This window comes from Pseudomonas sp. KBN10P06128 (genome assembly GCF_037574945.1).
GTDB lineage: Bacteria > Pseudomonadota > Gammaproteobacteria > Pseudomonadales > Pseudomonadaceae > Pseudomonas > Pseudomonas aeruginosa.
Genome location: NZ_JBBELR010000001.1, coordinates 5,059,686 through 5,116,226, shown reverse-complemented (window position 1 = coordinate 5,116,226; position 56,541 = coordinate 5,059,686). Strand labels below are relative to the sequence as shown.

The 56,541-nt window shown below is 67.6% G+C and carries 45 protein-coding genes (2 of these 45 running past the window's edge); 14 read left to right on the top strand and 31 right to left on the bottom strand.

Features of this window, described 5'->3' with window-relative positions; translation table 11 throughout:
• Together VQ065_RS23900 and VQ065_RS23895 are read left to right on the top strand one after the other, a co-directional pair.
• A protein-coding gene (locus VQ065_RS23900) for a LysR family transcriptional regulator (protein ID WP_003092132.1) crosses the window boundary here: on the top strand, nucleotides 1–85 show its final stretch. Its footprint begins 836 nt before the window's first position; only the last 85 of its 921 coding nucleotides appear in the window; the start codon falls outside the window, past its left edge; it ends in the stop codon at nucleotides 83–85.
• A complete protein-coding gene (locus tag VQ065_RS23895) occupies nucleotides 70–372 on the top strand; it encodes a barstar family protein (RefSeq protein ID WP_003092131.1) in 303 nt (100 codons plus the stop codon). The genes VQ065_RS23900 and VQ065_RS23895 overlap by 16 nt, the downstream gene beginning before the upstream one ends.
• On the opposite strand, the gene VQ065_RS23890 is transcribed toward VQ065_RS23895, so the two are convergent.
• Nucleotides 373–1,152, bottom strand: a complete 780-nt coding sequence (locus VQ065_RS23890) for a TatD family hydrolase (protein WP_003092129.1) — start codon at nucleotides 1,150–1,152, stop codon at nucleotides 373–375.
• A gap of 10 nt (nucleotides 1,153–1,162) precedes the next feature.
• Nucleotides 1,163–2,152: a catabolite repressor/activator gene (gene cra / locus VQ065_RS23885; protein WP_003104372.1), complete on the bottom strand. Its 990-nt coding sequence runs from the start codon at nucleotides 2,150–2,152 to the stop codon at nucleotides 1,163–1,165.
• Between the two features lie 327 nt (nucleotides 2,153–2,479).
• On the opposite strand from cra, the gene ptsP reads away from it, so the two are divergent.
• Genes ptsP through VQ065_RS23870 form a run of 3 tightly spaced genes read left to right on the top strand, consistent with a single transcriptional unit; the run spans nucleotide 2,480 to nucleotide 8,053 of the window.
• Nucleotides 2,480–5,350 (top strand): phosphoenolpyruvate--protein phosphotransferase, encoded by a 2,871-nt coding sequence (gene ptsP / locus VQ065_RS23880; RefSeq protein ID WP_023095283.1) that lies wholly within the window; start codon nucleotides 2,480–2,482, stop codon nucleotides 5,348–5,350.
• Nucleotides 5,350–6,294 carry a 1-phosphofructokinase gene (gene pfkB, locus VQ065_RS23875; protein WP_003112874.1) on the top strand — a complete coding sequence of 315 codons (945 nt, stop codon included), beginning with the start codon at nucleotides 5,350–5,352 and terminating at the stop codon, nucleotides 6,292–6,294. Before ptsP ends, pfkB begins: the two co-directional genes overlap by 1 nt.
• A 1-nt stretch (nucleotide 6,295) precedes the next feature.
• Nucleotides 6,296–8,053 carry a PTS fructose-like transporter subunit IIB gene (locus VQ065_RS23870; RefSeq protein ID WP_003130041.1) on the top strand — a complete coding sequence of 586 codons (1,758 nt, stop codon included), beginning with the start codon at nucleotides 6,296–6,298 and terminating at the stop codon, nucleotides 8,051–8,053.
• A gap of 152 nt (nucleotides 8,054–8,205) precedes the next feature.
• Here the strand turns inward: VQ065_RS23870 and VQ065_RS23865 are convergent, their stop codons facing one another.
• The 23 genes from VQ065_RS23865 to argF form a co-directional block, all read right to left on the bottom strand.
• Entirely contained in the window at nucleotides 8,206–9,600 is a 1,395-nt protein-coding gene (locus VQ065_RS23865; protein WP_003092120.1) for a UDP-glucose 6-dehydrogenase, read from the bottom strand.
• Nucleotides 9,597–10,010 carry a 4-amino-4-deoxy-L-arabinose-phosphoundecaprenol flippase subunit ArnF gene (gene arnF, locus VQ065_RS23860; protein WP_003124269.1) on the bottom strand — a complete coding sequence of 138 codons (414 nt, stop codon included), beginning with the start codon at nucleotides 10,008–10,010 and terminating at the stop codon, nucleotides 9,597–9,599. The genes VQ065_RS23865 and arnF overlap by 4 nt, the downstream gene beginning before the upstream one ends.
• Nucleotides 10,007–10,354 (bottom strand): EamA family transporter, encoded by a 348-nt coding sequence (locus VQ065_RS23855; protein WP_014603965.1) that lies wholly within the window; start codon nucleotides 10,352–10,354, stop codon nucleotides 10,007–10,009. Before VQ065_RS23855 ends, arnF begins: the two co-directional genes overlap by 4 nt.
• The gene (arnT, locus tag VQ065_RS23850; protein WP_003092118.1) at nucleotides 10,351–12,000 is read right to left on the bottom strand and encodes a lipid IV(A) 4-amino-4-deoxy-L-arabinosyltransferase; all 1,650 of its coding nucleotides are present in this window, start codon (nucleotides 11,998–12,000) and stop codon (nucleotides 10,351–10,353) included. The genes VQ065_RS23855 and arnT overlap by 4 nt, the downstream gene beginning before the upstream one ends.
• On the bottom strand, nucleotides 11,997–12,884 hold the full coding sequence (gene arnD, locus VQ065_RS23845; protein WP_003092117.1) for a 4-deoxy-4-formamido-L-arabinose-phosphoundecaprenol deformylase: 888 nt from the start codon (nucleotides 12,882–12,884) through the stop codon (nucleotides 11,997–11,999). Before arnD ends, arnT begins: the two co-directional genes overlap by 4 nt.
• Nucleotides 12,881–14,869 (bottom strand): bifunctional UDP-4-amino-4-deoxy-L-arabinose formyltransferase/UDP-glucuronic acid oxidase ArnA, encoded by a 1,989-nt coding sequence (arnA, locus tag VQ065_RS23840; protein WP_003092116.1) that lies wholly within the window; start codon nucleotides 14,867–14,869, stop codon nucleotides 12,881–12,883. Before arnA ends, arnD begins: the two co-directional genes overlap by 4 nt.
• Nucleotides 14,866–15,885: an undecaprenyl-phosphate 4-deoxy-4-formamido-L-arabinose transferase gene (arnC, locus tag VQ065_RS23835; RefSeq protein ID WP_003092115.1), complete on the bottom strand. Its 1,020-nt coding sequence runs from the start codon at nucleotides 15,883–15,885 to the stop codon at nucleotides 14,866–14,868. The genes arnA and arnC overlap by 4 nt, the downstream gene beginning before the upstream one ends.
• On the bottom strand, nucleotides 15,882–17,030 hold the full coding sequence (gene arnB, locus VQ065_RS23830) for a UDP-4-amino-4-deoxy-L-arabinose aminotransferase (RefSeq protein WP_003092114.1): 1,149 nt from the start codon (nucleotides 17,028–17,030) through the stop codon (nucleotides 15,882–15,884). Before arnB ends, arnC begins: the two co-directional genes overlap by 4 nt.
• A 387-nt stretch (nucleotides 17,031–17,417) precedes the next feature.
• Nucleotides 17,418–18,863: a mannose-1-phosphate guanylyltransferase/mannose-6-phosphate isomerase gene (locus VQ065_RS23825; protein ID WP_003092113.1), complete on the bottom strand. Its 1,446-nt coding sequence runs from the start codon at nucleotides 18,861–18,863 to the stop codon at nucleotides 17,418–17,420.
• Nucleotides 18,864–19,059: 196 nt separating this feature from the next.
• Nucleotides 19,060–19,710, bottom strand: a complete 651-nt coding sequence (gene algF / locus VQ065_RS23820; RefSeq protein WP_003092112.1) for an alginate O-acetyltransferase AlgF — start codon at nucleotides 19,708–19,710, stop codon at nucleotides 19,060–19,062.
• Nucleotides 19,711–19,782: 72 nt separating this feature from the next.
• On the bottom strand, nucleotides 19,783–20,958 hold the full coding sequence (gene algJ / locus VQ065_RS23815) for an alginate O-acetyltransferase (protein ID WP_003092111.1): 1,176 nt from the start codon (nucleotides 20,956–20,958) through the stop codon (nucleotides 19,783–19,785).
• A 14-nt stretch (nucleotides 20,959–20,972) separates the two neighbouring features.
• On the bottom strand, nucleotides 20,973–22,535 hold the full coding sequence (locus tag VQ065_RS23810) for an MBOAT family O-acyltransferase (protein ID WP_003110467.1): 1,563 nt from the start codon (nucleotides 22,533–22,535) through the stop codon (nucleotides 20,973–20,975).
• Nucleotides 22,536–22,776: 241 nt separating this feature from the next.
• On the bottom strand, nucleotides 22,777–23,880 hold the full coding sequence (algL, locus tag VQ065_RS23805) for an alginate biosynthesis protein AlgL (RefSeq protein WP_003092108.1): 1,104 nt from the start codon (nucleotides 23,878–23,880) through the stop codon (nucleotides 22,777–22,779).
• A gap of 3 nt (nucleotides 23,881–23,883) precedes the next feature.
• Nucleotides 23,884–25,308: an alginate biosynthesis protein AlgX gene (gene algX, locus VQ065_RS23800; protein ID WP_003092107.1), complete on the bottom strand. Its 1,425-nt coding sequence runs from the start codon at nucleotides 25,306–25,308 to the stop codon at nucleotides 23,884–23,886.
• Between the two features lie 12 nt (nucleotides 25,309–25,320).
• Nucleotides 25,321–26,952, bottom strand: coding sequence for a mannuronan 5-epimerase AlgG (gene algG, locus VQ065_RS23795; RefSeq protein ID WP_003110465.1), 1,632 nt, complete (start codon nucleotides 26,950–26,952; stop codon nucleotides 25,321–25,323).
• 20 nt (nucleotides 26,953–26,972) lie between these two features.
• The gene (gene algE, locus VQ065_RS23790; protein WP_003092105.1) at nucleotides 26,973–28,445 is read right to left on the bottom strand and encodes an outer membrane porin AlgE; all 1,473 of its coding nucleotides are present in this window, start codon (nucleotides 28,443–28,445) and stop codon (nucleotides 26,973–26,975) included.
• Entirely contained in the window at nucleotides 28,442–29,869 is a 1,428-nt protein-coding gene (algK, locus tag VQ065_RS23785) for an alginate biosynthesis TPR repeat lipoprotein AlgK (RefSeq protein ID WP_003092103.1), read from the bottom strand. The genes algE and algK overlap by 4 nt, the downstream gene beginning before the upstream one ends.
• Before the next feature lie 13 nt (nucleotides 29,870–29,882).
• Complete coding sequence (gene alg44 / locus VQ065_RS23780) at nucleotides 29,883–31,052, bottom strand: alginate biosynthesis protein Alg44 (RefSeq protein ID WP_003092101.1); 1,170 nt, start codon at nucleotides 31,050–31,052, stop codon at nucleotides 29,883–29,885.
• A gap of 82 nt (nucleotides 31,053–31,134) precedes the next feature.
• Nucleotides 31,135–32,619, bottom strand: coding sequence for a mannuronan synthase (gene alg8 / locus VQ065_RS23775; protein WP_003119545.1), 1,485 nt, complete (start codon nucleotides 32,617–32,619; stop codon nucleotides 31,135–31,137).
• 139 nt (nucleotides 32,620–32,758) lie between these two features.
• Nucleotides 32,759–34,069 (bottom strand): GDP-mannose 6-dehydrogenase, encoded by a 1,311-nt coding sequence (gene algD, locus VQ065_RS23770; RefSeq protein ID WP_003110461.1) that lies wholly within the window; start codon nucleotides 34,067–34,069, stop codon nucleotides 32,759–32,761.
• A 901-nt stretch (nucleotides 34,070–34,970) separates the two neighbouring features.
• On the bottom strand, nucleotides 34,971–35,750 hold the full coding sequence (gene yaaA, locus VQ065_RS23765; RefSeq protein ID WP_003092094.1) for a peroxide stress protein YaaA: 780 nt from the start codon (nucleotides 35,748–35,750) through the stop codon (nucleotides 34,971–34,973).
• A gap of 106 nt (nucleotides 35,751–35,856) precedes the next feature.
• On the bottom strand, nucleotides 35,857–36,939 hold the full coding sequence (locus tag VQ065_RS23760; protein ID WP_003092092.1) for an ABC transporter ATP-binding protein: 1,083 nt from the start codon (nucleotides 36,937–36,939) through the stop codon (nucleotides 35,857–35,859).
• 4 nt (nucleotides 36,940–36,943) lie between these two features.
• On the bottom strand, nucleotides 36,944–37,861 hold the full coding sequence (gene argF, locus VQ065_RS23755) for an ornithine carbamoyltransferase (protein WP_003092090.1): 918 nt from the start codon (nucleotides 37,859–37,861) through the stop codon (nucleotides 36,944–36,946).
• A 315-nt stretch (nucleotides 37,862–38,176) separates the two neighbouring features.
• Between argF and VQ065_RS23750 the strand changes: the two genes are divergently transcribed.
• Nucleotides 38,177–38,608 carry a hypothetical protein gene (locus tag VQ065_RS23750; RefSeq protein ID WP_003092088.1) on the top strand — a complete coding sequence of 144 codons (432 nt, stop codon included), beginning with the start codon at nucleotides 38,177–38,179 and terminating at the stop codon, nucleotides 38,606–38,608.
• 393 nt (nucleotides 38,609–39,001) lie between these two features.
• Here VQ065_RS23750 and eprS read toward each other — a convergent pair whose 3' ends face one another.
• Nucleotides 39,002–41,989 carry an autotransporter serine peptidase EprS gene (gene eprS / locus VQ065_RS23745; RefSeq protein WP_003092086.1) on the bottom strand — a complete coding sequence of 996 codons (2,988 nt, stop codon included), beginning with the start codon at nucleotides 41,987–41,989 and terminating at the stop codon, nucleotides 39,002–39,004.
• 298 nt (nucleotides 41,990–42,287) lie between these two features.
• Here eprS and VQ065_RS23740 point away from each other — a divergent pair, with 298 nt between their 5' ends.
• From VQ065_RS23740 to VQ065_RS23730, 3 genes are all read left to right on the top strand, one after another.
• Complete coding sequence (locus VQ065_RS23740; protein ID WP_003092084.1) at nucleotides 42,288–44,396, top strand: molybdopterin oxidoreductase family protein; 2,109 nt, start codon at nucleotides 42,288–42,290, stop codon at nucleotides 44,394–44,396.
• Between the two features lie 112 nt (nucleotides 44,397–44,508).
• Complete coding sequence (gene grxD / locus VQ065_RS23735) at nucleotides 44,509–44,835, top strand: Grx4 family monothiol glutaredoxin (RefSeq protein WP_003092082.1); 327 nt, start codon at nucleotides 44,509–44,511, stop codon at nucleotides 44,833–44,835.
• An 82-nt stretch (nucleotides 44,836–44,917) separates the two neighbouring features.
• Complete coding sequence (locus VQ065_RS23730; RefSeq protein WP_003092080.1) at nucleotides 44,918–46,069, top strand: MFS transporter; 1,152 nt, start codon at nucleotides 44,918–44,920, stop codon at nucleotides 46,067–46,069.
• A 67-nt stretch (nucleotides 46,070–46,136) separates the two neighbouring features.
• Here VQ065_RS23730 and bfrB read toward each other — a convergent pair whose 3' ends face one another.
• Complete coding sequence (gene bfrB, locus VQ065_RS23725) at nucleotides 46,137–46,613, bottom strand: bacterioferritin BfrB (protein WP_003092078.1); 477 nt, start codon at nucleotides 46,611–46,613, stop codon at nucleotides 46,137–46,139.
• A 209-nt stretch (nucleotides 46,614–46,822) separates the two neighbouring features.
• Nucleotides 46,823–47,044, bottom strand: a complete 222-nt coding sequence (locus VQ065_RS23720) for a bacterioferritin-associated ferredoxin (RefSeq protein ID WP_003092075.1) — start codon at nucleotides 47,042–47,044, stop codon at nucleotides 46,823–46,825.
• Between the two features lie 259 nt (nucleotides 47,045–47,303).
• Here VQ065_RS23720 and VQ065_RS23715 point away from each other — a divergent pair, with 259 nt between their 5' ends.
• Entirely contained in the window at nucleotides 47,304–47,906 is a 603-nt protein-coding gene (locus VQ065_RS23715) for a peroxiredoxin (RefSeq protein WP_003092073.1), read from the top strand.
• A 178-nt stretch (nucleotides 47,907–48,084) separates the two neighbouring features.
• On the opposite strand, the gene rnt is transcribed toward VQ065_RS23715, so the two are convergent.
• Entirely contained in the window at nucleotides 48,085–48,759 is a 675-nt protein-coding gene (gene rnt / locus VQ065_RS23710; RefSeq protein ID WP_003092070.1) for a ribonuclease T, read from the bottom strand.
• Nucleotides 48,756–49,802 carry a dihydroorotase gene (pyrC, locus tag VQ065_RS23705; RefSeq protein ID WP_003092068.1) on the bottom strand — a complete coding sequence of 349 codons (1,047 nt, stop codon included), beginning with the start codon at nucleotides 49,800–49,802 and terminating at the stop codon, nucleotides 48,756–48,758. Before pyrC ends, rnt begins: the two co-directional genes overlap by 4 nt.
• Nucleotides 49,803–49,934: 132 nt before the next feature.
• Between pyrC and motY the strand changes: the two genes are divergently transcribed.
• Together motY and VQ065_RS23695 are read left to right on the top strand one after the other, a co-directional pair.
• Nucleotides 49,935–50,900: a flagellar protein MotY gene (motY, locus tag VQ065_RS23700; protein ID WP_003092066.1), complete on the top strand. Its 966-nt coding sequence runs from the start codon at nucleotides 49,935–49,937 to the stop codon at nucleotides 50,898–50,900.
• A gap of 117 nt (nucleotides 50,901–51,017) precedes the next feature.
• Nucleotides 51,018–52,235 carry an argininosuccinate synthase gene (locus tag VQ065_RS23695; RefSeq protein WP_003092065.1) on the top strand — a complete coding sequence of 406 codons (1,218 nt, stop codon included), beginning with the start codon at nucleotides 51,018–51,020 and terminating at the stop codon, nucleotides 52,233–52,235.
• Between the two features lie 91 nt (nucleotides 52,236–52,326).
• Here VQ065_RS23695 and gloA read toward each other — a convergent pair whose 3' ends face one another.
• Nucleotides 52,327–52,713 carry a lactoylglutathione lyase gene (gloA, locus tag VQ065_RS23690; protein WP_003110007.1) on the bottom strand — a complete coding sequence of 129 codons (387 nt, stop codon included), beginning with the start codon at nucleotides 52,711–52,713 and terminating at the stop codon, nucleotides 52,327–52,329.
• Between the two features lie 375 nt (nucleotides 52,714–53,088).
• Here gloA and mexP point away from each other — a divergent pair, with 375 nt between their 5' ends.
• Both mexP and mexQ read left to right on the top strand, forming a co-directional pair.
• Nucleotides 53,089–54,246: a multidrug efflux RND transporter periplasmic adaptor subunit MexP gene (gene mexP / locus VQ065_RS23685; protein ID WP_003117521.1), complete on the top strand. Its 1,158-nt coding sequence runs from the start codon at nucleotides 53,089–53,091 to the stop codon at nucleotides 54,244–54,246.
• Nucleotides 54,243–56,541 carry the 5' portion of a multidrug efflux RND transporter permease subunit MexQ gene (gene mexQ, locus VQ065_RS23680; protein WP_003092062.1) on the top strand. It continues 863 nt past the right edge of the window, so 2,299 of the gene's 3,162 nt are visible here — the first part of the coding sequence; the start codon lies at nucleotides 54,243–54,245; its stop codon lies beyond the right edge, outside the window. The genes mexP and mexQ overlap by 4 nt, the downstream gene beginning before the upstream one ends.

Sequence of the window (56,541 nt, the reverse complement as noted above, 5' to 3'; positions counted from 1 at the left end):
GACCCGCCCGGTGACCCTCTTGCGCGCGTTCGTGCGCGAGCGTTGCGACGCATTGCTGGCGGAGGCTCCATGGACGAGGAACTGAACCGGGCGGCGAGCCTGGCCATCGAGCTGGCGGACGTGGACAGCGCCGCGCGCTTGCACGAACGCCTGCGCGAGGCCCTGGCGTTGCCGCAGTGGTACGGATGCAACTGGGATGCCTTCTGGGACGCCATCAGCGGCCTGGTGCCGATGCCCCGGCGATTGCGTCTGCAAGGCTGGAGCGACTTCGCCCGGCGCCTGCCGGAGGAAGCGGCGCAGTTGTCGGCCTGCCTGGAGGCGTTGCGCGAGACGTACCCGCAACTGGCGCCGGAAGTCCTGCGCGACGCTTGATCAGTCCCAGCCGAACAGCTCGGCGGCGTTGCGGCTGCTGCTCGCCGCCAGTTCCTCGGCGTCGACCCCGCGCAGCTCGGCGAGGGCGCGGCAGATGGCCGGCAGGTGCTCCGGACTGTTGCGCTGGCCGGGATGCATCGATGGCGCCATGTCCGGCGCATCGGTTTCCAGCACGATGGCCTCGGCCGGCAGCTCCGCCGCCACCTTGCGCAGGCGGTTGGCCTGCGGCCAGGTCGGCGCGCCGCCGAGGCCGAGGCGGAAGCCGAGCTTGAGGTACTCGCGGGCTTCCTCGCGGCTGCCGGCGAAGGCATGGATGATGCCACGGCGCTCCAGGCGGATGCGCTTGAGGGTGGCGATGGTCGCCGCGTGGGCGCGGCGCACGTGGATCAGTGCCGGCAGGCGGAATTCCGCGGCCAGCCGCAGTTGGGCCTCGAACAGCGCCTGCTGGGCGTCGCGGTCGAGGTGTTCCAGGTAGTAGTCCAGGCCGATCTCGCCGACCGCGCAGAGCTTCGTCTCGCCGCGCAGGCGTTGCAGCCACTGGCGCAGGTCGTCCAGGTGCTGCGGGCGGTGCCGCGCCAGGTAGACGGGGTGCAGGCCGAGCGCCGCGTACAGGCCATCCTCGGCCTGCGCCAGGTCCCAGACCCGTTGCCAGTTCTCGCGGTAGACGCCGAGCACCACCTGGCGCTCGACCCCCAGCGCGCGGCTGCGTTGCAGCAGCGCGGCGCGGTCGGCGTCGAAGTCCGGGAAGTCGAGGTGGTTGTGGGTGTCGACCAGGCGCATGGCGGCCGGCTCAGTCGCGCAGCTTGAGTTGCCGGGGGACGGCGTGCAGGCCCGGCCGGTAGTCGTTCTCCTCGACCGCGCGGAGCGCCAGTTCGAGGGCGTTGGCGGCGATCAGCGCGTGCTGCTGGTAGATCGAGTTGACCTTCAGCGGCACGAAGTCGAGCAACTGGGTGTCGCCGAAGGTCGCCACCCGCAAGCCTTCGGGCCAACCGTCGGCGCGCGCCTGGAACACATCGAAGACGCCTTCGAGGAGTACATAGGCAGTGGTCACCAGGGCGTCGGGCAGGTAGCCCAGGCGCTCGAGCAATTGCTCCATCAGGCGGCGTCCGCACTCGCGGCTGAACACCTCGGCATGCTCGACGATGACCTCGCCGCGGAAGTCTTTCAGCGCCTGGCGGAAGCCGGCGGCGCGGTCGTGGCTGATGATCAGGTCCGCCCGCGCGCCGAGCAGGGCGATATGGCGCGGCGCCGGTTGCAACAGGGTTTCGGTGAGGCGGCGCGCGGCGTCCTGGTCGTCGCTGATCACCGAGGCGAAGCGCTGCGGGTCGAGCTGGCGGTCGATGGCCACCACCGGCAGGCCTTCGGCGACCAGCCGGGCATGGGTATCATCCCCGGCCGGCAGGCAACTGGCGACGATCAGCGCGTCGCAGCGGCGCGCGCGGAACAGGTTGACCACCTGGCGCTCGGTCTCCGGCTCGTCGTCGGAGCAGGCGATCAGCAACTGGTAGCCGCGTGCCCGGGCGCCTTGTTCGAGTTGCTTGGCGAGGCGGGCGTAGCTGGGGTTTTCCAGGTCCGGGAGGATGAAGCCGAGGGTGCGGGTCTGCCCGCGGCGCAGGCCGGCGGCCTGCTGGTCCGGCTGGTAGCCGTGTTCCTCGACCACGGCAAGCACGCGCTCGACGGTGGCGGCGCTGATGCGCCGCTGGGCGGCCTTGCCATTGATGACGTAGCTGGCGGTGGTCACCGAGACCCCGGCCAGGCGGGCGATATCACTGAGTTTCAAACCGATCTCTACTGGAGGCGACGACAAGTTGGGCTTCAAGGATCAATCATTATCGGGTAACGTGCCAATTTAATTAAGTGAATCGATTCAGCAAAAGATTCCGGCGAAGCCGGCGCCCCCTGCCCCAGGCTGCCTCGCGCAGCCCGAACGCGGCGCCGCCTACGCTATGGCAGGTCAATGACAACAAGCGGATCACCGCCCCAGGCTGTACGGAAGGCTCCCGCGAGCCGCTTTCCGCTACCGCCGGCACATCCCGCGCCCGCGCCTCGGCGCGGCGGGACGATCCGGACGTGAGACGGGGAGCCGTTCGCTCCTGAGGAGGTTTCCATGCTCGAACTCGATACCCGGCAGATCCGCATGGGCCAGCGCGCCGCGGACAAGGCCGAAGCCCTGCGCCTGCTCGGCGCGGCGCTGGTCGCCGACGGCCTGGCCGCGCCCGGCTATGCCGAGGGCCTGAAGGCGCGCGAGGCACAAGGCTCCACCTACCTCGGCCAGGGCATCGCCATACCCCATGGGACCCCGGATACCCGCGAGCTGGTCTTCAGCACCGGTGTGCGCCTGCTGCAATTCCCCGAGGGAGTGGACTGGGGCGATGGCCAGCAGGTCTACCTGGCCATCGGCATCGCGGCGAAGTCCGACGAACACCTGCAGCTCCTGCAATTGCTCACCCGCGCCCTCGGCGAGGCCGACCTGGGACCGGCGCTGAGCGCGGCCGCCAGCGCCGAGGAAGTCCTCGGCCTGTTGCAGGGCGCGCCGCAGGAACTGGCGCTGGACGCACAACTGGTCGGCCTCGGCCAGAACGCCGAGGACCTCGACGAACTGGCCTGGCTCGGCGCGCGCCTGTTGAAGAAGGCCGGCTGCGTGGAGAACGGCTTCGCCGCCGTGCTCCAGCAGACCGAACCGTTGCCGCTGGGCGACGGGCTGTGCTGGTTGCACAGCGAACAATTGGTGAAGCGCCCCGGGCTGGCCTTCGTCACTCCGGCGCAACCGTTGCAGCACCAGGGGCAACCGGTCACCGGGCTGTTCTGCCTGGCCAGCCTGGGCGAAGCGCACCAGGCGCTGCTCGAACGCCTGTGCGACCTGTTGCTGGAAGGGCGTGGCGCCGAGCTGGTGCGCGCCACCAGCAGCCGCAGCGTACTCGCGGCGCTCGGTGGCGAGCTGCCGCCGGACTGGCCCAGCGCGCGAGCGGTCCTGGCCAACCCGCATGGCCTGCATGCCCGCCCGGCGCAGGCGCTGGCGCAGCTGGCCAAGGGCTTCGCCGGCGAGATCCGGGTACGCCTGGCCGACAGCGAGGCGGCCCCCGTCTCGGCGAAGAGCCTGAGCAAGCTGCTCGCCCTCGGCGCGCGACGCGGCCAGACGCTGGAGTTCAGCGCCGAGCCGGCGATCGCCGAGGACGCGCTGCCAGCCTTGCTGGCCGCGGTGCGCGAGGGGCTCGGCGAGGAGGTCGAAGCGCTGGCGGAGGAGGCCTTGCCCGATGCCGTCGGCGAGGCGGAAGAGGATGCCCGGCCGGCGCCGCTGCGCGCCGGCGAGCGCCTGCAGGCGATCGCCGCGTCGCCGGGCATCGCCAGTGGTCCGGCGCATGTCCAGGTGGCGCAGCGCTTCGAGTTCCAGCCGCGTGGCGAGTCGCCGGCCCATGAACGCGAGCGCCTGCTGCGGGCCAAGCGGGCGGTGGACGAGGAGATCGTCGGCCTGGTCGAACGCAGCACGGTGAAGGCGATCCGCGAGATTTTCGTCACCCACCGGGAGATGCTCGACGATCCGGAACTGGCCGAGCAGGTGCAACTGCGCCTGAATCGCGGCGAAAGCGCCGAAGCGGCCTGGAGTCGGGTAGTGGAAGACAGCGCGGCGCAGCAGGAGGCGCTGCACGACACCTTGCTCGCCGAGCGCGCCGCCGACCTCCGCGACCTCGGCCGGCGGGTGCTGGCCAGGCTCTGCGGGGTGGAGGCGCCGCGCGAGCCGGAGCAGCCGTACATCCTGGTGATGGACGAGGTCGGCCCCTCCGATGTCGCCCGCCTCGACGCCCAGCGGGTCGCCGGCATCCTCACGGCGCGCGGCGGCGCCACTTCGCACAGCGCGATCATCGCCCGCGCCCTCGGCATTCCGGCATTGGTCGGCGCCGGCGCGGCGGTGCTCGGCCTGGAGCCGGGCACGGCACTGCTGCTGGATGGCGAACACGGCTGGCTGCAGGTGGCGCCGAGCACCGAACAGTTGCAGCAGGCCGCCGCCGAGCGCGACGCCCGCCAGCAGCGCCAGGCCCGCGCCGACGCGCAGCGTCTGGAGCCTGCGCGGACCCGCGACGGCCACGCGGTGGAAGTCTGCGCCAACCTTGGCGACACCGCCGGCGCCGCGCGCGCGGTGGAGCTGGGCGCCGAGGGCGTTGGCCTGCTGCGCACCGAGTTCGTCTTCATGAACAACGCCCGCGCGCCGGACCTGGCGACCCAGGAAGCGGAATACCGTCGGGTGCTCGACGCCCTCGACGGACGTCCGCTGGTGGCGCGGACCCTGGATGTCGGCGGGGACAAGCCGCTGCCGTACTGGCCGATTCCCCACGAAGAGAATCCCTATCTGGGCCTGCGCGGTATCCGCCTGACCCTGCAGCGACCGCAGATCCTCGAGACCCAGTTGCGCGCGCTGTTCCGCGCCGCCGGGGAGCGGCCGCTGCGGGTGATGTTCCCGATGGTCGGCAGCCTCGACGAATGGCGCCAGGCGCGTGACCTGGCGCTGCGCCTGCGCGAGGAAATCCCGCTGGCCGACCTGCAACTGGGGATCATGGTCGAGGTGCCCTCGGCGGCGTTGCTCGCGCCGGTGCTGGCCCGCGAGGTGGATTTCTTCAGCGTCGGCACCAATGACCTGACCCAGTACACCCTGGCTATCGATCGCGGCCACCCGAGTCTTTCGGCCCAGGCCGACGGCCTGCATCCGGCGGTGCTGCAACTGATCGACATGACCGTCCGCGCCGCCCATGCCGAGGGCAAGTGGGTCGGCGTCTGCGGCGAACTGGCGGCCGACCCGCTGGCGTTGCCGCTGCTGGTCGGCCTGGGAGTGGACGAGCTGAGCGTTTCGGCGCGCAGCATCGCCCTGGTCAAGGCCGGCGTGCGCGAACTGCAGCTGGTCGCTGCGCGCGGCCTGGCCCGCAAAGCCCTGGGCCTGGCGAGCGCCGCCGAGGTCCGGGCCCTGGTGGAAGCGGAGGTGCAGTAATGGCGCGGATCCTGACGATTACCCTGAATCCGGCGCTGGACCTCACCGTGCGCCTGCGCCAGCTGGAACTGGGGGCGGTTAACCGCAGCGAGGCGGTGCTGACCCAGGCCGCCGGCAAGGGCCTGAACGTCGCCCAGGTGCTTGCCGACCTCGGCCATCGGTTGACGGTCAGCGGCTTCCTCGGCGAAGACAACCAGCCGCCGTTCACCGCCATGTTCCAGCGTCGTGGCTTCGCCGATGCGTTCGTCCGGGTGCCGGGCGAAACCCGCAGCAACATCAAGCTGGCCGAGCGCGGCGGGCGCGTCAGCGACCTCAACGGGCCGGGCCCGGAGGCCGACGAGCGAGCCCAGGCGGCGTTGCTCGAACGCCTCGACCGGCTTGCCGGAGAGCACGAGCTGGCGGTGGTCGCCGGCAGCCTGCCGCGCGGGGTCGAGCCGGAGTGGCTGGGCGAACTGCTGCGGCGCTTGCGGCGCCTCGGCCTGAAGGTCGCCTTCGACAGCAGCGGCGCGGCCCTGCGCGAAGGTGTGAAGGCTGCGCCGTGGATGATCAAGCCGAACGTCGAGGAACTGGCCGATCTCTGCTCGGCGCCGATGGATGACCTGGTCGCACAGCGCCAGGCGGCCGAACGTCTGCGCCATGACGGGGTAGGCCAGGTGGTGATTTCCCAGGGCGCCGCGGGGGTCAACTGGTTCGCCGCCGAGGGTGCCTGGCAGGCGCGGCCGCCGGCGGTGGAAGTGGCCAGCACGGTGGGCGCCGGCGATTCCCTGCTGGCCGGCATGCTGCACGGCCTGGCCAGCGGCTGGCCGGCCGAGCGGGTGCTGCGTCAGGCCACCGCCATCGCCAGCCTGGCGGTGACCCAGTTCGAGTTCGGCATCGGCGATCCGCAGCGCCTGGCGCGGATCGAAGCGGGCGTCGTGGTGCAGCCATTGGTCGAGGAGGCCTGAGATGAAACTAGCGATCGTCACCGCCTGCCCTGGCGGGCAGGTCACCAGCGTGCTCGCCGCGCGCCTGCTGCGGGGCGCCGCCGAGCGCCTGGGCTGGGAAACCTGCGTCGAGGCGAATGCCGGGTCGAGGCCCGAGGGCGAACTGAGCGCCGAACAGATCGCCGAAGCCGACTGGGTCCTGCTGGTCGGCGTCGAGCCGCTGGCGGCGGCGCGTTTCGTCGGCAAGCCGGTGTATCGCGCGCGTCCCGCCGAGGCGCTGGCCGATCCGCGCGCCTTCCTCCAGCGGGCCGCCGCCCTGGCGAGCGTGGAGGTCGCCGGGGACGAGGCCGGCCTGGTTGCGCCGGAGGCCGGAGCGGCACCGCGGATCGTCGCGGTGACCGCCTGTCCGACCGGCGTGGCGCACACCTTCATGGCCGCCGAGGCGTTGCAGCTCGCGGCGGGGCAACTGGGCTTCGCGTTGCAGGTCGAGACCCAGGGCTCGGTCGGCGCGCGCAACCCGCTCGACCCGGCGGACATCGCCGCCGCCGACGTGGTCCTGCTGGCCGCCGACATCGACGTGGACACGGCCCGTTTCGCCGGCAAGAAGATCTACCGTTGCGGCACCGGCGTGGCCCTCAAGCAGGCCCGCGCGACGCTCGAGCGGGCGCTGGCGGAAGGGCAGGTCGAGAGCGCGGGCGCAGCCAGCGCGGTGGTCGCCAGGGACGAGAAGCGCGGGGTGTACAAGCACCTGCTGACCGGGGTGTCGTTCATGTTGCCGATGGTGGTCGCGGGCGGCCTGCTGATCGCCCTGTCGCTGGCCTTCGGCATCGATGCCTACAAGCAGCCGGGCAGCCTGGCGGCGGTGCTGAGGACGGTCGGCGACACGGCTTTCGTCCTGATGGTGCCGGTGCTCGCCGGCTACATCGCCTATTCCATCGCCGACCGCCCGGGCCTGGCGCCGGGCATGCTCGGCGGCCTGCTCGCCGGGACCCTCGGCGCCGGGTTCATCGGCGGGATAGTCGCCGGCTTCATCGCCGGCTATGCGGCGCGGGCCATCAGCCACGGGCTGAGGCTGCCGGCGAGCCTGGAAGCGCTGAAGCCGATCCTGGTCATCCCGTTGCTGGCCAGCCTGGTCACCGGCCTGCTGATGCTCTACGTGGTCGGCAAGCCGGTGGCCGGGATGCTCGCGGCACTGACCGGGTTCCTTGACGGCATGGGCACCTCCAATGCCATCCTCCTCGGCCTGCTGCTCGGCGGGATGATGTGCGTCGACCTCGGCGGACCGGTCAACAAGGCCGCCTACGCCTTTTCCGTCGGCCTGCTCTCGTCGCACAGCTACGCGCCGATGGCGGCGGTGATGGCGGCGGGCATGGTGCCGCCGATCGGCATGGGCCTGGCGACCCTGCTGGCGCGGCGCAAGTTCGCCGAGAGCGAGCGGCAGGCCGGCAAGGCAGCCTCGGTGCTGGGGCTGTGCTTCATCTCCGAAGGCGCCATCCCGTTCGCCGCCAAGGACCCGCTGCGGGTGATCCCGGCGAGCATCGCCGGCGGCGCGCTGACCGGCGCCCTGTCGATGTACTTCGGCTGCAAGTTGCAGGCGCCTCACGGCGGGTTGTTCGTGATGCTGGTGCCCAACGCGATCAACCACGCCCTGGCGTACCTGCTGGCGATCGTCGCCGGCAGCCTGCTTACCGGGCTGCTCTACGCCGTGCTCAAGCGCGGCGCCGAGCCGGGGCTGGCGCTGGGGACCTCGTCCTCGCGGGAACCGGCGGCTGGCGGATAGCCGCGAGGCAGTCATGCGCCCTACGCCACCTGAGCGACGTGGCAGGGGGTAGGGCGAATAACGCCGCAGGCGTTATCCGCCGATACTCCGGCGAACCGGCGGATAACCGCAGCGGTTATTCGCCCCAGCGGTCGATCCGACCTGGGGCGGCCTCAGGCCTGGCGCAACAGGCGCAGGCCATCTTCCTGTGCGAGGCTGGCCTCGTTGATCGGCAACGAGCAGGACTGCCCGCGTCCCATCGGGTAGTAGTGGAAGCCGTGGCGGGCCATGCGCTCGGGGTCGTAGAGGTTGCGCCCGTCGAAGATCACCGGGGCCTTCAGGCGCTCCTTGAGCAGCTCGAAATCCGGTGCCTTGAATTGCTGCCACTCGGTGCAGATGACCAGTGCATCGGCGCCTCCCAGGGTCGCCTCGGGGGTGCCCATCAGGCTCAGGCGTTCGTCGTGGCCATAGAGCCGCTGGGTTTCCTGCATGGCTTCGGGATCGTAGGCGCGCACCTGCGCGCCGTGGCGCCAGAGCGCTTCCATCAGTTCGCGGCTGGGCGCGTCGCGCATGTCGTCGGTGTTCGGCTTGAAGGCCAGGCCCCAGAGGGCGAAGGTCTTGCCGCGCAGGTCGCCGTCGTAGAACACCCGGATGCGTTCGAACAGCTTGTGCTTCTGCCGCCGGTTGATCGCTTCCACTGCCTGCAACAGGTCGCTGGAGCAATGCGCCTGCTCGGCGCTGTGGATCAGCGCGCGCATGTCCTTGGGGAAGCAGGAGCCGCCGTAGCCGCAGCCGGGGTAGATGAAGTGGTAGCCGATCCGCGGGTCGGCGCCGATGCCCTGGCGCACCGCCTCGATGTCGGCGCCGAGGTGTTCGGCCAGTTCGGCGATCTGGTTGATGAAGCTGATCTTGGTCGCCAGCATGCCGTTCGCCGCGTACTTGGTCAGTTCGGCGCTGCGCAGGCCCATGAACAGCATGCGGTCGTGGTTGCGGTTGAACGGCTCGTAGAGTTCGCGCATCACCTGGCGCACCTCTTCGTTGTCGCAGCCGACCACGATGCGGTCCGGGCGTCGGCAGTCGACGACGGCGGAGCCTTCCTTGAGGAATTCCGGGTTGGAGACGATCTCGAATTCCAGTTCGCGTCCGTCGGCTTCCAGGCGCCGCTCGATGTGCGCGCGCAGGCGGTCGCCGGTGCCTACCGGGACGGTCGATTTCTCCACCACGATGACGGGCTTGCGGCGATGCTCGGCGATGGCATCGGCCACCGCGAAGACCGCGCCGAGATCGGCCGCGCCGTCCTCGCCAGGCGGGGTGCCGACCGCGATGAACTGCACCCGGCCGTGCTCCACGGCCAGGCGCGCATCGCTGCTGAAACGCAGGCGGCCGCTGTCCAGGCCTTCGCGCAGCAAGGCGTCGAGCCCGGGTTCGTAGATGCTGGCGAGGCCCTGCGCGAGGCGTTCGACCTTGTTCCGGTCGATGTCCATGCACAGTACATCGTGGCCCACTTCGGCGAGGACGGCGGCCTGCACCAGTCCTACATAGCCACTGCCGAATACGCTGATCTTCATGGTGCTTTCCTCGACGGATGATGCGCGGGCGCGGCAGCGGTGCGGCGGGCGTTGACGGTCAACACGCCGAGCACCACCAGGCCTACGCCCAGGGTCTTGCTGGTACTGAAGGTTTCATCGAACGCCGGCAGGCTCGCCGCCAGCAGGTAGACCAGCGCGTAGCTGGCGCTCAACAGGCTGTAGGCGCGGCCCAGCGGCAGGTGGCGCAGGGCGGCCAGCCAGCACAGCAGGGAGGCGGCGTAGGCCGCCACCGCCAGGGCTACCGCGAGCAGCGCGGCGCGCTCCGGCGTTTGCCCGGCCCAGGCTTCCGGTAGCGGCAGGCGGCTCATGCCCCAGCGCATGCCGAGCTGGGCGGCGCTGGCCAGCAGCATGCTGCCCAGCGCCGCCAGCCAGCCGCGTAGCGCGTTCATGCGCTCCTCCCGAGCAGGACCACGCCGGCGACGATCAGCAACAGACCGGCGAGGTGGCGGCGATCCACCGGCTCATCGAAGACGAAGCGTGCCGCCAGGGTGACCAGGACGAAGTTCAGCGCCAGCATCGGATAGGCGCTGCCGACTTCCACCCGTTGCAGGAGCAGCAGCCAGCAGAGCAGGCCGAGCCCGAGGGCGAGCAGCGCCAGCCATGGCCACGGACTGCGCAGGCGCGCCGTCCAGCCGTCGGCGGCGACCAGGTGCCAGTGCTCCACGGTGAGCTTCTGCGCAACCTGGCCGAGGCCGGTCATGAGCAGGGTGGCGAGCAGCAGCGCGGCGCTCATGGGCGCACCTGCGGCAGGATCGCCAGGACCAGGTTGCCGTTCAGGTAGCGTTCGCCGTCGCCCGGCAACAGCGCCAGCTGGTAGCGGTCGCTGGCGCTGTTGATCCGCAGCAGCACGGCAACCGAGCCGTCCTGGCGTGCCCGCCAGAGCCACTGGCGGATGTCTGCCAAGGGCACGCTGCGCTGGCTGTGCTCGGGGTAGGAGAGGCCGTACTTCAGCTCGCCGCGCGTGTCGTAGAGCGTCATGTCGCTACGGCGTAGGCGCCAGGCGAGGGCCGAGGCGGCGCCGAGGTCGTTGCTCAGCAGATGGCGGGCGCCGGCCAGTTCGTCGAGGTGTTCGGCGACGAACAGGTCGGGGGTCTTGTTCTGCACCACATGGTTGGGCATCGCTGCCGGCAGCAGCGCGATCAGCACCCAGCTCGCCAGCAGCGGCGCGGCCCAGGCGCGTAGCGGGTAGCGCCACTGGGCGAGGCCGGCGGCGGCCCAGGCGCCGATCACCAGCAGGACCAGGAACAGCTCGAAGGGTTCTTCCTGGTACACCGGCTTGCGCAGTTGCAGGTAGGCCAGGGCCGCCAGCGCGAGGAGCGCCAGGCCCAGGTTGAGCAGCCCGTTGCCGCGCAGCGCGACGCTGTTCCCCAGGCGCAGCCGCTGCACCAGGGCGTGGCCCATGAGCAGTGCCAGCGGCAGCAGGCAGGGCATGATGTAGGTCGGCAGCTTGCCCCGGCTCAGGCTGAAGAACGCCAGCGGCAACAGCAGCCATAGCGCCAGGAAGACCACCGGCGCCTGGCGCCGCTCGTGCCAGGCCTGGCGCAGAGCGCTCGGCAGCAGGCCGCTCCAGGGCAGGCAGGCGACCACCAGCAACGGCAGGTAGAACCACCACGGGCGAGAGTGCTGGGCGTCTTCGCCGGCGAAGCGGCGGATGTGTTCGTGCCAGAAGAAGAACCGCCAGTAGTCCGCTTCCCGCGCATGCACGGCGAGCGCCCAGGGCAGGCAGACGAGCAGCGCCGCCAGCACCGCCAGCGCGCCGTAGCCAAGCAGCTCGCGCCAGCGCCGCTGCCAGAGCATGTAGGGCAGGGCGACCAGCACCGGCAGCAGCCAGGCGAGGAAGCCCTTGGTCAGGAAGCCCATGCCGCAGGCGAGGCCGAGCAGGATCCAGCCGAGCAGGCGCGCGCGGCGGCTCCCCGCGTCGAGGGCGTACCACAGCGCCACCAGGCTCAGGTTGACCCAGAAGGTGAATTGCGGGTCGAGGTTGGCATAGCCGGACTGCCCGGCGATCAAGCCGAAGCTGGCGTAGAGCAGCGCGCACGCCAGGCTGGTGCGCGGGTCGCGCCACAGGCGGCGGGCCAGCAGGTAGGCGAGCAGGACGCTGAGGGCGGTGGCGACGACCGAGGCGATGCGCACGCCGAACAGGTTTTCGCCGAAGACCGCCTGGCCGAGGGCGATCATCCAGTAGCCGGCGACCGGCTTCTCGAAGTAGCGCAGGCCGAGGAAGTGCGGCGACACCCAGTCGCCGCCCAGCAGCATCGCCTGGCTGATCTGCGCGTAGCGGGTCTCGTCGGGAATCCACAGGCCATGGTTGCTCAGTGGAACCAGGTAGAACAGGCCGAAGGCGATCAGCAGCAGCGACCAGGTCTGGCGGCGGCTCATGGCTGGCGCACTCCCAGCCAGCCCTCGCGGCCGGCCAGGCGGCCTCGCACCAGTTCGGCCAGCGGCAGGTTGCGCGGATCGTCCGGCAGCAGTTCGCCCAACGGTCGGAAGCGGATGCCACGCCGTTCGGCGCGCCGCAGCAGTTCGCGGAACGCCGGGGCGAGGAGCAGCCCCTCGACCTCGGCGTGGATGGTGTAGACGTTGTCGCGGCCAGCGGCGAAGCGTTCCAGGATGAAGTCGTTGTAGGCCTCGCGCGGCAGGCCGGGACCGACCACCTCGTCGAAGGTCGGCAGGTTCACCGGCACCTGCGGGATGCCGGGGCTGCCGTCGGCCAGGCGTGGGCGGAACGCGCCGCGTCCGCGGCAGTCGCTGTTGTAGCGGAAGCCGAAGGGCTGCTTGGCCTCGACCACCCGGCCGTCGGCGCGCCAGCCGGCGGCGGCGGAACAACGCACCGGCTGGCCGAGGATGTCCGCCAGGCAATCGCTGCCGCGGCGGATCTGCTCGCCGAGCTGCTGCACGCTCCAGACGCCGGCGTGGGTCTGCCAGGCATGGTGGTCCCAGGCGTGCAGGCCGACCTCGTGGCCGGCGGCCTGGGTCCGCCGCATCAGCGGGCCGAGTTCGCGGCCGATCGGCTTGCCCGGCCAGGCGGTGCCGGCCAGCAGGATGTCCCAGCCATACAGGCTGGCGGCGCGCGAGCGGAGCATCTTCCAGAGGAACGCCGGGCGCGCCAGGCGCCAGAGGTGGCGGCCCATGTTGTCCGGGCCGACGCTGAAGAAGAAGGTCGCCTTCAGCCCGGCTTCGTCGAGCAGCTCGAGCAGCCGCGGCACCCCGTCGCGGGTGCCGCGGAAGGTGTCGACGTCGATGCGCAGGCCGGCCTGGATCACGCCTGTGCCTCGCGCTCGCGGAGCGCTTCGTGGAGGAAGAAGTCGAGGGTCTTGCCGATGGTCTCGCGCAGTTCGATGGTGGGCTGCCAGTCGAGCAGGCGCCGGGCGTTGTCGATGCTCGGCTTGCGGTGGGCCACGTCCTGGTAGCCGTCGCCGTAGAAGCTGCGGCTCTCCACCTCGCGGAAGCCGGCGAAGGGCGGGAACTGCGCGCGCAGCGGGTGGGCCTCGAACTGGCGCAGCAGTTCCTCGCCGAGCTGGCGGATGCTCGCCTCGTTGTCCGGGTTGCCGATGTTGACGATCTGCCCGTCGCAGCGGCCGTCGCGGTTGTCGATGATCCGCGCGAGGGCCTCGATGCCGTCGTCGACGTCGGTGAAGCAGCGCTTCTGCGCGCCGCCGTCGACCAGGCGGATCGGCGTGCCTTCGACCAGGTGCAGGATGAGCTGGGTGATCGCCCGCGAGCTGCCGATCCGCGCCGAATCCAGGCGGTCCAGGCGCGGGCCCATCCAGTTGAACGGACGGAACAGGGTGAAGCGCAGGCCCTGCTGGCCGTAGGCCCAGATCACCCGGTCGAGCAACTGCTTGGACACCGAGTAGATCCAGCGCTGCTTGTTGATCGGCCCGACCACCAGATTCGAGCGGTCTTCGTCGAAGTCCGGGTCCTGGCACATGCCGTAGACCTCGGAGGTGGAAGGGAACACCACGCGTTTGCCGTATTTCACGCAGTAGCGGACGATCCGCAGGTTTTCCTCGAAGTCCAGTTCGAACACCCGCAGCGGGTTGCGCGTGTACTCGATGGGCGTGGCGATGGCCACCAGCGGCAGGACCACGTCGCATTTCTTCACATGGTATTCGAGCCACTCCGAATGGATGCCGATGTCGCCTTCGACGAAGTGGAAATGCGGGTCGGCCTTGAGCCGTTCGATGGCGTCGGAGCCGATGTCCATGCCGTGGACCTCGTAGCGCCCGTCGCGCAGCAGGCGTTCGGACAGGTGGTTGCCGATGAAGCCGTTGACCCCGAGGATCAGCACCCGCGTGCGGCGCTGCGGGCCGGACGCCGCGCCACGCAGGCGCGCGCCCTCGACCAGGCCCAGCTCGGTGGCCAGTTGCGTGCCGGCCAGGTACAGGCCGCGCTCGCCGCGCTGGCCGAAGCGCAGCACCAGCGAGTCCTCGCCGCAGGCGATCCGCAGCGGGTCGCAGGACAGTACGCTGCCCGGCTCGCGACCGTGGTTGCCGGCGACCACCTCGGCGCTCCAGACGATCAGCTTCTGTTCGCCGACCTGGCAGAAGGCGCCAGGGTAGGGCTGGGTCACCGCGCGCACCAGGTCGTACAACTGCCGTGCCGGCCTGTGCCAGTCGAGCAGGCCGTCCGCCGGGGTGCGCCGGCCGAAGTGGCTGGCCTGGCTCTCGTCCTGCTCGACTTCCGGCAGCACGCCGAGGGCGAGCAGCGGCAGGCTGTCGCGCAGCAGGGCGCCGGCGGCCTTGCGCAGCTTGCCGTGCAGGCTCAGGGCGGTGTCCTCGGGGTCGATGGCGACGGCCTGCTGGGCGAGGATCGGCCCGGCGTCGGCGCGCTCGATCATGCGATGCAGGGTCACCCCGGTCTGCGTTTCGCCGTTGACCAGCACCCAGTTCGCCGGGGCGCGTCCGCGGTAGCGCGGCAGCAGCGAACCGTGCAGGTTGTAGGCGCCGCGTGCGGCGCAGGCGAGCAGCTCGGCGCCGAGCAGGCGGCGGTAGTAGAAGGAGAACAGGAAGTCCGGGCGCAGTTGGCGGATGCGCTCCAGCCACAGCGGATGGTTCACGTCCTCGGGCGCGTGCAGCGGAATGCCGCGCTCGGCACAGAGGCGTGCGACCGAGGCGTAGAAGGTGTTTTCCCGTGGGTCGTCGGCATGGGTGAAGACGGCGGCGATCTCGTAGCCGGCATTGAGCAGGGCTTCGATACCGGTGCAACCGATGTCGTGGTAGGCGAAGACGACGGCTTTCGAGGTCATGGCGTGGAAGGCTCGCTGGATGAAGAGGTGAAACCGACCCGCTGTAGGGCCGAGGGAAGCGCGGAGGGCGTGGCGCGGACCACGCGCTCGATGAAGAAGCGCGGCCGCGCGCGCACGTCGCTGTACATGCGCCCGAGGTACTCGCCGAGCAGGCCCATGCCGAGCAACTGCACGCCGCTGAACATGAACAGCACGGCGAACAGCACGAACAGGCCGTTGCCGGCCCAGGCGGCGCCGAAGGCCAGGCGCAGCACGAGGAGGAACAGGGCGAAGAGGAAGCCGGCCAGGGCCATGCCGCCGCCGACCAGGCTGAGCAGGCGCAGCGGCGTGGTGGTCATGCAGGTGACCAGGTCGAACATCAGGTTGAGCAGGCGCATCGCGCTGTATTTCGATTCGCCGTGGGCGCGCTCGGCGTGGGCGACGCGGATCTCGCAGGTATGCCGGGCGAAGCCGTTGGCCAGGATCGGGATGAAGGTACTGCGTTCGCGGCAGGCCAGCATCGCTTCGACGATGCTGCGCCGGTAGGCGCGCAGCATGCAGCCGTAGTCGTGCATGGCGACCCCGGTGGAGCGCTGCACCGCCAGGTTCACCAGGCGCGAAGGCCAGCGCCGCCAGGCCGAGTCCTGGCGCTCGGCGCGGATGCTGCCGACCACGTCGTAGCCCTGCGCGGCGCGCTCCACCAGGCGCGGGATTTCCTCCGGCGGGTTCTGCAGGTCGGCATCGAGGGTGATCACCAGGTCTCCACGGGACTGTTCGAAGCCGGCGAGGATCGCCGCGTGCTGGCCGTAGTTGCGGTTGAGGATCACCGCCACCACGGCGCTGCCGTCGCGTTCGGCGGCGGCCTGCAAGAGTTCCGCGGAGCGGTCGCGGCTGCCGTCGTCGACCAGCACGATCTCGAAGGCGCGGCCCAGCTCCAGGCAGGCGGCCTCGGTGCGGCGCAGCAGTTCGGGCAGGCTGGCTTCCTCGTTGTAGACCGGGATCACCACCGAGACCAGGTCAATCGGATAGGGCTTCATCGACGTTTCTCCAGGATGTCCTCGATGGCGCGGGCGACGCGCTCGATGTCGTCGTCGCGCATGTCGGGGAACAGCGGGATGGAGCACAGGCGGGCCGAGTTCCACTCGCTGTTGGGCAGGCTCAGGCGCGGCTGGCGCTGGCGGTAGTAGTGGTGCAGGTGACTGGCGATGAAATGGATGCCGCTACCGATGCCGCGCGCCTTCAGGGCTTCCATGAAGGCGTCGCGGCCCAGGCCGCAGGCCTCGGCGTCGATGCGCAGGATGAACAGGTGCCAGGCGTGGCGCTGCTTGTGCGCGGGCAGGCCGAGCGGCGCCAGCGGCAGGCCGGCGAGGCGCTCCAGGTAGCGTTCGGCGAGGGCCTGGCGGCGCGCGTTGAGCGCGTCCAGGCGCTTGAGCTGGACCAGCGCGAGGGCGGCGTTGAGGTCGGCCAGGTTGTATTTGAAACCGGGCTCGATCACTTCCGCCTGCGGCTTGCGTCCATGGCTCAGGCGGTCGTAGGCATCGACCCCGAGGCCGTGGAACTTGAGGCGGCGGACCCGTTCGGCGAGGGCGCTGTCGTCGCTGACGAACATCGCGCCTTCGGCGCAGGTCAGGTTCTTGATCGCGTGGAAGGAAAAGATCGCCGTGCCGCGGGAGCCTACCGGGCGCCCGCGGTATTCGCTGCCGACCGCGTGGGCTGCGTCCTCGACCAGGGCGATGCCGTGGCGCCCGGCGACCGTGCGCAGGCCTTCGAGATCCAGGGTGGAGCCGGCGTAGTGCACCGGCACGATGGCGCGGGTGCGCGGGCCGATGGCGGCTTCCACTGCCTGCGCCGAACACATCAGGGTGTCGCTGTCGACGTCGACGAACACCGGGGTGGCGCCGAGCAGGGTGATGACGTTGGCGGTGGAGACCCAGGTCAGCGACGGCGTGATCACTTCGTCGCCGGGGCCGATGCCCAGCGCCAGCAGGGTGACGTGCAGGGCGCCGGTGGCCGAGGATAGCGCCACCGCGTGGCGGCAGCCGAGGCGTTCGGCGAAGCGCTGTTCGAGCTCCTGGTTCTTCGGCCCGGTGGTGATCCAGCCGGAACGCAGGACCTGCTCCACGGCGGCGATTTCGTCCTCGCCGATGCTTGGCCGGGAGAATGGCAGAAAGTCCAGTGACATGTAATGAAGCCTCGGTACTGGGTGGGCGGTACGAAGAGGTTATTTATATGTCGCTGAATGCTGCCTGAACGTTTGTTAAGACTCGCTTAACAACGGCTGAATGAAGACTGAACGAACTCGAAGAAACTGAAGGATAAAGCCGGAAGCCTCGTTTTCAGGGGCTTGCAGGGTTGGTTGGAAAGGATCTCGGGTGTTTTCTGAGTGGCTTTTATTAATAACCCGAGTCCTGTTTCTTTAAGGGTTCATTAATACTTGATGTCCGCTCCCCGTGAATATTCCGGAAACTTCATGGAAACATGGGGAGGGCCAGGGAAAGTCAATCCCGTAGGTTGTCGGAAAAAAACAGCCCCCTGGCGGATCGCTCCGCCAGGGGGCCGGGTCGACGCTTCAGCGGCTGCCGGCGACCACTTGCAGGGCCGGTTCTGCGGTGCGCCCGTAGACGTCTTCCAGGCGCTCGATGTCGTCCTCGCCGAGGTAGCTGCCGGACTGCACCTCGATGATCTCCAGCGGGATCTTGCCGGGGTTGGCCAGGCGGTGCACGGAGGCGATCGGGATGTAGGTCGACTGGTTCTCGGTGAGCAGGAAGGTCTTGTCGTCGCAGGTCACCTGGGCGGTCCCGGAAACCACGATCCAGTGCTCGGCGCGGTGGTGGTGCATCTGCAGCGAGAGGCGCGCGCCGGGCTTCACGGTGATGTGCTTGACCTGGAAGCGGCCGCCCATGTCCACCGAGTCGTAGGAGCCCCACGGACGGTAGACCTCGCAGTGGTTCTGGGTCTCGCTGCGGCCCTGGGCGTCGAGGTCCTTGACCACGTGCTTGACGTCCTGCACCCGGTCCTTGTGGGCGATCATCATGGCGTCCTTGGTTTCCACCACCACGATGTCCTCCAGGCCGATCACCGAGACCAGCTTGCCGTTGCCGTGCACCAGGCAGTTGTGGCTGTCGTGGACCAGCACGTCGCCCTTGGTGACGTTGCCGTTGGCGTCCTTGGCGTGCACGTCCCAGATCGACGACCAGCTGCCGACGTCGTTCCAGCCGGCGGACAGCGGCACCACGCAGGCGCGCGAGGTCTTCTCCATCACCGCGTAGTCGATGGAGTTGTCCGGGCAGCATTCGAAGGTGGCGGCGTCGATGTTCACCAGGTCGCCGTCGTGCTGGCTGCGCTCCAGGGCCAGCAGGCAGGTGTCGTAGATGTCGGCGTCGTGCTTCTTCAGTTCTTCCAGGTAGCGGCTGGCGCGGAACAGGAACATGCCGCTGTTCCAGTAGTAGCCGCCGGCGGCGACGAACTCGCGGGCGCGGGCTTCGTCGGGCTTCTCGACGAAGCTCTGCACCCGGCTGACGCCTTCCGGCAGTTGCGCATCGGCGCTCGCGCGGATGTAGCCGTAACCGGTCTCGGGGCGGCTGGCGGGAATGCCGAAGAGCACCATCTCGCCCTTTTCGGCGGCGTTGGTGGCCAGCGCCAGGGCCTGCTGGAAGGCGCGCTGGTCCTCGATCACGTGGTCGGCGGGAAGGATCAGCAGCAGTTCGTCGCGGCCTTCGGCGACCAGTTTCATCGCGGCGATGGCCACCGCCGGCGCCGTGTTGCGGCCGAAGGGTTCGAGCAGGATCGCCTGGCTCGCCAGGTTCTGCGCCTCCAGCTGTTCCTGGACGATGAAGCGGTGCTCCTTGTTGCACACCAGCAGCGGCGCCTGCATGCCGTCGAAGGCCAGGCGCTTGATGGTCTGCTGGAACAGGGTGTCGTCGCCGGTAAGGGCGAGGAACTGCTTGGGGTACTGCTTGCGGGAAAGAGGCCAGAGTCGCGAGCCGCTGCCACCGGAAAGGATTACTGGGATCATGTTGTTTCTCCTTGAAGCGATGCGTCTGTCTAGGGATCCCGCCGCGCGGCGGGATATCTCGTTACCGGGCTCCACGGAGCCCCGGGTGACCTCTCCAGTGCGCTCCTTCTGCGGGAGCGCTGACGGTTGGTGCGCCGGTGTCGGGCCGGTCTTGTTGTGTGGAATGCCGGGAGGGGCGAGCCTCTCCCGGTCGGTCTCAGTCCGCCTTCACCGGGCGCTTGACCCAGACCGGCGCGAGCTTGCCGCCGCTGCCGGTGACGTACAGGCAGACCACCTCGCCGCGGGCCAGGGTGACCGGCTTCAGGTCGCTGACCTTCTTGCTGCCGTCGAACAGCGCCAGGTTCACCTTCACCGGGTTGATCTCGCGGTCGCCGTGGCTTTGCGGGCCGACGTCCTTGACCACGTCGGTCTTGCCGTCGGCGGTCTTCAGGGTCAGCTTCGAGCCGCTGAGGTTCTGCACCCGCACCAGCGCCTTCTGCTTGTTCTTGAACGGCGGCTCGGCCACCAGCTGCGGCTTGCCGCCGGGCTGGCTGACCAGGGTGTAGTAGCTGTCCGGGTCGAGCTTGACCGGCAGGCTCTGCTGGCCGACCTGGGCGGTGTAGCTGCCGGGGGGGAGGAACTTGAAGTCGCTGGAACCGAGCGGCGCGACGTCGTTCAGGCTGGTGCTGCCGACCGACACGTCGAGTTCGCTGTTGCCGGCGTTGTAGGCGCGGACGAAGGCCGAGCCCTTGGGTGCCTGGGGCCCGTACAGGGCGCCCTCGTCGGCCTGCGCGGCGAATGCGGCGACGCCGAGGGAAAGTGCGCAGGCCAGGCGGGTCCAGGTGTGGCGGCGGGTCATCGGGTTCATGGGTATTCCTCCGTTGCTTCTTCTTCAGCGGGGCGCTCGGCCCCGTGGGTAAACAGCCTTGGCTGTGTTCGTTCAATCGTTGCGGCTGGCGGCCAGGCGCTCGTCGCGGCCGCCACTGGCCTTCAGCTGGGCGACCCAGTCGGCGTCGAACTGGCTGAGGTCGCTGGCCATCGGCAGGTAGCGCTCGGGAAACTCCCAGACCAGCAGTTGCGGCGGGTCCTTGCGGAAGCCTTCGTCCTGCAGCAGTTCCAGCATCGGTTCGAGGGGGCCCTTGCCTTCCTTCGCGTAATTGATCAGGTCGGCGGACAGCGCCTGTTTCAGCGCGCCCTCGAAGTTCCACCTGGGGTTGGCGCTGTAGCTGGTGCCGACCAGCGCCAGGCGCGGTTGCTGGCTATCGCCGAAGAGGTCGTCGCCCGCGCCGGACTGCTGGCCGCCCGGCAGTGCCGGCGCGGCTTCGGTGGTGCGTTGCTGCAACTGCTCCGGACGCGGCAGCAGTTCGTCGAACAGCGGGTCGAGCGGCAGGAAGCTGAGCAGGTCGCCCTTGTGCGTGCGTTCTTCGCCGACGCGGGTGACGAAGTTCTGCGCCGGCACATCCAGCAGGTGCGTCTCGCGGATCTCCGCGCCGAGGCGCTGGGCCACGGTTTCCGCGCCGAGCGGCGACCAGTGGGTGTCGGTGCGCAGGAACACCGCGCCGTTGTCCTTGGCCTGGCGCAGGCTGCCGAGCAGGTCGGGACTGTCGATGCCGGCGGCGCGGGCGCGGGCCAGGAAGTCCTGGTAGAGGCTGTCGTGCAGCGCGGCCGGCTGCTCGCGGCCGATGTGCTCGGGATACAGGCGGGCCTTGGCCGGGATCACCGCGAGCACCAGCTTGACGCCGCGCCGGTTCAGCTCCCGCTGCACGCCGCGCACCAGTGCCCAGTTGTCTTCCAGTTGCTGGCCGCTCGGCGCCGGCTTGAACTCTTCGTCGGTGAACAGCCAGCCGTCCTTGCCGATCACCACGCCGGGGCGGCCTTCGTGGAACAGCGTGTAGTCGAGTGCGGCCCAGAGGTTGGTGCCCAGGCGCTTGATCGGGAATTCCTTGTCGTAGTGGGCTTCGAAGGCGTGCGCCAGCTTGCCGTTGAGCAGTGGCGTATCGGCCGCGGCGGAGAAGCCCGGCACGCTCTTCAGCGACCATCCGGCGAGCCCCAGCAGCAGCCCGCCGAAGGCGGCGATATAGGCGTATTGCAGGGGGCGGGAAATGCTCTGTGTCATGGCGTGGGCCTCGCTCAGAACTGGAAGTAGAGGAATGGCGAGTAGCTCTGCGCGGAGAGCTTCAGCACCGAGGCGGCGAACAGCAGGAGCAGCGCCAGGCGGGTGGCCAGGACGGGCAACTGGCTGAGCCAGCTCGGCTGGTAGACCAGCGCGCCGCTCGGCGAGTAGGCGATCGCCGCCGGGTCGCCGGCGGCCTCGCGCGGGGCGCGCGGCTGGGCACTGGCCGGGCCGTCGGCGGCCACTTCGTCGCTGTTCGCCGCGGCCTTGGGCGCCTTGGTCTGCAATGGCTGGTTGTAGAACTGGCGCAGGCCGAAGAACGCCAGCACCAGGTAGGCCAGGACCAGGGTGCCGACCTGCAGGCCGGTGAGGCTGGCGCGGTTCAGTTCGGAGAGCTGCCAGGTGCCGAAGCTGAACATGGCTTCGTACATGCGCCAGGCGACCTGCAGGTTCTCGGCGCGGAAGATCACCCAGCCGATCACCACCAGGAGGAAGGTGAACGCCCACTTCAAAGGGTTGAGCACGCGCGGCGCGGCGTTCACTCCGAGGGCCCGCTCGATCGCCAGCCACATGCCGTGCCAGGCGCCCCAGATGATGTAGGTGAAGTTGGCGCCGTGCCACAGGCCGCCGAGGAGCATGGTCAGGAACAGGTTGCGGTAGGTCTGGAAGGTGCTGCCGCGGTTGCCGCCCAGGCTGATGTAGAGGTAGTCGCGCAGCCAGGTCGACAGGCTGATGTGCCAGCGCCGCCAGAACTCGGTGATCGACTGGCTGATGTAGGGCTGGTTGAAGTTCTCCATGAAGCGGAAGCCCATCATCAGGCCGAGGCCGATGGCCATGTCGCTGTAGCCGGAGAAGTCGAAGTAGAGCTGCGCGGTGTAGGCCAGGGCGCCGAGCCAGGCGTCGCCGGTGGTCGGGTTCTGCAGGGCGAAGCAGTGGTCGGCGAGGGCGGCCAGGGTGTCGGCGATGAACACCTTCTTGACGAAGCCCTGCATGAAGCGGGTGCAGCCTTCGGCGAACTTGTCGACGGTGTGGGTGCGGTGGTTGAACTGGTCGACCAGGTCCTTGAAGCGCAGCACCGGGCCGGCGATCAGGTGCGGGAAGATCGCGACGAAGGCGGCGAAGTCGATCAGGTTGTGGGTCGCCGGGGTATCGCCGCGGTAGACGTCGATGATGTAGCTGATCGACTCGAAGGTGTAGAAGGAGATGCCGATCGGCAGCAGGATGTGGGTCAGCACGAACGGCTGCATGCCGAACGAGGTGATGATCTCGTTGAGGCTGTCGACGCCGAAGTTGGCGTACTTGAAGTAGCCGAGCACGCAGAGGTCGACCACCACGCCGAGGATCAGCCAGCGTTGCGCGGCCCTGGTGCGTACGCCGGCGGCGCCGATGCGCAGGCCGATCCAGTAGTTGAAGACGGTGACCCCGGCGAACAGCAGGAGGAAGTCCACCCGCCACCAGGCGTAGAACACGTAGCTGGCGATCAGCAGCAGCAGGTTCCGGTAACGTTCGCCGCTCAGGTAGTACAGGCCGAGAAAGACCGGCAGGAACAGGAACAGGAACACGTTTGAAGAAAAGACCATGCCGTCTCTCTCTCTAGAGCGTCAACCATTCAGGTCGGCCCTGCCTTTCCGCGCCCTGGAGCGCTCGAGGAAAGGCGGGACGACCCGCCGTTTTCCTCCCCGTGGTGTTGCCTAAGGTGTTGCGCCCGCCCGCGTCTGTCGCGCATGGGTCGGGGTGTGGCGCCTGGTGGGACGCCTGGTCGGCGAGCGGGGTAGAGGGGCGCGTGGCCCCCGGCCTGTGCGCCCGCTTCCCGCCACGCCCTCAACTTCCCCCTTCGCGGCTGAACACCCGCGTCACTTCGCCGCCGAGGCGGAAACTGTTGAACGGCTCGCGGTCCTTCTTCGCCTCGAGCATCTTCGGCTCGCAGCGGTAGAGGGCGCAGTAGGGCTCCAGCCAGGCGTACTTGTTGTCGACCTTGAGGTCGGTCATGTCCTGGTCCTCGCCGGTCTTCTCCTCGAAGGTTTCCTCGTCGTCGACTCCCTTCATCACCCGCTCGGCCAGGCGCTGCAGGGCGCCGTGGTTCTCCTGGCGCAGGTCGACGCCGTTGACCTGGGCGAACGCGGCGATCATCGCCAGCGGCGGCAGCGCATAGTTGTGGTAGGCGAGGGCGCGCTGGCGGCGCTTGAGTTCGTTGGGCAGGAAGCCCTGCTCGTCGACCTGGTTGGCGGCGACCTTGAACTCGCTCACCGCCCAGTCGAAGAGGTCGCGGCGGTTGGTCACCACCGCGGTGGACATCACCGACCAGGCCGCCCAGTAGGAATGGTTGTTGATCTTCTTCAGCGGCAGGCCGCTCCAGTCGCGGACTACCTGGGTGCCGAGCCGGGCGAACCAGTCCTCGATTTCCCGGCTCTGCTCGGCGTGGGCCGCGAGCGGCCGCGAGCTGGAGAACTTCAGGCGCATGTAGGCGCCGGAGAGGCTGCCCAGCGCCCATTTGCGCATGGACTTGCCGGTGTGGTTGAAGTCGTCGCTCTGCAGGGCGCCGGCGCGGGCCCAGGCGCTCATCCAGTTCAGTGCGCAGGCCAGGTCGCCGTCGCGGCCGCTGCGCATGTACTGGGTGACCAGCTTGGTGGCGCCGCGCTCCATGTCGGTGATGTCCTTGATCTGCGAGCGGAAGGTCTTCTCCGCCTTGACGTTGAGGGTCGCCCGCGCCGAATCGGAGCCTTCGTACTTGCTGGTGAAGACCAGGCTGCCGGTATACGGCGGCGGCACCGCGGGGCAACTGCCGGCGCTGCCCTTGCGCTCGCCGACCGCCGCGTAGTAGCCGGGCGGGGGTACCAGGTCGGCGGCCTGGCTGACCTGGCTGGCGAGCAATGCCGCGGCGAGGGCGCCGGGCAGGGCGATACGGATCAGGTGGGACGTTTTCATCGTTTACCTCCCGGCCACCGACTGGCTGGCCTTGGCGGGCGCCGCCTGGCAGATGCTGGCCTGGACCTCCAGGCCCTGGGGCATGTCCTCCGGCGCTTCGATTTCCAGGGAAAGGAACTGCTGGTCGGCCCAGTCGCTGTCGTTGCGCAGCTGGAAGACGTAGCGGCCGCCGGTATCGACGGCTTTCGACTGCTCGATCTTCAACTGCTCGCGGCGGCCGTTCATGTACCAGATGGTGTTCTTCAACTCGTGTACCGAAGGGTCGCTGTAGGTCACGTCGGCGACGTAGCTGCCGCTGCGGATCGGTAGCGCGGCGCTGTTCAGCAGCACCTCGTTGCGGCCCTGGCGCAGCTTGACCTTGCGGCTGAGCACGGTCTTCCGGCCGGAGCAGCCGTTGTCCACCAGCGGCATGGCCTGGCGGTAGAAGCTCTTCTGCGCCATGTCGTAGTGGGTGGCGAATTCCCAGATGAGGATCTTCGGCGGGTTCTTGTGGAATTCCTCGCTGGTCATGTACGCCAGCAGCGAACTGTCGAAGCCGCCGCCGGACACCGCGTTGTTGAGGATGTCGGCGCCGCTGAACTCCTCCAGGAAGCCGGCGAAGTTGTAGGCCGGGCCGCTGTTGGAGGTGCCGACCAGGGCGATCTGCGGGTTGCCGCCGTCGCCGAACAGGTCGCCGCTGTCGCTGGCGCCCACCGGCTCGGTCTCGAAGCGGTCGACGTACTGGGTGGCGTAGCTGTTGCCGCAGAGTTGCGCGGCGGCCTTGTGGAAGGTGCCGAGCTTGGACAGCAGGCCGACGCGCTTGCTTTCGAACTGCTTCTTGGGGATCTCCTCGAAGCCGGGCACCTGCTTCAGCGTCTCGGCCACGATCTTCGCGCTGCGCCGGGCGCCATGGGGAGTCCAGTGGTGGTCGCCCTTGAAGTAGTAGGCGTGCTCCTCCTTCTCGTCGAACAGCGGCGAGAAGTCCGGGGTCCAGATGCCGGCCTGGCGGAAGCGGGCGATGGTCGCCAGGTAGTTCTTCTTCGCCAACTCGTAGTCGAAGCCGGCCTTTTCCGCCGGGCTGAGCTTCTCGCGGTTCACCAGGCCGCGGGTCGGCTGGTAGACCACCACCAGCTCGATGCCCTTGCGCTTGAGTTCGTCGCGCAGTGCGCGGAGTTCGCGCCAGCCTTCGGCGCTGGTGCCGAAGTCGGTACGCAGGTCGTAGGTGGTGCGGAACAGCCAGTCATCCTGGGCCTGCACCAGGTGGGTGAAGAAGCCCAGGTACTTGGTGTTGTAGCGCGAGTCGTCGGCGGCGGCCGGGCACAGGTTGCCGGCCGGCAGCGCCTGGTAGCTCGGCGCCGCGCCGGGGTCGGCGGCGAGGGCTGCCTGGGCCAGGCAGAGGCCGGCGGCCAGGGCGCTCAGGCGGAACAGTCGGGAAGTGCGGGTTTTCATGCGTCTGGGTCCTCAGTCCTGGAGTTCGGCCTGGCTTTCCACGGGGTCGATCAGCACCGCCTTGTCCTGGCGCACCAGCAGGTCGAGGATCTGGTCCTGCTTCTCGCCGAGAACGCCGGGCAGGCTGATGCCGGAGGATTTGGTCGGGGCGAGCATCGCCACCCGGTACAGTTCGAGGCTCAGCGGCGAATCCACCGAGAGCGGGCCGGAGCCGTTGCCGGCGAGCTTGCCGCCGACCACGATCAGCGAGACCTTGGTGTCGAACGGGTCGAGGGCGATGTTGCGGTCGGTGTTGGTGAGGTCCTTGATGTGGCCGTACACGCCGATCAACTGGTTGCCCGCCGCGAGGTTCTCGTAGAGGCGGATGTTCACGCTGTTGCGCACGCGGATGCCGTGGCGGCGGTTGGCCAGGACCTGGTTGCCCCAGAGCAGGTTGTCGCCGCTCTCGTAGAGGGTGATGCCGTCGGAATGGTTGCGGTAGACCTCGTTGTAGGCCACCAGGTTGCCCTCGCTGTTACGGTCGAGGACGATCCCGGAAAGCTTGTTCTCGTAGCTGCGGTTGTTGAAGATGAAGCTGTCGTTGACTTCCCGCGAGACGATGATGCCGTGCTTCTTCCTGGTCCCGTGGACGGTGTTGTCGGCGATGATCAGGCGGTGCGAACGGTCGTGCGGGTCGATGCCGTAGACGATGTTGTCGCGGTAGGTGTTGCCCTTCACCACCAGGTCGTCGGCCTCGTAGCAATAGAAGCCGTACCAGCTGTCGACGATGGTCGAGTCGATCACCCAGCCCTTGGGACGCGGGCGCTTCATCTGCTTGTCCATGCCCGGGCTGTACTGCGAGATGGAGATGCCGTAGGCCTTGGAGGCGTTGTAGCCGAAGCTGGTGAAGGTGCTGTTGCTCAGGTACACCTCGGCGCCGCCCCAGGAGATCAGGAACGGACGGAACTCGTTGGGCGTCTTGAACCAGGCCGGCTCCTTCTTCGATTCGCTCCAGCCGGTGACCTTGCTGTCGCGGACGAACAGCATGCCGTCGTTGACCAGGAACGCGCCGCGCTCCTGGGACAGGCGCAGTTCCTTGACCTGCTTGTCGATGTCGAGGGTCGCGCCCTGGCTGACCACGATCGGCAGGCGGGCGACGAACACCCCCGGCTCGACCTGTTCCAGCGCGCTGGCGGGAAGCTTGCCGGCGAGCTGGGCGAGGTTCACGTAGCCGCCTTCGATGAAGATCGCCTGGGGCATCTGGCGCTGGCGCTTGACCCATTCGGCGAGGCGGTTGCTGCCACCGGTGAACTCCTTCAGCGGCTGCTGCTGGACCATCCGCTGCACGCTGGCGCGGCCACCCGGCTTGCGCACGATCTTGGCTTCCACCGCGGCGGCGGTGTAGCCGGAGAGGTCGGGCAGTTTCGGCGGGTCCAGGTGCAACGGTTCGGCCGGCGCGGTGGTCACCGTGTAGTTGCCGGTTTCCTTCAGGCCCTGGGTCAGGCCCGGCTCGTTGCCGGCCTGCGCCGGGACCGGCTGCGGTTTCTCCACCGGCTGCGCCGCCCACGCCTGGCCGTGCAGCAGCACCGCGCCGAGCACTGCCGCGGCCAGCGGGCGCAGGCGCGGGAGCCGGCGGCGGGGGATCGAAAGGGAAATGTCGGGCATGTCCGGTTTCCTCGCGGGGCTCAGAAGCGCCAGATGAAGTCGACGAAGGCGCGGTGCATGGTCGAGTCGGTGCCCGGCCCGTAGGCGTCGCCCGGCTTGAACAGGCCGCCGCGGAAGCGGATCAGCGCCGAGGGCTCGTCGACGTACTGGCTCATCGAGGCCGGCAGCAGGCCTTGCTTGAAGTACTTGGTCACCACCAGGTCGAGTTCCTGGCCGATGTCCTTCTCGCCCGGTTGCAGGGCGGCGTTGATGCCGCTGGTGCCGATGTCGGAGTCGTCGTCGACGCGCCAGAACTTGTGGTAGACCAGGCTCGCGTCGTAGTCCTCGCGCAGTTGCCAGGAGCCGAACAGGGTGGCTGCCTGGAGGTTGCTCAGTTCGCCGCGGAAGGCTTCGCCGAAGCGGTGCACGCGCGAGCGGGTGCCGGTGAAGTTGGAGCGATTGCTCTCCAGCCCGGTCTGCTGGAACTGCTCCTCGCCGTCCTTGCCACCGCCGCTGCCACGGGCGTAGCCGACGCCGGCCTTCCATTGCTCGTCGATGTTCCAGCGCAGGCCGAGGTCGACGCCGAAGGCATTGACGTCGCCGCTCTGCTTGCCGGTGGCGATGCGCCGGTCGTCGACCGTGGTGGTGGTCAGGTTGTCGCGGTCGCCGGTCAGCCAGGTGGCGCTGGCCCAGTAGTTCAGCGGCATGCTCGAACGATAGTTGTAGGCATCGCCGGTAGCCTCGATGCCGAGCCAGGTGAGCTGGCCGGTATAGGTCTTGTCGAGGTTGTCGACTTCCTCGCCGGGGCGGCGCAGGTGGCCGCTGTCGTCGGCGTGGTGGATGCGCACGCCGATGCGGTGGTGCGGCGCCCACTGGGTGGAGATGTCGCCGAACACATGGGTGCGGTCCTTGTCCTCCGGAGCCAGTTCGTCGAGGTCGGTGCGGTATTCGCTGAAGCGCTGGGCGACCCCGGCGTGGGCGTTGAGCAGGGTGGTCTCGAAGCTCCAGTTCAGCGCCTCGATGTTGGTGTCCTGCCACTGGCCGCTGTCTTCCCGCAGGCGCTGGCGGCCGAAGCGCAGGTGCTCGCCGGGGTAGGCGGTGAGGCCGGCGTAGTCGACCCAGAATTCGCGTGCGGCGAGGTAGCTCTTGTCCGGCTCGCGACCGTCGTTGCGGCTGTTGTTGCCGTCGTCGGTGTCCGATTGCAGGGTGTCGGTCTCGATGGTGTCGGTGGCGGCCACCGCCTGGCCCATGAAGTAGGCGCTCCAGTCGCCCCACTGGCCGAAGGCCCAGGGCCGCAGGTCGATACCGATGTCGTTGAGGGTGCCGCCGGGAGCGGTGCCGAGGTCGCGATCGTTTTCCGATTCGCCGGTGATCTTCACGTCCAGGCCGAAGTTCTTCGGCGCCTCGCCGCTGTTGGCGGCGAACGCCGGCGCGCCGAGCAGCAGGGCGATGGCCAGGGACAGGGCGCGCGGCGCGAAGGACGGCCGCGGGTTGACGGAACGGGAGCTGTTCATAGGCTTTCTGGCTCTTCTTCGTTGATCGGCGAGTCCTGGCTCTGCAGCAGGCTGACGGTGGCCTGCCAGTTGTTGCCGCGGCTCTGTTGTTCGCGCTTGAGCAATTGCTGCGCCTGGCTGCGTTCGGCCGGCGGCAGTTGCGCTTCGATCTGCCCGAGCAGGTCGCTGGCCTGCGGTACCTGCTGCTGCACGGCGAGCTGGCCGAAGACGTAGGCGTTGACCCGGTTCGGCTGGATGCCGCGGCCCTGCGACCAGAGCTGGGCCAGGGCCATGTCGGCGCTGGCCTGGCCGGCGCGGGCGGCGAGGATCAGGTGGTCGACGGCCTTCTGCGGATAGACCTTGCCGAGGAAGCCGCGGCGGTAGATCTGCCCCAGGTAGTAGTTGGCCTGGGGTTCGCTGGCGGCGGCCTTGAGCAGGTGCCGCTCGGCCTTGCGCGGGTCCTGCGGCGCCCACTTGCCGTCGTAGTAGAGGCGCCCGAGGAGCAATTCGGCGCGTGGCTGGGCGGCGTCCTGGGCGTTCTTCAGGTAGCCGAGCATCTTTTCCAGGTCGCCCTGGTCGGGATAGTCGTAGAGCAGCTTGGCCAGGCTGACCCAGGCCGCGGGGTAGCTCGGCGCGATCTCTTCCAGCAGCGCCTGGGCGGTCTGCGGGTCGGGCTGGCCGAGTTCGCCGTCGGCGAGCATCCCGGCCACCGAGTCGACCCGCTCGCCGGGCACCCGGCCGGCCTTGTAGGCGGCGCGCAGCTGTTCGAGCAGGGCCTTCTGCTTTTCCGCGTTGCCCTGCATCTGGTAGACCGTGGCCAGTTCGTACCAGCACACGTCCATGCGCCGCAGCCAGCGCTGGCAGACCTGCTCGATCTCGCCCAGGTGCTGGGCGTAGGTGCCCTGGGTGCGGTAGAGGATGATCTGCGCCAGGTCGGCCTGCGGCAGTCCGCGCGCGCGCCACTGGTCGATGCGCTGCTGCGGGTCGATTTCCGGCCAGGACTGCGGGTATTGCAGGTAGAGCACGATGAGCGGCACCAGGGCACTGTCCTCGCCCTGTTCGAAGGCCTGGCTGAGCAGGCGCTCGGCCTCGCGGTGCTCGGCGTCGCTGGCGCCGGGCTTGGCCGCCAGCCACTTGCCAAGGCGCGCGCGGGCCCGCGGCGAGGTCTGCGCGGCCTCGCGGTAGAGCTTTTCGGCCTTGGCCTGCTGCGCGCTGTCGCCGCTGGCGACCTGCATGTCGGCGAGGCCGACCTGGGCGTCGGCGTAACCCATCGCGGCCAGGGCCTGGTAGTTGCTCTGGGCGGTGGCGAGGTCGCCGCGCTCCAGGGCCTCCTGGGCCAGGCGCTGGTCGGGCAGTCCGGCGCAGCCGGCGGCCAGGGCGATGGCTGAGGCCAGCAGCAGGTGCCGGGACGCCAGGGGCAGGGGAGGGAGGATGGGCATCTTCATGGTCGGGTACCGGTCAGCGAGCGGTGGCCAGGGTCACGGCCTTGTTCAGCAGGGTGCGGCCGGGCAGGCCGCCGATGCTGACCTCGGCCGGGCGGCCGGCGTACTGGGCGTCGAGCGGCTGGTCGGGCTGGATCTGCACGCGGATTTCCGAGGACAGGTCGCCGTCCACCGGCGCGGTGTTGACGATGCGGCCGCTGCGGTTGACGCCGTCGCCGGCGACCTGGAAGTTCACCCGGGTGCCCGGCGCCAGCTCGGCGGCGTTGCGGTAAGGGAAGCGCGCCTCGATGCTGGCCACGCTGTCGCGCGGGGCGAGGGTGAAGATCACCTGGCCCTTGTTGGCGTATTGCCCGTCGGCTACCAGTTGCTGGACCACGCGGCAGTCGCAGGGGCTGGTCAGGGTCCCTTTCATCTGGTGGCCGAAGAGCTTCTCGATGTTGCCCGGGTTGAGCTGCTCCTCGGTCAGGTTGCCCTTGAGCATGTCCAGCAGGTTGGCCGAGAAGGTGGCGATCGGCGCGCCTTTGGCGACTTCCGCGTTGGGCCCGAGAAGGCTCTGCACGGTGCCCTCGCGGGGCATGGTGATCTGCTGGTTGGGGACGCTGACCACGCCGGAATCGGCATGGGTGACGAAGTACAGGTTGTACATCTGGTTGAGAATGAAGGCGAAGGCGCCGACCCCGACGACGAAGATCGCGGTGCTCAGGGTCACCGCCCGGACCCGGCCGAAGAAGCCCATCCCGCCGTTGCCGCCGCCCTGCTTGCGGGCCTTGGTGAAGTTCTCGCGCTGGAGGGTATTGAGCATGTCGCCGACGCCGATCACCTCGCCGGCCAGGTAGGAGGTGATCAGGTAGCGCAGGGCCGCCACCTCGCGCGGCTTGAGGTTCTGGAACTCGCAGCCGACGCGGCGGCTGGCGGGGTCCACCGAGCGCACCTGGAACTCCACTTCGAGGGAAAAGCTGATGCTGTCGACCTGGAACAGCAGCTTGCCCTTGTACAGGTCGCCGGGCTGGATCGGCGCGCCGCTCGCGGTGAAGGCGAAGCCGCCGGCGGAGAGATCCAGCAGGCGTGCGTCGACGCCTTCGCGGTTGGCGCCGATGTAGCGGATGCGCGCCGGCAGCTTGACCCGGGCGAACTGGCGCTGGGCTTCGGATTCGTGCACGACGTTGACGTTGACGGCTGTATTCATGGTGTCGGGTCCTGTTCGGTCCAATCTGGGTCGATTTGCGCGCGGGCCGCGGCCCTGGCGTTGTCCGTAGTCGATTCGGTGGTCATACGATGGTCAGCAGCACGGCGACGAAGATGCTGGCGGCAGAGAAGGTCATGGCCCGCGACGACCAGGCGTTGAACCAGCGCTGGAAGCTGGCCAGGCCGCGCTCCAGCTTGGTCGGCTGGCGGGTCCAGGACTGCCGGTCGAGGCGGAAGAACACATAGATCTTCACCAGCGCGCCGACGATCTGGTTGTAATAGAGGATCAGCGGATAGGCCGGGCCGATGCGGTGCCCGGAGAGCGAGAGGAGCAGGGTCAGCACCAGGCGGGTGAGGCCGATCCAGAGCAGGTACACCAGCAGGAAGGCGATGCTGTACTTGAGGCTGGCGAGGATCGCCACCACCAGGCCGAGGAGGCTGGTCCACATCGAGACGCGCTGGTCGAACAGCACCAGCATGGTGAACCAGCCCAGGCGCCGCGCGCCGAGCTTGAGCGCGCGCGAGTTCTGCCGCAGGTTGTTGCCGTACCAGCGGTACATCAGCTTGCGACTGGCCTTGATGAAGCTCTTCTCCGGCGGGTGCTCGACCGTGTTGATCGCCGCGTCGGGCACGTAGAAGGTGTCGTAGCCCAGGCGCATCAGGCTGAACCAGCTGGACTTGTCGTCGCCGGTGAGGAACTTGAAGCGACCCAGGCGCCAGTGCTCCAGGTGGTCGTTCTCGACGTCGGTGATGAACTCGGGGTTGGTCACCACCCGGGCGCGGAACACCGACATCCGTCCGGTCATGGTCAGCACGCGCTTGGACAGGGCCATCGAGCACATGTTGATGTGGCGCTGGGCGAAGCGCAGCTTGTGCCACTCGCTCATCACGTAGCCGCCCTGCACTTCGCAGAATTCATTGGTGGTGAGGCCGCCGACGTTGGGGAAGAGCTTGAACCAGGGCACGGTCTTCTTCACCACGCCGTGGTCGAGCACGGTGTCGCCGTCGATCACCGCGACCACCGCGTCGTCGTCCGGCAGGTGCCGGGAAATCGCGCGGAAGCCATAGGCCAGGCCGTCGCGCTTGCCGGTGCCGGGAATCCGCACGAAGTCGAGGCTGACCCGGTCCGGCGGGTTCATCTTCTCCCACAGAGAACGGACCAGGACCTCGTCGGACATCTCGACGATGGAGCAGACCACGGTGGTCGGGTAGCCGCTGTCGATGGCTTCGCGGATCACCGAGCGATAGACCATGGCGGTGGTCAGGGCGTCGATGCGGAAACTGGTGACCATCAGGAACACGTGCGACGGGTCGGCCGCGCTGCCCAACTGGCGCACGCGCCGGCGGTAGTACGGGTAGACCACGTGGAGGAACAGCATGCCGCGCAGGAAGTGCACGCCGCCCATGGAGTAGCGCCAGATGCCGACGGCGCCGATAAGCAGGATGAAATCCTTGGAGTCGGCGTCGAACACGGTCTTCGGCACTGCCAGCGCGAGCACCATCAGCAGGCTGAGGAACACCAGCCAGCCGGTGGCTTCGGCGAGGCCACGTTTGTAAGTTTCCATCATCAGTTCCATCGGGCTGGGGACCTTGGCCTCGACGCCGGCGTGCGCTTGTTGTTGTTATGGCGCACGCCGCGGAGACGGCCTTCGGTCCGAGGGCGATAAAGAGGTTCTTTACCGGCTCACGGGGCCAGGGGGCGGCCCGCTACCAGCAGATGCCCTCGGCCTGGGCAGTGGTGGTGTGCGGCATGAAGCCCACCAGGTCGACCAGCTTCTTGCCGCTCGGGGTCTTGTTCACCAGGTCGACGAACAGCTCGTCGCCATTGCCCAGCACCAGCACATCGGAACTCGCCACCACTTCGTCGAGGTCGGAGACCAGCAGTGAGGAGACGTGCGGGATCTTCGACTCGATGTATTCCTTGTTGGCCCCGTGGACACGCGCGTATTCGACGTTGCGGTCGAAGATGCGCAACTCGTAGCCCTTGCCGATGAGCATCTCGGCCAGCTCCACCAGCGGACTTTCGCGCAAATCGTCGGTGCCGGCCTTGAACGACAGGCCGAGCAGACCGACCTTGCGGGTGTCGTGGCTGGTGATGAGATCGAAGGCCTTCTGCACCTGGTTGGAGTTGCTGCGCATCAACGAACCGAGCATCGGGTGCTCGACGTCCAGCTGGCTGGCGCGATAGGTGAGGGCGCGTACATCCTTGGGCAGGCAGGAGCCGCCGAAGGCGAAGCCGGGACGCATGTAGTAGCGCGACAGGTTGAGCTTGTGGTCCTGGCAGATCACGTCCATCACCTCGCGGCCGTCGACGCCGACCGCCTTGGCGATGTTGCCGATCTCGTTGGCGAAGGTGACCTTGGCGGCGTGCCAGACGTTGCAGGTGTACTTGATCATCTCGGCGACCTCGACGGTCTTGCGGATGATCGGCGCGTCCAGCTCGCGGTAGATTTCCTCGAGAAGGTCGCCGGTCTGCTTGTCCAGTTCGCCGATCACGGTCATCGGCGGGAAGTCGTAGTCCTTGATCGCGGTGCTCTCGCGGAGGAATTCGGGGTTGGTGCCGACGCCGAAGTCGACCCCGGCCTTCTTGCCCGAGCAGTCCTCGATCAGCGGGATCACCACGTTGTTGACGGTGCCCGGCAGTACGGTGCTGCGCACCACCACGGTGTGGCGTTCGGACTTCTCGCGGATGGCGAAGCCGATCTCGCGGCAGACGGTCTCGATGTAGCCCAGGTCCAGGTCGCCGTTCTTCTTGCTCGGCGTGCCGACGCAGATGAACGATACGTCGGAGTCCAGCACGGCCTTCTTGAAGTCGGTGGTGCCCGACAGCCGTCCGGTCTGCCGGCCTTGCTGCAACAACGCTTCCAGGCCCGGTTCGACGATGGGCGACTTGCCCTGGTTGATCAGGTCGATCTTGGTGCTGGAGACATCCACACCAATGACTTCATGACCGCGTGCCGACAGGCAGCCAGCACATACTGCACCGACATAGCCCAAACCAAAGATGCTGATTCGCATCGCATTCACCTCGATTGTTTGTCGCGCCGTTAATGAGGTGGCCGTATGGCCACTTCCCTATCTGGCGAGCCGTTACTACGAGCCCCGATCCAGAGCCCTTGATCCGCCTTCAGGCAGTTTCGAATAGAGTGCTTAGTTGTTCGGCACTCTAATAGGGCAAGTTATAAGTTCATGCCCTTTAATGTTTCAGGTGGGTTTCAATAACGGTGCATAACCCGACCTTGGATGCTTCGTTTTAGTTCGGTCCATAGAATTCAAGTTTCTAAAGGCCTTTAATTTCAACAGGTTGAGTTTGTCCCTCGGAGCGGAGTCCGATTATTCGAGACGGTTTCAAGTTGCTCTGCCCATAACTATCGATAGGCATCGCGGTGATAGGATGTTTTCTCTGCGAGGGAAGTTCCGGCCGTTTGTCCCGCTCGCGAAATATTTGGAAATATCCGTTTGATATCACTTGATACCAACTTGATGGCCTTTCCGTTAAATGCCTGCCAATGGCCACTAGTTGCAGAATGCATGGCGGCTGAAAGTTCCGCGTCACCGGAATGAAACAGAAGCCGCTTTTACCGCCTTAAGCAAACCTTAAGGATTCCTTAATCTTCGACCCATGCACTTTGCAATCGTAATTTGCATGTAATGGCGGGAGGCTGGTAATGGCCAATGGATTACGCCGGAGATGGCATTTCCGCCTCGAATTGGGAAAAAGCAGGTGGGCTGGGTGTGAAAAAATGTGATGCAGTTCCGAATGACTTGCAGACGAACGGTTGAGTAGGCCTATTCGCCACAAGGGCTTTTCCGGGGAGAAAGGCGACGCAGCAGGGGTGTCGGAGGGACGAACGGTAGCGCCAGGAGGCGTCGGCGTGCCGAAAGAGGAGCGGCCCGCCAGGACGGCGGGCCGGGGAGATCAGTCTTGCGGGGCGTCCCTGAGGAATACCAGCTGATCCGGGCCGGATTGCTCGGCGCTGAAGTAATAGCCGTGGGCATTGAAGTCCTTCAGCCCGGCCGGGTCGCGCAGGCGCTCGCGGATCACGTAGCGAGCCATCATGCCGCGAGCCTTCTTGGCGTAGAAGCTGATGATCTTGTACTGGCCGTTCTTCAGGTCCTTGAACTCGGTGTCGATGACCCGCGCTTGCAGTGCCTTGCGCTTCACCGCGCCGAAGTACTCGTTGGAGGCCAGGTTGAGCAGCACGTCGTCGCCCTGGGCGGCCAGCGCTTCGTTCAGCCACTGGCTGATACGCTCGCCCCAGAAGGCGTAGAGATCCTTGCCACGGGCGTTGGCCAGGCGGGTGCCCATTTCCAGTCGATAGGGCTGCATGAGGTCGAGCGGGCGCAGCACGCCGTAGAGACCGGAGAGCATGCGCAGGTGATCCTGGGCGAAGGCGAAATCGTCCTCGCCGAAGTCTTCCGCGTTGAGGCCGGTGTAGACATCGCCCTTGAAGGCGAGCAACGCCTGCTTGGCGTTCTCCGGGGTGAACTCCGGATGCCAGCTGGCGTAGCGAGCGGCATTCAGGCCGGCGAGCTTGTCGGAAAGCTTCATCAGTTCGCTGATCTGCAGCGGGGTGAGCTGGCGCAGTTGCTGGATCAGTTCCTGGGCGTGGTCCAGGTATTGCGGCTGGGTGAAGCGGTGGGTGACCGGCGGGGTCTCGTAGTCCAGGGTCTTGGCGGGGGAAATCACCATCAGCATCGTTCAGGCTCCTCGAATCGTCGGGCGATTGTAGGGGCTGGAGACGTCCGGCTCCACCTATGCGGTCGATAGGGAAAGGCGCCGCCGACCGAACGGCGCCGAGGTATCAGGCCTGGACGGGAGCGAGGTGCGCGGCGACGCTGCCCCGGGCGGCGAACACCACCAGGTGGTCGGCGGCGACGCGGATACCGACGTCATCGCCCGGCTGGTGGTCGGCATGGCTGGGGAAGATCGATTCCAGCTGGGTACCGGTGGGCAATTGCAGGCGGTACAGGGTGGCGGCGCCGAGGAAGGTCTTGCCGACGATCCGCGCCTTCAGCTCGCCCTGCGGCGCGTGCACCAGGTCGTCCGGGCGCAGCAGGACGTCTACCGCGCTGCCGGAAGGCAGGCTGTAGGCGCGATTGCCGCGGATCACGCCGAGTTCGGTCTGCACCGTATCGGGGCTGAGCAACTGGCCGCGAATGAAGTAGCCCTGGCCGACGAAGCTGGCGACGAAGGGCGTCAGCGGCTCGTGGTAGAGGTTGTAGGGAGTGTCCCACTGTTCCAGGTGACCTTCCTTGAACACGCCGATGTGGTCGCAGACGGCGAAGGCTTCTTCCTGGTCGTGGGTCACCAGGATCGCGCTGGTGCCGCGTGCCTTGAGGATCTCGCGAACCTCCTGGCTGAGGCTGCGGCGCAGTTCCACGTCGAGGTTGGAGAAGGGTTCGTCGAGTAGCAGCAACAGCGGTTCGGGCGCCAGCGCGCGGGCCAGGGCCACCCGTTGTTGCTGGCCGCCGGAGAGTTCGTGGGGGTGGCGCGCGGCGAGGTGGTCGAGCTTGACCAGCTCCAGAAGCTCGCGCACCAGGCGTTCGCGTTGTGGATGCTTGCGGATGCCGAAGCCGACATTGTCGGCCACGCTGAGATGGGGGAACAGCGCGTAGTCCTGGAACACCATGCCGATCCGGCGTTTCTCCGGCGCCAGGGTGAAGCCGGGACGCGAGATGACTTCGCCGCCCAGCTCGATCTGCCCGGCCAGCACCGGTTCGAAGCCGGCGATGGCGCGCAGGGTGGTGGTCTTGCCGCATCCCGAAGGACCCAGCAGGCAGCCGATGTCTCCGGCATTGAGGTGCAGGTCGAGGTCCTGCACCACTTTCTGCGAGGCGTAGCCGCAGGCGAGATCTTTCAGGTTCAGCAGCAGGTCGTGGCTCATGGGCTCAGGCGTAATGGGCGTGTTCGATCAGCAATTCGAGGAGGGCCTTCTGCGCGTGCAGACGGTTCTCTGCCTGGTCCCAGGCTACCGAGCGCGGGTCGTCCAGCAACTCTTCGCTGATTTCCTCGCCGCGGTGGGCCGGCAGGCAGTGCATGAATAGTACATCGTCGGCGGCCCCATCGAGCAACGCGGCGTTCACCTGGTAGGGACGGAACAGGGCGATGCGCGCGGCGGCTTCGTCTTCCTGGCCCATCGAGGCCCACACGTCGGTGCTCACCAGGTGCGCGCCGGCCACCGCCTCGCGCGGGTCGCGGACGACGCGCAGGCGGTCGCCGGCAAGGGCGACGAACTCGGCCTTCGGCTCGTAGCCCTCGGGGCAGGCCACGCGCAGCTGGAAGTCGAACTTCAGCGCCGCTTCTATATAGCTGTTGCACATGTTGTTGCCGTCGCCGATCCAGGCCACGGTCTTGCCCTGGATGCTGCCGCGGTGCTCGTGGAAGGTCTGCATGTCGGCGAGCAACTGGCAGGGGTGCAGGTCGTCGGACAGGCCGTTGATCACCGGCACCTTCGAGTGCGCGGCGAATTCCGTCAGGGTGGCGTGGGCGAAGGTGCGGATCATCACGCCGTCGAGCATCCGCGACATGACCCGGGCGCTGTCGCCGATCGGCTCGCCGCGGCCGAGCTGGGTGTCGCGCGGGGAGAGGAAGATCGCCTGGCCGCCGAGCTGGATCATCCCGGCTTCGAAGGACAGGCGGGTACGGGTCGAAGCCTTCTCGAAGACCATGCCCAGGACCCGGCTCTTCAGCGGCTCGTAGAGCACGCCTCGGTTGCGCAGGTCCTTCAGCTCGCTGCCGCGGCGGATCAGACCGATCAGCTCTTCGGGGCTGTAATCCATAAACGAGAGAAAGTGCCGTACGCTCATCGCTGACTACCTTTTATTTTTACTGCTGGCCGAGGCACTGGCCGGCTTTCGCGAGAGAAAACGGGACTGGACCTGCGGCGGGACCGCAACGTGCGGGAAAATAGGGGAAGGCGCGATCTTATAAGGAAATGTCGCGGAAACACAAGGAGGGGCTTGGAAGGCGCGGGTTACGGGGTTTTTCCCCGGGTCTTCGCGGTTGTCCCGCCGCCAAAGTCCCGCCTCGTCGATCTATCGGTTGGGCGGGGCGACGCTTTATGCTGTGCGCGCCCGAATGCCTTCATGGAGGAGGCGGGTTTCGGACCAGGGAGGTCGAACATGCACACGGGAGAAACACTCGCCGCCGCGCCGCCGGCACGGCCATTGCGCCAATCGCGGCTGGGCGGCCTGTCGCTGTTCCTCGCCCTGGCCGGGGTCGCCATCGCGCTGGTGGTGATGGCGCTGGCGCTCGGCGAGCGGATCGACCTCAGCGACGAGAACCATCTGCTCGGCCTGTTCGCCGCCCTGCTGGCGGTCTTCGCGGTATCGACCTGCGGCCTGGTGCTGGGCCTGGCCGGCCTGCTCAGGCGCAGCCGCAAGCGTCACCTGGCCCTGGCCGGCATCGTCCTCAACCTGTCGTGCCTGCTCTGGGGCTGGCATGCGCTGAGCACGGCGGCGGCCGCGATCCTGGTGGTCCTGGGGCAAACCGGGTTGTCGTTCCTCAGCGCCCTGGCGGTGCTGTTCGGCATGATCTTCTTCCGCCAGGCCTGACCCGTTCCGCGACTATGCGCAGGCAGCCTGGGCGCCCGCCGTTCGGCCGCTCGTTCATCGGATTGCCGGATTGCGGCCATTCGTCGCGGATTTGCAGGGGGAGGGGCTCAGCCGGGGAAGGAGGGCGCGAGAGGAGCAAAAGGTGAGCCCCGGAGGTGCGGATCTCCGGGGCTCGTGCGGCACGGTGGTGCGGGCACCGGGTCGCGATCAGCGCTGGAAGGGATAGTACAGCGCTGGATGGACAGTATAGCGCTATGCATTTCGCATGAATCCTTTAGTTAGGTCTTTTTCTCATATTTGCAGCGGTTTCGTGACCGAGGGCAATGAAGTGGCTTTTTCCCCTTGCCGCCCGCCGGAACCCATCCAACGGCTGGCATGCCCTCGTAACCGAAGTCAGAAACGCCAGTCGACGGCCAGTCCGACGCCATGGTCCTTCTCGCGGCTGCCCAGCAGGCCGTTGTAGCCCAGCCGCACGCTCACTTCGCGATTCACCGCGAGGCTGGCGTCGACGCCGAGCAGCGCGGCGTCGCGGGACAGGGCCACGCTTTCCACGTTGAATGGCTGGCTGCCGCTGGCGAACGCCAGGTGGCGTTGCGGGGTGGTGTCGCTCAGGTTGTGGCGCCAGCCGAGGGTGCCGGAGAGCGCCAGGCGGCGTTCGGCATCCAGCTCGAAATGCCGTTTCGCGCGCAGGCCCAGGGTGGTGAAGGCGGCGTCCAGGTTGTCGTCGCCACCCTCCAGGGCCGCGGCGCTACCGCGTTCGCGGAAGTCATCGCTGGCGACGTGCACGTAGGCCAGCCCGGCGAAGGGTTCCAGCTCCAGGCTGCGCCAGCCCAGCGCGTAGGCGGCCTCGGCGAACAACTGGCTGCTCTGTGCGTCGAGCTTGGCCTTCTGCTTGCCGGCCACGGCGCCGTATTGCAGGTCGCGCTTGACCTCGGCGCGGTGCCAGGCGTGCGCTGCGCCGAGGCTCAGGCGCCATTGCTGCAATTGCCGGCCGAGGTAGGCGCCGAGGTGGTAGCTGTCGATGCTGGCGGAGGATTGCAGGCTGCTGTCCATGTTCAGCGAGCTGTTGCTGTAGCCGGCCACCAGGCCGAGGCGCGTGTCGCTGGCGACCTGGCTGTCGACGCCGAGCAGGAAGCCGCCGACTGAATGCCGGTAGCCTTCGCTACCGTGGCTGCCATCGGCGCTCTTGCCCCAGGAGCCGAGCGCCTTGAACCAGCCTTCGGGAGCCTCCCCGCCGGCCTCGCCGTCGCTGGTCTGGCGTAGGCGTTCGCCGACGCTGTCGCGCAGATAGCGGCTGTCGTTGAGCAACAGGCCGGCGAGCGCCGGGTAGATTTCCCCGGACAATTGCTGGAAGGCCCGTTGGGCGGTTGCGGCGTTTTCCGACAGGAGCAGGCTTTCGTAGACCGGGTTGCCGGCGCCGAGCGTTTCCACGGCCCCAGCGACCGCCGCCTGGTTGGGCGTCTGCGCGACGCTGGCGAGGGCCGTGCCGTTGCGTCCGATATCCAGGCGGATGGCGTTGGCCGCGTAGTCCAGGGTGCCGCCGAGGAACATGTAGTTCGGCAATACCGCGTCGAAGCGCCCGTCGATGCCGCCGGCGGCGTCGAGGATGTCGTAGCGGCGGCCGACCAGGCTCTCGACCTGGGACTGGCTGAGCAGGTCGGGGCTGTTTTCCATGGCCAGGGTGACGTTGCCGCCCGCGATGCTCGCCTTGCCGCTGGCGACGATCCGGTCGCTGGCGCTTTCCGAAAGCTCCACCGCGTAGGTCGAGCCGGATTCGAAGCGCAGGTCCCCGGCGACCTCCAGGGTGCCGATGGAGTTGCCCGCGGCCACCGTGCCGCCGGAGCGCGCCAGCAGGCCGCCGATCCTGCCGCTGCCGCCGAGGGTGCCGCCGGCATTGACTTCGACGGCGGACAGCAGCGAACCGTCGACGCTGAGCAGCCCGCCATCGACCAGGGTCGGCCCGCGATAGGTGCTGTCGCCGCTCAGGACCAGGCTGCCGGCACCGGCCTTGACCAGGCTGCCCTGGTACTGGCGCTGGGCGGCGGCCTGGTCGCGGGCCATGCCGATGGCATAGTCGGTGCGTTCCTGCTGGCTGGCACCGGCCGGCAAGCCGTTTTCCCAGCCCTTGTCCTTCAGCGTCCGCTGCCAGGCCGCGTGCTCGGCGGCGTCCTCGGCCTGGCGCTGGAGCAGGGCGCTATCGGAAATCGGGTTGCTCCATTCGTCGCGCAGGCCGGCCGGGAGGTTGGCCTCGAAGCGGCCGAGCAATTGTCCAGGCCCATGCATCGCCCGACCGAGATCCGGCACGCCCCAGCCGACGGTGTCGGTGGGGGCGCCGGTCGGCGTGCCGTCGAGCTGGGTGGCGGTGGTCAGCAGAACCTGCAGCGCCTGCTCGTTGTTCAGGTACGGATAGCGCTGCATGACCAGGGCCAGCGCGCCGGTGGCGTGGGGCGCGGCCATCGAGGTACCGGACTTGTTGGCATAGCCGCCGCCGGGCATGGTGCTGTTGATCAGGCGGCCGGGCGTGGTGATGCACCAGTACTTGGCGATGCCGCAGCGGTTGTAGCGCTGGCCGTTCTGCTGGTCGAGGCCGGACACGGCCAGCCAGTGGCCTTCCAGGTCCGGCTGGAAGTAGGGCAGGGCGGAGCGCACGCTGGCGTTGGCGTAGCCGCTGTTGCCGGCGCTGAAGACGTTGATCACGCCCTGGCGGGAGACGCCGGCGGCGGCGTCCAGCCAGGTGGAGCGCCCGTAGTGCTGGGCATAGGCGGCGTGCAGGCCGTCGAGGGTCTCGTAGCTGACGTCCTTGGGCTGGCTGCCCCAACTGTTGTTGATCGCCCGCACCCCGGCGTCGGCCAGCGCCTGGTAGGCGGCCTTGAAATAGTTCGGGTCGGGCGTCGGGCCGAACAGGAAGCTGTCGTTCTGGTTGGTGTTGGCGACGTACACCTGTGCCGCGTAGGCCACCCCGTGCATGCCGACGCCGTCGCGCGAGGCACCGAGGGTGCCGCCGACGTGGGTGCCGTGGGAGTCGTTGTTGCCGTTCATCGCGCCGCTGACGCTGAACGGCGTGCCGTCGACATAGGTGCCGCTGGCCGTCACCGGCTGGTAGCGCGAGGCGGGGGTATCCGGATGGCTCGGGTCGAAACCGGAGTCCATCTCGCCGATCTTCACGCCCTGGCCGTCGATGCCGGCGGCATAGGCCTGGTCGGCCCGCATCCGTTCCAGGCCCCAGTCCTGCTGGTATTCGGCGGAGCGCCAACTGGCCGGATCGCCGGGCCGACCGGTTTCGACATAGGCGGCCGTGGCCGGCTGGGCGATCCAGGCGCCCAGCAGCAGGGCGGCTGACAACGAGGTGGGGCGAGGGCGGAAGGGGCGGGCGTCGGTCATGCGGTCTCCACGCTTTATTGGTCTTGTCGGACAGGGGCGGACTCGAAGAGACAAGGTTTAGCACCGGCTTTCGCCGCGCCGGAATTCCCAGGTGGATAGTTGACAGCCGGACAAACGGCACGCCTCCCCTCTACCGCGCCCATCGGCCAGCCTGATGCCTGGCGATTCAGCCGACTGACGCTGCTGGCGCGGCGGCGGAAGGCGCCGCATAGTGCCGATTCGACGACTAGACCGGTCGTCTGGTCCTCGCGTACGCGCCGGGCCGCGGCGGCCGGCGACGACAATGAAGAGGCGAGCCATGAGCAAGACCCTCCACTACCGTGCGTGCCATCTCTGCGAGGCCATCTGCGGTCTCGCCATCGAGACCGAGAGCGACGAGGGCGGCGTGCCGCGGATCCGCTCGATCAAGGGCGACCCGCAGGACAGCTTCAGCCGCGGCCATGTCTGTCCCAAGGCGGTGGCCCTGCAGGACATCCAGGACGACCCCGACCGCCTGCGCCAGCCGTTGCGCCGGGTCGGCAGCGAGTGGCAGCCGATCGGCTGGGACGAGGCCTTCGCGCTGGTGGCCAGCCGCCTCGGCGAGATCCGCGAGCGCCATGGCAACGATGCGGTGGCGGTCTACCAGGGCAATCCGAGCGTGCACAACTACGGCCTGATGACCCATAGCAACTACTTCCTCGGCCTGCTGAAAACGCGCAACCGCTTCTCCGCGACTTCCGTCGACCAGTTGCCGCATCACCTGGTCAGCCAGCAGATGTACGGCCATGGTTTGTTGATCCCGATCCCCGACATCGACCACACCGACTTCATGCTGGTGCTCGGCGGCAACCCGCTGGCGTCCAACGGCAGCATCATGACCGTGCCGGACGTGGAGAAGCGCCTGAAGGCGCTGAAGGCCCGCGGCGGCCGGCTGGTGGTGGTCGATCCCCGGCGCAGCGAGACCGCGGCTATCGCCGACCGGCACCTGTTTATTCGTCCCGGCCAGGATGCGGCGCTGTTGCTCGGGATACTCAACACCCTGTTCGAGGAGAACCTCGGTCGCCCCACGCCGCTGCCGGTCGACGGGCTGGAGCGGGTGCGCGAGGCGGTCGCGGTCTTCGACGCCGAGTCCATGAGCGCGCGCTGTAGCGTGCCGGCCGAAAGCATTCGCCAACTGGCGCGGGATTTCGCTGCCGCCGAACGGGCGGTCTGCTATGGCCGGATGGGCGTTTCCACCCAGGCCTTCGGCACGCTCTGCCAGTGGCTGGTGCAACTGATCAACCTGGTCACCGGCAACCTCGACCGGGTCGGTGGTGCGCTGTGCACCTCGCCGGCCCTGGACCTGGTGGCGAGTACCTCGGGTGGCCACTTCGACCGTTGGCGCAGCCGCGTCTCGGGGCTGCCGGAATATGGCGGCGAACTGCCGGTGGCGGCATTGGCGGAAGAAATCCTCGGCGAAGGCGAGGGGCAGGTGCGCGCGCTGGTCACGGTAGCCGGCAACCCGGTGCTGTCCACGCCCAACGGGAGGCGGCTCGAACAGGCCCTGGACGGCCTGGAGTTCATGCTCAGCATCGACCTCTACATCAACGAGACGACCCGCTACGCCGATCTCATCCTGCCGCCCACCGCGCCGCTGGAGCACGATCACTACGACACCACCTTCAACGTCTTCGCCGTGCGTAACGTGACCCGTTTCAACGAGGCTGTGCTGCCGCGTCCCGAGGGTGCGCTGCACGACTGGGAGATCTTCGTCGGCCTGGCGCGGGCCTTCGCCGCGCGCAACGGCCTGGAGCTGAAACCGACCCTGGAGCCGCAGCAGATGATCGACCTCGGCCTGCGCGCTGGCGCCTACGGCGACCGTTCCGAGCACAGGCTGAGCCTGGCCACTCTGCGCGAACATCCCCACGGCATCGACCTCGGGCCGCTGCGGCCGAACCTGGCGCCGCGCCTGAAGACCGTCGGCCAGCGCATCCAGGCCGCGCCGCCGCTGTTCGTCGACGACCTGCAACGCTTCGCCGCACAGCCACTGCCTGCGTCCGACCAGTTGCTGCTGATCGGACGACGCCACGTGCGCAGCAACAATTCCTGGATGCACAACTACCATCGCCTGGTGAAGGGCAAGCCGCGTCACCAGTTGCTGATGCACCCGCGCGATCTGGAGGGTCGCGGCCTGGTCGACGGGCAGCGGGTGCGGGTGCGCTCGCGGGTCGGCAGCGTCGAGGTGGAGGTGGCGGCGAGCAGCGAGATGATGCCCGGGGTGGTCAGCCTGCCGCACGGCTGGGGCCACGCGCGGCCCGGCGTGCAACTGGCGATCGCCCGCGCCCAGGCCGGCGCCAGCGCCAACGACCTGACCGACGAGCGTCATCTCGACCTGCTGTCGGGCAACGCCGCGCTCAACGGCCTGCCGGTGGAGGTGGAAGCGGCCTGAGCGGGTCGACGGAACGCGAGAGTAAAGCCGAGCGTCGCGCTAGGCTTTCCGATACAATACCGGTCATTATTTGCCGAGTTACCGTGTCGAAACGTTCCTGTTGAGGTAAGCCATGGACATCATCGAAACCATTAAAGAGCAGATCGCCAACAACCCCATCCTGCTGTACATGAAGGGTTCGCCGAACGCCCCGCAGTGCGGTTTCTCCTCGCGCGCGGCCCAGGTGCTGATGGCCTGTGGCGAGAAGTTCGCCTACGTCGACATCCTGCAGAACCCGGAAATCCGCGCCAACCTGCCGAAGTACGCGAACTGGCCGACCTTCCCGCAGCTGTGGGTCAATGGCGAACTGGTCGGCGGCAGCGACATCCTCGCCGAGATGTTCGAGAAGGGCGAACTGCAGACCCTGGTCAAGGACGCGGCGGCCAAAGCCAACGCCTGATCCGCGCATCCGACGAAGAGCCCCGCCTTGTGCGGGGTTTCTTTTTTGTCCGGAGAAACCAGCAAGGAAACCGGGAGCCTCCATGTCGGAAGTCAATCCTCGCCAGGGTCGCCTGGCTTGCATCTATTTCTTCGCCATGGCCGGGCTGGTCATCGGCAACCTGATGGGACGCATCCCGGCGCTCAAGGAGCAGACCCAGCTGGACGAGCGCGCGCTCGGCCAGGCCCTGCTCGGCGTCGGGGTCGGCGCGCTCACGGCGTTCCCGTTGAGCGGTTTCCTGGTCCAGCGCATCGGCAGCCGCAGCGTAGTGATCGGCGGTTGCCTGATCATGCTGCTGGTGTTTCCGCTGCTCGGCCTGAGCCAGGGCTGGTGGCAACTGGCCCTGGCCTTCTACGTGCTGGGCGTGAGCTTCGCCGGGATGGACGTGGCGATGAACATCCAGGCGGTGGATGTCGAGCGCCTGCTCGGCAAGCCCTGCATGTCCATGCTGCATGGCATGTACAGCCTCGGCTGCCTGGTCGGTGCGTTGAGCGCCGCGGCCCTGGCCGGACTGACGCCGTTCTGGCATTTCCTCATTCTCACCGCACTCGGCCTGCTGAGCCTGCCATTCTTCGTACGCGCGTTGCTTCCGCCGGACCCGAGCAAGGCGGGCGCGCGCAAGGGCGGCGGCTTCACCTTGCCGCCGCGGGCCTTGCTCGGCCTGGGCCTGCTGATTCTCTGCGCGTTCGTTTCCGAGGGCGGCGTGGCTGACTGGAGCGCGCTGTTCCTGCACAGCGTTCTGGATGCTTCCGAGCGGGTGGCGGCGCTGGGCTTCGCGGCGTTTTCCGCGGCGATGGTGGTGGGGCGCCTGTTCGGCGACCGCCTGCGCGGACGCATCGACGATGCGCCATTGCTGCGCGGCCTGGGTTCGCTGGCCACGCTGGGCATGCTGGTGGCGCTGTTCAGCCCCTGGCCGGCGCTGAGCATCGCCGGTTTCGGGGTGGTTGGCCTGGGGCTGTCGGTGATGGTGCCGATCGTGATCAACGCCGCCGGCAACCAGCCGGGCATCGATCCGGTGATCGGGGTCGCCGCCGTCTCTACCGTGGGGTATGGCGGACTGCTGATGGGGCCGCCGCTGATCGGCCTGCTGGCCCACGAGATCGGCCTGCGCTGGGCATTGCTGGTGCTGGTCGGTCTTTGCCTGTTGCTGGCCCTGCGCGCCGATCTGGTCCGGCGCAGGCCGCGCAGCGCCTGAGGCTTTCTGGCGGGCAAGAAAAAAGCGCCGACGGGGCAGGCCGCCGGCGCTTCGTCGTGGTTCCCGATCAGTCGTCTTCGTGCATGTGCGACTGCAGGTAGTTCTCCAGGCCGACTTTCTGGATCAGGCCCAGTTGGGTCTCCAGGTAGTCGATGTGCTCTTCTTCCGACTCCAGGATGTCCTTCAGCAGGTCGCGGCTGACGTAGTCGTGCACCTGCTCGCAATGCACGATGGCTTCGCGCAGGTCCTTGGTCGCCTTCAGCTCCAGGTTCAGGTCGCACTGCAGCATTTCCTGGGTGTTCTCGCCGATCAGCAGCTTGCCGAGGTCCTGCAGGTTGGGCAGACCTTCGAGGAACAGGATGCGCTCGATGAGCTTGTCGGCATGCTTCATCTCGTCGATCGACTCGTGGTACTCGTGGGCGCCGAGGCGCTTCAGGCCCCAGTCGTTCCACATGCGCGAGTGGAGGAAGTACTGGTTGATCGCGATCAGCTCGTTGCCGAGGATCTTGTTGAGGTGCTGGATGACTTTCTTGTCGCCTTTCATGCCGAATCCTGCCGTCGTAGTGGGTGTGATTCGCCAAGTTTGGCCGCGACGAAGCAGGGTGTCAAACCTAAGTTATTGAAATATAAGGGAAAAAGAATATGAATACGAATGTTTTCTTTCCGCGTTCTGCCGCTAAGTCATTGAATTGAAGGCATAAAAAAACCGGGCGCCAGGCCCGGTTCTTCTGAAAGAGGGATAAAAAATATTTTTCAGGCAGCGACGAACGCCGTAGTCCCGAACGCCGGTACCGGCTGGGCACTCTGCAGGTCGTTGAGGGTTTCGCGTACCACCTGCTTGGCCAGGCATGCGCACTTGCCGCACTGGGTACCGACGCCGGTGGCTTCGCGAACCTCACGATAGCTGCAGCAGCCTTCGTAGATGGCATCGCGGATCTGGTTGTCGGTAACACCTTGGCAGAGGCAGACGTACATGGCGATCTGGCTACTGGGAAGTTGAGTTGGAAAAGATACTAATAATAATGAGAATGATTGTCAAAGTTCCCTGGAGCGTTTTAGTCGGGTTTTTTTCGCCCCCCGACAAATGGCTTTGTCGGACAAAGACTTAGCGCCGGCTGGGGCGGGGTGTATGATGGTTGTTTCCCGGGGAACGGCGCCCCTGCCATCGAGGCTTCACGAGGAGCCGGCAGGCTGCGGTGCCGTCCTTCAACCTTCCGCTTAAAGGAGACATGGAATGAGCGTACTCGTAGGTAAGAAAGCGCCTGACTTCAACGTTGCCGCGGTACTGGGCAATGGCGAGATCGTCGAGAGCTTCACCCTGTCCGAGGCCATCAAGGGCAAGTACGGCCTGGTGTTCTTCTATCCGCTGGACTTCACCTTCGTCTGCCCGTCCGAGCTGATCGCCCTGGACCACCGCATCCCGGAATTCCAGGCGCGCAACGTCGAGGTGATCGGCGTTTCCATCGACTCCCACTTCACCCACAACGCCTGGCGCAACACCCCGGTGGACAAGGGCGGCATCGGCGCCGTCAAGTACACCCTGGCGGCCGACACCAAGCACGAGATCGCCAAGGCCTATGACGTCGAGTCCGACGGCGGCGTGGCCTTCCGTGGCGCGTTCCTGATCGACAAGGAAGGCGTTGTGCGCTCGCAGATCGTCAACGACCTACCGCTGGGCCGCAACATGGACGAGCTGCTGCGTCTGGTCGATGCCCTGCAGTTCCATGAGGAGCACGGCGAAGTCTGCCCGGCCAACTGGAAGAAGGGCGACAAGGGCATGACCGCATCGCCCGAAGGCGTGGCCAAGTACCTGGCCGAGAACGCCAGCAAGCTGTAAGAAGAGCCTGCTTCGCGCGTTGGAAAAAGCCCCGCTTCGGCGGGGCTTTTTCATGGGCTCGCGAGGGCCGGCAGCCCCATCCCAGGTCACGCGCCTCGCTCCGAAGAGGGGGAGATTGCCTGACCGGTCGCGTAGGACGGATAACGTCCTGGCGTTATCCGCCTAAGTGGGCCGAGGCTCAGTCGTCGTCATCCATCCAGCCGCCCATTTCCTTCCAGCGGTTGACGATGCCGCAGAACAGCTCGGCGGTCTTCTCGGTGTCGTAGCGTGCCGAGTGCGCCTCGCGGTTGTCGAACTCCATGCCGGCGGCCTGGCAGGCCTTGGCCAGGACCGTCTGGCCGTAGGCGAGGCCAGCCAGGGTGGCGGTGTCGAAGCTGGAGAAGGGATGGAACGGATTGCGCTTGATCCCGGTACGCGCCACGGCGGCATTGAGGAAACCGAGGTCGAAGCTGCTGTTGTGGCCGACCAGGATCGCCCGCTTGCAGCCATTGGCCTTCAGCGCCTTGCGGATGCCGCGGAAGATCTCGGTGAGTGCCGCTTCCTCCTGCACCGCCATGCGTAGCGGGTGGTCGAGCTTGATGCCGGTGAATTCCAGCGCGGCCGGCTCGATGTTGGCGCCTTCGAAGGGCTCGATGCGGAAGAAGTAGGTGTGTTCCGGGAACAGGAAGCCTTTCTCGTCCATGCCGACGGTGGTCGCGGCGATTTCCAGCAGCGCGTCGGTGGCCGAGTTGAAGCCGCCGGTCTCGACGTCCACCACTACCGGCAGGTAGCCGCGGAAGCGGCGCGCCATCGGATGGCGCGGGCCGCTGGGGAGACTGCCGTCGAATTCGTCGTCGAAGTTGTCTTCGCTCATGCCCCGGCCTCCAGCAGTTTCCAGCGGAGTGTCTCGCCGGCGCGCAGCGGCACCACGTCGAAGTCGCCGAAGGGGAGGCTGGCGGGCGCCTGCCACTCCTCGCGGACCAGGGTGATCCGGTCGGTGTTGCGCGGCAAGCCATAGAAATCCGGGCCATGCAGGCTGGCGAAGCCTTCCAGCTTGTCCAGCGCATTGCGCTGTTCGAAGGCCTCGGCATACAGCTCGATGGCGGCGTAGGCGCTGTAGCAGCCGGCGCAACCGCAGGCGGCTTCCTTGGCGTGGCGGGCGTGCGGCGCCGAGTCGGTGCCGAGGAAGAATTTCGGGTTGCCGCTCACCGCGGCGTCCAGCAGGGCTTCCTGGTGGGTGTTGCGCTTGAGGATCGGCAGGCAATAGAAATGCGGACGGATACCGCCGACCAGCATGTGGTTGCGGTTGTACAGCAGGTGATGGGCGGTAATGGTCGCGCCGACGTTGGCCGGGGCTTCCCGGACGAACTGGGCGGCGTCGCCGGTGGTGATGTGCTCGAAGACCACTTTCAGGGTCGGGAAGCGCTCGACCACCCGGCGCAGGTGCTCGTCGATGAACTGCTTCTCGCGATCGAATACGTCGACCTCGGCGCGGGTCACCTCGCCATGCACCAGCAGCGGCATGCCGACCTCGGCCATCGCCTCGAGCGCTTCGAAGATATTGTCGATGCGGGTCACGCCAGAGTCCGAGTTGGTGGTGGCGCCTGCCGGATAGAGCTTGGCGGCATGCACGAAGCCGCTGGCCTTGGCGGTACGGATTTCCTCGGCGCTGGTGCGGTCGGTGAGGTACAGCACCATCAGCGGCTCGAAGCGGCTGGCGGCGGGGCGGGCGGCGAGGATGCGCTGCCGGTAGGCGTCGGCTTCGGCGGCGTTGCGCACCGGCGGCACCAGGTTCGGCATGACGATGGCGCGGCCGAAGGTGCGGGCGGCGTCGCCGACGGTATTGGCCAGCGCGGCACCGTCACGCAGGTGAATGTGCCAGTCGTCGGGGCGCAGGAGGGTGAGACGGTCGGACATGGCGCTTCCAGGACGGGATTTCGTGGGGGGAAATGCTACCGGAAAAGGGGGGGCGGGGCACTCGCTATCAAGTTTTGTCCGGGCCGTCCGATACATCCTTCGTATTTGGACGCTTTCCCGGAGCCCGCCGTCGTGCAGCCGCGCCTTCTTCTATTGCCTTTCCTGCTCAGCAGCCTGCCGGCACTGGCGGTGACCTTCCAGACGCGGCTGGAGAGCGTCGAGTGGAAGGTCGAAGGCGACCAGTTCGAATGCCGCCTGTCGCAGCCGGTGGCGAATTTCGGGGTCGGCGAGTTCGTCCGGCGTGCCGGCGAGCAGGCGACCTTCCGCCTGAAGCCCGAGGCCCAGTGGCTGGGGCGCGGGTCGGCGACCCTGCTGGCTGCCGCGCCGCCCTGGCGACCGGGACAGGGCGACATCAACCTTGGCCAGGTCAGCATCGGTAGCGGCGAGGTGCCGTTCAACAGCAACCAGCAACAGGCCGGTCGGTTGCTCACCGGCCTGCTCGAGGGGCGCAGCCCGCTGGTCCGCCATCGCACCTGGCAGGGCGATCGCCTGGAGGTGCGCCTGCTGCCGGCGCGCTTCGCCAGCGTCTACAGCCAGTACCAGGCCTGCATCGCCAAGCTGCTGCCGGTGAACTTCGACCAGGTCAAGCTGGCCCAGGTCGGCTTCCCCGACGGCGGCACGGCGCTGAACGACGTGGCGCGAGCGAAGCTGGACATCATCCTGCAACTGCTCAAGGCCGATCCGAGCATCAACCGGATCGAACTCGACGGGCACTCCGACAACAGCGGCAACCGCCTGACCAACCGCGACCTGTCGCGCCGCCGCGCGCTGGCGGTGCAGGAGTACCTGAAGAGCAACGGGGTGCCGGAAAGCCAGATCAACGTGCGCTTCTACGGCGAGCGCTACCCACTGGTGGCCAACAACAGCGCCGCCAACCGTGCGCGCAACCGCCGGGTCACCGTGCACCTGTCGCGCGAGGCGGTGGTCGAGCCGGCGACGGAAGCGCCGAAGGCCGAGGACAAGCCGGCGCCGCCCGCGGCAGAACCTGCCGCACCGAAGCCTCCAGCCGCCTCGCTTCAGGGAAAACCCACGGTTTGAGTCGCGCAAACGATAGAATCTGTCGCTTTTGCGTCTAAAGCTGTCGCCCCTCTGTAATTTCCCGAATGCCCTGCGTAGAATTGTCGCTTTTCGTGACGACCCCCGTGGAGTGATGGCATGGCGGATGTGAAGAAGGTAGTCCTGGCGTATTCCGGCGGCCTGGATACCTCGGTAATTCTGAAGTGGTTGCAAGATACCTATAACTGCGAAGTGGTGACCTTCACCGCCGACCTCGGCCAGGGCGAGGAAGTCGAACCGGCTCGCGCCAAGGCCCGCGCGATGGGCGTCAAGGAAATCTACATCGACGACCTGCGCGAAGAATTCGTCCGCGACTTCGTCTACCCGATGTTCCGCGCCAACACCGTCTACGAAGGCGAGTACCTGCTGGGCACTTCCATCGCTCGTCCGCTGATCGCCAAGCGCCTGATCGAGATCGCCAACGAGACCGGCGCCGACGCCATCTCCCACGGCGCCACCGGCAAGGGCAACGACCAGGTCCGCTTCGAGCTGGGCGCCTACGCGCTGAAGCCTGGCGTCAAGGTGATCGCGCCCTGGCGCGAGTGGGACCTGCTGTCCCGCGAGAAGCTGATGGACTATGCCGAGAAGCACGGCATCCCGATCGAGCGCCACGGCAAGAAGAAGTCGCCGTACTCGATGGACGCCAACCTCCTGCATATCTCCTACGAAGGCGGCGTGCTGGAAGATACCTGGACCGAGCACGAAGAAGACATGTGGAAGTGGACCGCTTCCCCGGAAAACGCGCCGGACACCCCGACCTACATCGAGCTGACCTACCGCAAGGGCGACATCGTCGCCATCGACGGCAAGGACATGACCCCGGCCGAGGTGCTCACCGAGCTGAACCGCGTCGGCGGGATCAACGGCATCGGCCGCCTCGACATCGTCGAGAACCGCTATGTCGGCATGAAGTCCCGTGGCTGCTACGAGACCCCCGGCGGCACCATCATGCTCAAGGCCCACCGCGCCATCGAGTCGATCACCCTGGACCGCGAAGTGGCCCACCTGAAAGACGAGCTGATGCCCAAGTACGCCAGCCTGATCTACACCGGCTACTGGTGGAGCCCGGAGCGCCTGATGCTGCAGCAGATGATCGACGCCTCGCAGGTCAACGTGAACGGCGTAGTGCGCCTGAAGCTGTACAAGGGCAACGTCGTGGTGGTGGGCCGCAAGTCCGACGACTCGCTGTTCGACGCCAACATCGCGACCTTCGAGGAAGACGGCGGCGCCTACAACCAGGCCGATGCCGCGGGCTTCATCAAGCTCAACGCGCTGCGCATGCGCATCGCCGCGAACAAGGGCCGCACGCTGTCCTGACCGACGTGCGCCGCCTGAGATGGAACGAAGAACCCCGGCCATGAGCCGGGGTTCTTCGTTCCTGATTGCTGAAAGCGATAGCCGGGGCCGTTCAGGAAGACTTCTGGATCAGTTCGATCTTGTAGCCGTCCGGGTCGGTCACGAAGGCGATCACGGTGGTACCGTGCTTCATCGGCCCGGCTTCGCGGGTGACCTGGCCGCCGTTGTTGCGGATGTCGTCGCAGGCCTGGTAGGCGTCGTCGACCTCGATGGCGATATGGCCGTAGCCGGTGCCGATCTCGTAGGCATCCACGCCCCAGTTGTGGGTAAGCTCGATCACCGCGGAATCCGCCTCGTTGCCATAGCCGACGAAGGCGAGGGTGAACTGGCCGTCGGGATAGTCGTTCTTCCTGAGCAGGGTCATGCCTAGCACCCGGGTATAGAAATCGATCGAGCGATCGATGTTTCCGACCCGGATCATGGTATGGAGAATGCGCATTTTCAGTGCCTCGAGCTTCACGGTCAAAGGCGGATTTTACCATGCGGCCGGCAACCGGCTGCGAGATCGGGATCGTCCCCGTCCCGGCGACCGGCCCTTTGCCGGACTTCCCTTCCTACAGGGTTTTTCGCCTCTTCCCTGGGCCGGCCGTCGATAGCCGGTCGGCCTGCCTCCGCCACCCTCCCGAGCTGCCCGCTGCGTCTCCGAGCGTGCCAGGCGTTCCGCCCCCGGTGACCGGCCGAAAGCTCGCTGCGCCTTCGCCATGAGGACGGAAAAAGGGGGGTTGACCTTACCAAGGTGTCAAGGTCGATAACCGGCCACGGAAGCGGTTTCGTCCAGCCAGGCCACGCAGGCTCAGACCAGGAAGGCATAACAATGAATCTCAGACACTTCATCCGCATCACCGCGACGCTAGGTGTCGCGGCCCTTATCGCTGGCTGCGGGGAATCGGCGCCGCCGGGAGCGGCGAGCGCCCCGCCAAGCGTTCCCGTAGCCGAGGTGGTGGTTCGCCCGGTGACACCCTACGCCGAGTTCACCGGCTCGCTGACCGCTGTCGAGCAGGTAGAACTGCGGCCGCGCGTCGCTGGCTACATCCAGGACGTTACGGTGCCGGAAGGCCGCCTGGTAGAGAAGGGCCAGCAACTGTTCCTCATCGACCCGCGCGTGTTCAAGGCGGCGCAGGATGCCGCCAGGGCGCGCCTGCGCGAGGCCGAGGCCGCGGCGTTGCTGGCGCGCACCGAACACGAGCGAGCCGAGCTGCTGTATGCGCGGAAGGTCGTCGCCCGGGAGCGGCTCGACAGCGCCATCGCCTCGCGCAATGCCAGCAAGGCCCAGGTCGATGCGGCCAGGGCCGCCCTCGACGCGGCGCAACTGGATCTCGGCTTCACGCGGGTGACGGCACCGATCGGCGGGCGTGTCGGGCATATCCAGGTCACCGAGGGCAACTACGTCACCAATGGCGTCACCGCGCTGACCAGCATCGTCTCGGTCGATCCGCTGTACGTGTACTTCGATGTCGACGAGCGCACCTACCTGCAGGCCCTGGCGCCGACCCGCGGCAGGGAAGGCGAGCAGGCCCCCAGGGTCAAGGTGGCGTTGCTCACCGACGAGTCCTATGGACGAAGCAGTCGCCTCGATTTCCTCGCCAATGCCGCCGACCGCGGGACCGGCACGGTCCGGGTTCGGGCGGTGGTCGACAACCCGGACGGGCAACTGACGCCGGGGCTGTTCGCCAAGGTCAGGCTGGAGACCGGCAAGCCTCGCGAGCAGGTGCTGGTCGCCGACCATTCCATCGGCACCGACCAGGGCCGGCGCTATGTGCTGGTCGTCGACGAAGGCAACAAGACCCAGTACCGGCCGGTGGAACTCGGGCCGATGGTCGACGGCCTGCGGGTCGTCCGCCAGGGCCTGCAGCCGGGCGAGCGCATCGTCGTCAAGGGCCTGGTGCGGCCGGACATGCAGATCACGCCGCTCCTTGCGGAAATCGATGGCACGCCCGTCGACCTGTCGAAGACCGTGGGGGCCGCACAATGACATTCCCACGCTTCTTCATCGATAGGCCGATCTTCGCCATCGTTCTTTCGGTGCTGATGATGATCGGAGGCATCGTTTCGTTCTTCCAGTTGCCGCTGAGCGAATACCCGGCGGTGACGCCGCCGACCGTGCAGGTGACCACCGCCTATCCCGGCGCCAACCCCGACGTGATCGCGCAGACGGTGGCGACGCCGCTGGAGCAGGCGATCACCGGGGTCGAGGGGATGCTGTACATGTCCTCGCAGTCGGCCACCGACGGGCGAATGATCCTGACCATCACCTTCGACCAGCACATCGATCCCGACATGGCCCAGATCCAGGTGCAGAACCGGGTCTCGCGGGTGCTCTCGCGCCTGCCCGACGAGGTGCAGCGGCAGGGCGTGGTCACCCAGAAGACCTCGCCGGACATCCTCATGGTGGTGCACCTGCTGTCGCCGGAGCAACGCTACGACCCGCTGTACATCTCGAACTACGCCTACCTCCAGGTGCGCGACGAACTGCTGCGCCTGCCGGGGATCAGCGATGTGGTGGTGTGGGGCGCCGGCGAGTACAGCATGCGCCTGTGGCTCGACCCCGATCTGATCGCCGCGCGCGGGCTGACGGCGGGCGAGGTGATCGCCGCGGTACGCGAACAGAACGTCCAGGTGGCGGCCGGCGCCGTCGGCCAGGCGCCGGACTCCACCGCGGCCTTCCAGGTCACGGTGAATACCCTCGGGCGCCTGAGCGACGAAGAGCAGTTCGGCGACATCATCGTCCGCACCGGCGCCGACGGCCAGGTGACGCGCCTGCGCGACGTCGCGCGGATCGAGATGGGCGGCGATGCCTATGCGCTGCGCAGCCTGCTGGACGGCGAGCCGGCGGTGGCCTTGCAGATCGTCCAGAGCCCCGGAGCCAACGCGCTGGATACCGCCGAGGCGGTGCGTGCCACCGTGGCGAGGCTCGAAGGCAACTTCCCGGCCGGCCTGAGCGCGCGCATCGCCTACGACCCGACGGTGTTCGTCCGCGCTTCGTTGCAGACCGTGGCCACCACCCTGCTGGAGGCGATCCTGCTGGTCGTGGTGGTGGTGGTGCTGTTCCTGCGTAGCTGGCGTGCTTCGCTGATTCCGCTGATGGCCGTGCCGGTCTCGCTGGTCGGCACCTTCGCCATCATGCATCTGATGGGTTTCTCGCTGAATACCCTGTCGCTGTTCGGCCTGGTGCTGTCGATCGGCATCGTCGTCGATGACGCCATCGTGGTGGTGGAAAACGTCGAGCGCCACATCGAGAACGGCGAGCCGCCGCTCCAGGCCGCGCGGCGTGCGATGGACGAGGTCACCGGACCGATCATGGCGATCACCTCGGTGCTGGCGGCAGTGTTCATCCCCACGGCCTTTCTCAGTGGCCTGCAGGGCGAGTTCTATCGTCAGTTCGCCCTGACCATCGCTATCTCCACCATCCTGTCGGCGCTCAACTCGCTGACCCTCAGCCCGGCCCTGGCGGGCCTGCTGTTGCGTCCGCGGCCGGCCGGAGATGCGGTGGCGGGGCGCTTCCAGCGACTGCTCCAGGTCCTCGGCCGACCGTTGCGAAATGCCCCCGAGGCCTACGGCAACGCGGTGCGCAAGGTGGTGCGGGTGAGCGGCCTGGCCCTGGTGGTGTATGGGGGCCTGCTTGGCCTGACCTGGGTCGGTTTCCAGGCGGTGCCACCGGGCTTCGTGCCGATGCAGGACAAGTACTATCTGGTCGGCATCGCCCAGTTGCCGAACGGAGCGTCGCTGGAGCGTACCGATGCGGTGGTCAGGCAGATGTCCCGGATCGGCCTCGACGAGCCGGGGGTGGAGAGCGTCGTGGCCTTCCCGGGCCTGTCGGTGAACGGCTTCGTCAACGTGCCGAACGCCGCGGTCATGTTCTTCATGCTCGACCCGTTCGAATCGCGCACCTCCGCCGATCTCGGCGCGCTGGCCATCGCCGGGCGCCTGCAAGCCAAGTTCGCCAGCATTCCCGACGGCTTCCTCGGGGTCTTCCCACCGCCGCCGGTACCGGGGCTGGGAACCATCGGCGGCTTCAAGATGCAGGTCGAGGATCGCGGCGGCGCCGGGCTGGAAGCCCTGGCCAGGCAGACCCAGGTGCTGATGATGAAGGCCACTGAGTCCGGCCAGCTCGGGGGCTTGATGACCAGCTTCGATATCAATGCCCCGCAGCTCGAGGTGGTGGTCGACCGCACCAAGGTGAAGAGCCAGGGCGTTCGCCTGGCCGATGTGTTCGAGGCATTGCAGGTCTACCTCGGCTCGCTGTACATCAACGACTTCAACCGCTTCG

What these genes read in the sequence shown, in the direction of transcription:
- alg44 (WP_003092101.1), bottom strand. Translation starts at nt 31,052, where the DNA reads ATGAATACAGCCGTCAACGTCAACGTCGTGCACGAATCCGAAGCCCAG.
- bfrB (WP_003092078.1), bottom strand. Translation starts at nt 46,613, where the DNA reads ATGAAAGGCGACAAGAAAGTCATCCAGCACCTCAACAAGATCCTCGGC.
- algG (WP_003110465.1), bottom strand. Translation starts at nt 26,952, where the DNA reads ATGCCCGACATTTCCCTTTCGATCCCCCGCCGCCGGCTCCCGCGCCTG.
- pfkB (WP_003112874.1), top strand. Translation starts at nt 5,350, where the DNA reads ATGGCGCGGATCCTGACGATTACCCTGAATCCGGCGCTGGACCTCACC.
- VQ065_RS23895 (WP_003092131.1), top strand. Translation starts at nt 70, where the DNA reads ATGGACGAGGAACTGAACCGGGCGGCGAGCCTGGCCATCGAGCTGGCG.
- VQ065_RS23870 (WP_003130041.1), top strand. Translation starts at nt 6,296, where the DNA reads ATGAAACTAGCGATCGTCACCGCCTGCCCTGGCGGGCAGGTCACCAGC.
- grxD (WP_003092082.1), top strand. Translation starts at nt 44,509, where the DNA reads ATGGACATCATCGAAACCATTAAAGAGCAGATCGCCAACAACCCCATC.
- algD (WP_003110461.1), bottom strand. Translation starts at nt 34,069, where the DNA reads ATGCGAATCAGCATCTTTGGTTTGGGCTATGTCGGTGCAGTATGTGCT.
- VQ065_RS23740 (WP_003092084.1), top strand. Translation starts at nt 42,288, where the DNA reads ATGAGCAAGACCCTCCACTACCGTGCGTGCCATCTCTGCGAGGCCATC.
- argF (WP_003092090.1), bottom strand. Translation starts at nt 37,861, where the DNA reads ATGAGCGTACGGCACTTTCTCTCGTTTATGGATTACAGCCCCGAAGAG.
- VQ065_RS23890 (WP_003092129.1), bottom strand. Translation starts at nt 1,152, where the DNA reads ATGCGCCTGGTCGACACCCACAACCACCTCGACTTCCCGGACTTCGAC.
- VQ065_RS23760 (WP_003092092.1), bottom strand. Translation starts at nt 36,939, where the DNA reads ATGAGCCACGACCTGCTGCTGAACCTGAAAGATCTCGCCTGCGGCTAC.
- VQ065_RS23695 (WP_003092065.1), top strand. Translation starts at nt 51,018, where the DNA reads ATGGCGGATGTGAAGAAGGTAGTCCTGGCGTATTCCGGCGGCCTGGAT.
- arnT (WP_003092118.1), bottom strand. Translation starts at nt 12,000, where the DNA reads ATGAGCCGCCGCCAGACCTGGTCGCTGCTGCTGATCGCCTTCGGCCTG.
- algJ (WP_003092111.1), bottom strand. Translation starts at nt 20,958, where the DNA reads ATGACACAGAGCATTTCCCGCCCCCTGCAATACGCCTATATCGCCGCC.
- arnF (WP_003124269.1), bottom strand. Translation starts at nt 10,010, where the DNA reads ATGAACGCGCTACGCGGCTGGCTGGCGGCGCTGGGCAGCATGCTGCTG.
- VQ065_RS23855 (WP_014603965.1), bottom strand. Translation starts at nt 10,354, where the DNA reads ATGAGCGCCGCGCTGCTGCTCGCCACCCTGCTCATGACCGGCCTCGGC.
- rnt (WP_003092070.1), bottom strand. Translation starts at nt 48,759, where the DNA reads ATGAGCGAAGACAACTTCGACGACGAATTCGACGGCAGTCTCCCCAGC.
- VQ065_RS23810 (WP_003110467.1), bottom strand. Translation starts at nt 22,535, where the DNA reads ATGGTCTTTTCTTCAAACGTGTTCCTGTTCCTGTTCCTGCCGGTCTTT.
- arnB (WP_003092114.1), bottom strand. Translation starts at nt 17,030, where the DNA reads ATGTCACTGGACTTTCTGCCATTCTCCCGGCCAAGCATCGGCGAGGAC.
- arnC (WP_003092115.1), bottom strand. Translation starts at nt 15,885, where the DNA reads ATGAAGCCCTATCCGATTGACCTGGTCTCGGTGGTGATCCCGGTCTAC.
- arnA (WP_003092116.1), bottom strand. Translation starts at nt 14,869, where the DNA reads ATGACCTCGAAAGCCGTCGTCTTCGCCTACCACGACATCGGTTGCACC.
- algK (WP_003092103.1), bottom strand. Translation starts at nt 29,869, where the DNA reads ATGAAGATGCCCATCCTCCCTCCCCTGCCCCTGGCGTCCCGGCACCTG.
- VQ065_RS23730 (WP_003092080.1), top strand. Translation starts at nt 44,918, where the DNA reads ATGTCGGAAGTCAATCCTCGCCAGGGTCGCCTGGCTTGCATCTATTTC.
- algF (WP_003092112.1), bottom strand. Translation starts at nt 19,710, where the DNA reads ATGAACCCGATGACCCGCCGCCACACCTGGACCCGCCTGGCCTGCGCA.
- VQ065_RS23750 (WP_003092088.1), top strand. Translation starts at nt 38,177, where the DNA reads ATGCACACGGGAGAAACACTCGCCGCCGCGCCGCCGGCACGGCCATTG.
- algL (WP_003092108.1), bottom strand. Translation starts at nt 23,880, where the DNA reads ATGAAAACGTCCCACCTGATCCGTATCGCCCTGCCCGGCGCCCTCGCC.
- algX (WP_003092107.1), bottom strand. Translation starts at nt 25,308, where the DNA reads ATGAAAACCCGCACTTCCCGACTGTTCCGCCTGAGCGCCCTGGCCGCC.
- yaaA (WP_003092094.1), bottom strand. Translation starts at nt 35,750, where the DNA reads ATGCTGATGGTGATTTCCCCCGCCAAGACCCTGGACTACGAGACCCCG.
- eprS (WP_003092086.1), bottom strand. Translation starts at nt 41,989, where the DNA reads ATGACCGACGCCCGCCCCTTCCGCCCTCGCCCCACCTCGTTGTCAGCC.
- pyrC (WP_003092068.1), bottom strand. Translation starts at nt 49,802, where the DNA reads ATGTCCGACCGTCTCACCCTCCTGCGCCCCGACGACTGGCACATTCAC.
- ptsP (WP_023095283.1), top strand. Translation starts at nt 2,480, where the DNA reads ATGCTCGAACTCGATACCCGGCAGATCCGCATGGGCCAGCGCGCCGCG.
- alg8 (WP_003119545.1), bottom strand. Translation starts at nt 32,619, where the DNA reads ATGATGGAAACTTACAAACGTGGCCTCGCCGAAGCCACCGGCTGGCTG.
- algE (WP_003092105.1), bottom strand. Translation starts at nt 28,445, where the DNA reads ATGAACAGCTCCCGTTCCGTCAACCCGCGGCCGTCCTTCGCGCCGCGC.
- VQ065_RS23715 (WP_003092073.1), top strand. Translation starts at nt 47,304, where the DNA reads ATGAGCGTACTCGTAGGTAAGAAAGCGCCTGACTTCAACGTTGCCGCG.
- VQ065_RS23720 (WP_003092075.1), bottom strand. Translation starts at nt 47,044, where the DNA reads ATGTACGTCTGCCTCTGCCAAGGTGTTACCGACAACCAGATCCGCGAT.
- gloA (WP_003110007.1), bottom strand. Translation starts at nt 52,713, where the DNA reads ATGCGCATTCTCCATACCATGATCCGGGTCGGAAACATCGATCGCTCG.
- VQ065_RS23865 (WP_003092120.1), bottom strand. Translation starts at nt 9,600, where the DNA reads ATGAAGATCAGCGTATTCGGCAGTGGCTATGTAGGACTGGTGCAGGCC.
- VQ065_RS23825 (WP_003092113.1), bottom strand. Translation starts at nt 18,863, where the DNA reads ATGATCCCAGTAATCCTTTCCGGTGGCAGCGGCTCGCGACTCTGGCCT.
- mexP (WP_003117521.1), top strand. Translation starts at nt 53,089, where the DNA reads ATGAATCTCAGACACTTCATCCGCATCACCGCGACGCTAGGTGTCGCG.